47 protein-coding genes, 1 other RNA gene and 2 pseudogenes (2 of these 50 cut by a window edge) are annotated in these 57671 nt (G+C 54.1%); 42 read left to right on the top strand and 8 right to left on the bottom strand.

Annotation, left to right across the window (positions count from 1 at the left end; all coding sequences use genetic code 11):
* Positions 1 to 160: the beginning of a hypothetical protein gene (locus tag BMW41_RS01130; protein WP_207646855.1), read on the bottom strand. 1034 nt of this gene lie to the left of the window's left edge; 160 of the gene's 1194 nt are visible here — the first part of the coding sequence; it begins with the start codon at positions 158 to 160; the stop codon falls past the left edge of the window.
* A gap of 277 nt (positions 161 to 437) precedes the next feature.
* On the opposite strand from BMW41_RS01130, the gene BMW41_RS01125 reads away from it, so the two are divergent.
* Positions 438 to 2198 (top strand): NTP transferase domain-containing protein, encoded by a 1761-nt coding sequence (locus tag BMW41_RS01125; protein ID WP_074648103.1) that lies wholly within the window; start codon positions 438 to 440, stop codon positions 2196 to 2198.
* Entirely contained in the window at positions 2195 to 3736 is a 1542-nt protein-coding gene (locus BMW41_RS01120; protein WP_074648101.1) for a BCCT family transporter, read from the top strand. The genes BMW41_RS01125 and BMW41_RS01120 overlap by 4 nt, the downstream gene beginning before the upstream one ends.
* A gap of 171 nt (positions 3737 to 3907) precedes the next feature.
* Here the strand turns inward: BMW41_RS01120 and pyk are convergent, their stop codons facing one another.
* The gene (gene pyk, locus BMW41_RS01115; RefSeq protein ID WP_074648099.1) at positions 3908 to 5359 is read right to left on the bottom strand and encodes a pyruvate kinase; all 1452 of its coding nucleotides are present in this window, start codon (positions 5357 to 5359) and stop codon (positions 3908 to 3910) included.
* A 452-nt stretch (positions 5360 to 5811) separates the two neighbouring features.
* On the opposite strand from pyk, the gene BMW41_RS01110 reads away from it, so the two are divergent.
* The 5 genes from BMW41_RS01110 to BMW41_RS01090 all read left to right on the top strand — a co-directional run bounded on the left by BMW41_RS01110 (position 5812) and on the right by BMW41_RS01090 (position 13001).
* On the top strand, positions 5812 to 8046 hold the full coding sequence (locus tag BMW41_RS01110) for a PTS sugar transporter subunit IIABC (RefSeq protein ID WP_074648097.1): 2235 nt from the start codon (positions 5812 to 5814) through the stop codon (positions 8044 to 8046).
* A gap of 252 nt (positions 8047 to 8298) precedes the next feature.
* Positions 8299 to 9153, top strand: coding sequence for a PRD domain-containing protein (locus tag BMW41_RS01105; RefSeq protein WP_074648095.1), 855 nt, complete (start codon positions 8299 to 8301; stop codon positions 9151 to 9153).
* Positions 9154 to 9184: 31 nt separating this feature from the next.
* Positions 9185 to 10258 carry a protein-glutamate methylesterase/protein-glutamine glutaminase gene (locus BMW41_RS01100; protein WP_074648093.1) on the top strand — a complete coding sequence of 358 codons (1074 nt, stop codon included), beginning with the start codon at positions 9185 to 9187 and terminating at the stop codon, positions 10256 to 10258.
* Between the two features lie 30 nt (positions 10259 to 10288).
* On the top strand, positions 10289 to 12640 hold the full coding sequence (locus BMW41_RS01095) for an HD domain-containing phosphohydrolase (protein ID WP_074648091.1): 2352 nt from the start codon (positions 10289 to 10291) through the stop codon (positions 12638 to 12640).
* Between the two features lie 169 nt (positions 12641 to 12809).
* Positions 12810 to 13001, top strand: a complete 192-nt coding sequence (locus BMW41_RS01090) for a hypothetical protein (RefSeq protein ID WP_074648089.1) — start codon at positions 12810 to 12812, stop codon at positions 12999 to 13001.
* Here BMW41_RS01090 and BMW41_RS01085 read toward each other — a convergent pair.
* A complete protein-coding gene (locus BMW41_RS01085; protein ID WP_074648088.1) occupies positions 12979 to 14439 on the bottom strand; it encodes a polysaccharide deacetylase family protein in 1461 nt (486 codons plus the stop codon). The two genes, BMW41_RS01090 and BMW41_RS01085, sit on opposite strands and share 23 nt — an antisense overlap.
* Positions 14440 to 14634: 195 nt before the next feature.
* Between BMW41_RS01085 and trkA the strand changes: the two genes are divergently transcribed.
* The 8 genes from trkA to BMW41_RS01045 all read left to right on the top strand — a co-directional run bounded on the left by trkA (position 14635) and on the right by BMW41_RS01045 (position 22452).
* Positions 14635 to 15990 carry a Trk system potassium transporter TrkA gene (gene trkA / locus BMW41_RS01080; protein WP_074648087.1) on the top strand — a complete coding sequence of 452 codons (1356 nt, stop codon included), beginning with the start codon at positions 14635 to 14637 and terminating at the stop codon, positions 15988 to 15990.
* Positions 15991 to 16001: 11 nt separating this feature from the next.
* Positions 16002 to 17441 (top strand): TrkH family potassium uptake protein, encoded by a 1440-nt coding sequence (locus BMW41_RS01075; RefSeq protein ID WP_074648086.1) that lies wholly within the window; start codon positions 16002 to 16004, stop codon positions 17439 to 17441.
* Between the two features lie 30 nt (positions 17442 to 17471).
* Positions 17472 to 17843, top strand: a complete 372-nt coding sequence (locus BMW41_RS01070) for a metal-dependent transcriptional regulator (RefSeq protein WP_074648085.1) — start codon at positions 17472 to 17474, stop codon at positions 17841 to 17843.
* A gap of 270 nt (positions 17844 to 18113) precedes the next feature.
* Positions 18114 to 18950, top strand: a complete 837-nt coding sequence (yqeB, locus tag BMW41_RS01065) for a selenium-dependent molybdenum cofactor biosynthesis protein YqeB (protein WP_074648084.1) — start codon at positions 18114 to 18116, stop codon at positions 18948 to 18950.
* 97 nt (positions 18951 to 19047) lie between these two features.
* Entirely contained in the window at positions 19048 to 20130 is a 1083-nt protein-coding gene (selD, locus tag BMW41_RS01060) for a selenide, water dikinase SelD (protein ID WP_074648082.1), read from the top strand.
* Positions 20131 to 20342: 212 nt separating this feature from the next.
* Entirely contained in the window at positions 20343 to 20972 is a 630-nt protein-coding gene (gene yedF / locus BMW41_RS01055) for a sulfurtransferase-like selenium metabolism protein YedF (protein ID WP_074648080.1), read from the top strand.
* Between the two features lie 82 nt (positions 20973 to 21054).
* Entirely contained in the window at positions 21055 to 22209 is a 1155-nt protein-coding gene (locus BMW41_RS01050) for an aminotransferase class V-fold PLP-dependent enzyme (protein ID WP_074648078.1), read from the top strand.
* Between the two features lie 6 nt (positions 22210 to 22215).
* Complete coding sequence (locus BMW41_RS01045; protein WP_074648076.1) at positions 22216 to 22452, top strand: putative Se/S carrier protein; 237 nt, start codon at positions 22216 to 22218, stop codon at positions 22450 to 22452.
* On the opposite strand, the gene BMW41_RS01040 is transcribed toward BMW41_RS01045, so the two are convergent.
* Together BMW41_RS01040 and yqeC are read right to left on the bottom strand one after the other, a co-directional pair.
* The gene (locus tag BMW41_RS01040; RefSeq protein ID WP_074648074.1) at positions 22442 to 23569 is read right to left on the bottom strand and encodes an XdhC/CoxI family protein; all 1128 of its coding nucleotides are present in this window, start codon (positions 23567 to 23569) and stop codon (positions 22442 to 22444) included. The two genes, BMW41_RS01045 and BMW41_RS01040, sit on opposite strands and share 11 nt — an antisense overlap.
* Before the next feature lie 22 nt (positions 23570 to 23591).
* Positions 23592 to 24326, bottom strand: a complete 735-nt coding sequence (yqeC, locus tag BMW41_RS01035; RefSeq protein ID WP_242870257.1) for a selenium cofactor biosynthesis protein YqeC — start codon at positions 24324 to 24326, stop codon at positions 23592 to 23594.
* A 156-nt stretch (positions 24327 to 24482) separates the two neighbouring features.
* Between yqeC and BMW41_RS01030 the strand changes: the two genes are divergently transcribed.
* The 11 genes from BMW41_RS01030 to BMW41_RS00980 all read left to right on the top strand — a co-directional run bounded on the left by BMW41_RS01030 (position 24483) and on the right by BMW41_RS00980 (position 35678).
* Positions 24483 to 26063, top strand: a complete 1581-nt coding sequence (locus BMW41_RS01030) for a helicase HerA-like domain-containing protein (protein ID WP_074648072.1) — start codon at positions 24483 to 24485, stop codon at positions 26061 to 26063.
* A gap of 92 nt (positions 26064 to 26155) precedes the next feature.
* Positions 26156 to 27598 carry an RsmF rRNA methyltransferase first C-terminal domain-containing protein gene (locus BMW41_RS01025; protein ID WP_074648070.1) on the top strand — a complete coding sequence of 481 codons (1443 nt, stop codon included), beginning with the start codon at positions 26156 to 26158 and terminating at the stop codon, positions 27596 to 27598.
* 179 nt (positions 27599 to 27777) lie between these two features.
* Entirely contained in the window at positions 27778 to 28290 is a 513-nt protein-coding gene (purE, locus tag BMW41_RS01020) for a 5-(carboxyamino)imidazole ribonucleotide mutase (RefSeq protein ID WP_074648068.1), read from the top strand.
* A gap of 164 nt (positions 28291 to 28454) precedes the next feature.
* Positions 28455 to 29486 (top strand): phosphoribosylformylglycinamidine cyclo-ligase, encoded by a 1032-nt coding sequence (purM, locus tag BMW41_RS01015; RefSeq protein ID WP_242870256.1) that lies wholly within the window; start codon positions 28455 to 28457, stop codon positions 29484 to 29486.
* Complete coding sequence (purN, locus tag BMW41_RS01010; RefSeq protein WP_074648062.1) at positions 29480 to 30082, top strand: phosphoribosylglycinamide formyltransferase; 603 nt, start codon at positions 29480 to 29482, stop codon at positions 30080 to 30082. Before purM ends, purN begins: the two co-directional genes overlap by 7 nt.
* A 144-nt stretch (positions 30083 to 30226) precedes the next feature.
* Positions 30227 to 31519: a phosphoribosylamine--glycine ligase gene (gene purD / locus BMW41_RS01005; protein WP_074648059.1), complete on the top strand. Its 1293-nt coding sequence runs from the start codon at positions 30227 to 30229 to the stop codon at positions 31517 to 31519.
* Positions 31512 to 32303, top strand: a complete 792-nt coding sequence (locus tag BMW41_RS01000) for a prolipoprotein diacylglyceryl transferase (protein WP_074648056.1) — start codon at positions 31512 to 31514, stop codon at positions 32301 to 32303. The genes purD and BMW41_RS01000 overlap by 8 nt, the downstream gene beginning before the upstream one ends.
* Positions 32304 to 32511: 208 nt before the next feature.
* Entirely contained in the window at positions 32512 to 33411 is a 900-nt protein-coding gene (gene nudC, locus BMW41_RS00995) for an NAD(+) diphosphatase (RefSeq protein ID WP_074648155.1), read from the top strand.
* A gap of 216 nt (positions 33412 to 33627) precedes the next feature.
* Positions 33628 to 34887, top strand: a complete 1260-nt coding sequence (locus BMW41_RS00990) for an AfsR/SARP family transcriptional regulator (protein ID WP_074648053.1) — start codon at positions 33628 to 33630, stop codon at positions 34885 to 34887.
* Between the two features lie 8 nt (positions 34888 to 34895).
* Positions 34896 to 35177 carry a DUF1294 domain-containing protein gene (locus BMW41_RS00985; RefSeq protein ID WP_242870255.1) on the top strand — a complete coding sequence of 94 codons (282 nt, stop codon included), beginning with the start codon at positions 34896 to 34898 and terminating at the stop codon, positions 35175 to 35177.
* Positions 35178 to 35204: 27 nt separating this feature from the next.
* Positions 35205 to 35678 (top strand): NUDIX hydrolase, encoded by a 474-nt coding sequence (locus tag BMW41_RS00980; RefSeq protein ID WP_074648051.1) that lies wholly within the window; start codon positions 35205 to 35207, stop codon positions 35676 to 35678.
* A gap of 90 nt (positions 35679 to 35768) precedes the next feature.
* Here the strand turns inward: BMW41_RS00980 and BMW41_RS00975 are convergent, their stop codons facing one another.
* Positions 35769 to 36671: a LysR family transcriptional regulator gene (locus BMW41_RS00975; RefSeq protein WP_074648049.1), complete on the bottom strand. Its 903-nt coding sequence runs from the start codon at positions 36669 to 36671 to the stop codon at positions 35769 to 35771.
* A gap of 346 nt (positions 36672 to 37017) precedes the next feature.
* On the opposite strand from BMW41_RS00975, the gene pckA reads away from it, so the two are divergent.
* The 9 genes from pckA to hslO all read left to right on the top strand — a co-directional run bounded on the left by pckA (position 37018) and on the right by hslO (position 47638).
* Positions 37018 to 38631 carry a phosphoenolpyruvate carboxykinase (ATP) gene (gene pckA, locus BMW41_RS00970; protein ID WP_074648047.1) on the top strand — a complete coding sequence of 538 codons (1614 nt, stop codon included), beginning with the start codon at positions 37018 to 37020 and terminating at the stop codon, positions 38629 to 38631.
* 216 nt (positions 38632 to 38847) lie between these two features.
* Positions 38848 to 39273 carry a cytidine deaminase gene (locus BMW41_RS00965; RefSeq protein WP_074648045.1) on the top strand — a complete coding sequence of 142 codons (426 nt, stop codon included), beginning with the start codon at positions 38848 to 38850 and terminating at the stop codon, positions 39271 to 39273.
* Positions 39270 to 40598, top strand: a complete 1329-nt coding sequence (locus tag BMW41_RS00960; RefSeq protein WP_074648043.1) for a thymidine phosphorylase — start codon at positions 39270 to 39272, stop codon at positions 40596 to 40598. The genes BMW41_RS00965 and BMW41_RS00960 overlap by 4 nt, the downstream gene beginning before the upstream one ends.
* Positions 40599 to 40702: 104 nt before the next feature.
* Positions 40703 to 40883, top strand: a non-coding RNA gene (gene ssrS, locus BMW41_RS00955) — 6S RNA.
* Between the two features lie 239 nt (positions 40884 to 41122).
* Positions 41123 to 42385, top strand: coding sequence for an AI-2E family transporter (locus BMW41_RS00950; RefSeq protein ID WP_074648041.1), 1263 nt, complete (start codon positions 41123 to 41125; stop codon positions 42383 to 42385).
* A gap of 101 nt (positions 42386 to 42486) precedes the next feature.
* Entirely contained in the window at positions 42487 to 44829 is a 2343-nt protein-coding gene (locus BMW41_RS00945) for a SpoIID/LytB domain-containing protein (RefSeq protein WP_074648039.1), read from the top strand.
* 361 nt (positions 44830 to 45190) lie between these two features.
* On the top strand, positions 45191 to 45703 hold the full coding sequence (locus tag BMW41_RS00940; RefSeq protein WP_074648038.1) for an SEC-C metal-binding domain-containing protein: 513 nt from the start codon (positions 45191 to 45193) through the stop codon (positions 45701 to 45703).
* 242 nt (positions 45704 to 45945) lie between these two features.
* Entirely contained in the window at positions 45946 to 46704 is a 759-nt protein-coding gene (locus BMW41_RS00935) for a class I SAM-dependent DNA methyltransferase (protein WP_074648149.1), read from the top strand.
* 22 nt (positions 46705 to 46726) lie between these two features.
* The gene (gene hslO / locus BMW41_RS00930; RefSeq protein WP_074648151.1) at positions 46727 to 47638 is read left to right on the top strand and encodes an Hsp33 family molecular chaperone HslO; all 912 of its coding nucleotides are present in this window, start codon (positions 46727 to 46729) and stop codon (positions 47636 to 47638) included.
* A gap of 186 nt (positions 47639 to 47824) precedes the next feature.
* Here the strand turns inward: hslO and BMW41_RS00925 are convergent, their stop codons facing one another.
* Positions 47825 to 48028, bottom strand: coding sequence for a cold-shock protein (locus BMW41_RS00925; protein ID WP_031471850.1), 204 nt, complete (start codon positions 48026 to 48028; stop codon positions 47825 to 47827).
* A gap of 388 nt (positions 48029 to 48416) precedes the next feature.
* On the opposite strand from BMW41_RS00925, the pseudogene BMW41_RS14080 reads away from it, so the two are divergent.
* Positions 48417 to 48980: pseudogene (locus tag BMW41_RS14080) on the top strand (DUF5662 family protein); the annotation flags it as partial.
* Positions 48981 to 49012: 32 nt separating this feature from the next.
* On the opposite strand, the gene BMW41_RS00915 reads toward BMW41_RS14080, so the two are convergent.
* The gene (locus tag BMW41_RS00915; RefSeq protein WP_074648035.1) at positions 49013 to 50260 is read right to left on the bottom strand and encodes a ribonuclease H-like domain-containing protein; all 1248 of its coding nucleotides are present in this window, start codon (positions 50258 to 50260) and stop codon (positions 49013 to 49015) included.
* Between the two features lie 230 nt (positions 50261 to 50490).
* Between BMW41_RS00915 and ruvA the strand changes: the two genes are divergently transcribed.
* From ruvA to BMW41_RS00885, 6 genes and pseudogenes are all read left to right on the top strand, one after another.
* Positions 50491 to 51111 (top strand): Holliday junction branch migration protein RuvA, encoded by a 621-nt coding sequence (gene ruvA / locus BMW41_RS00910; protein WP_074648033.1) that lies wholly within the window; start codon positions 50491 to 50493, stop codon positions 51109 to 51111.
* 24 nt (positions 51112 to 51135) lie between these two features.
* Entirely contained in the window at positions 51136 to 52140 is a 1005-nt protein-coding gene (ruvB, locus tag BMW41_RS00905) for a Holliday junction branch migration DNA helicase RuvB (protein WP_074648030.1), read from the top strand.
* 171 nt (positions 52141 to 52311) lie between these two features.
* Positions 52312 to 52647, top strand: a complete 336-nt coding sequence (locus tag BMW41_RS00900; protein ID WP_074648026.1) for a cell division protein ZapA — start codon at positions 52312 to 52314, stop codon at positions 52645 to 52647.
* Positions 52631 to 55027: a U32 family peptidase gene (locus tag BMW41_RS00895; protein ID WP_074648022.1), complete on the top strand. Its 2397-nt coding sequence runs from the start codon at positions 52631 to 52633 to the stop codon at positions 55025 to 55027. Before BMW41_RS00900 ends, BMW41_RS00895 begins: the two co-directional genes overlap by 17 nt.
* Positions 55027 to 56346 (top strand): annotated as a pseudogene (locus BMW41_RS00890) (FtsW/RodA/SpoVE family cell cycle protein); the annotation flags it as partial. The gene BMW41_RS00895 and the pseudogene BMW41_RS00890, both read left to right, overlap by 1 nt.
* Before the next feature lie 199 nt (positions 56347 to 56545).
* On the top strand, positions 56546 to 57671 hold the 5' portion of the coding sequence (locus BMW41_RS00885) for a peptidoglycan D,D-transpeptidase FtsI family protein (RefSeq protein WP_242870253.1). The gene runs 374 nt beyond the window's last position; only the first 1126 of its 1500 coding nucleotides appear in the window; it begins with the start codon at positions 56546 to 56548; its stop codon lies off the right edge, out of view.

Below are 57671 nucleotides of genomic sequence, written 5' to 3'. Positions count from 1 at the left end.
AGAGGACATTGCCGCTGGTCTTTTTCTGCTCCCATTTCTGCTGCATTTTAAACTGCTTTGTGTAGTTGCCGATCTTGCCGTAGCGGGAGAGAGAACTGATATCCGGCATAAAGGCCTCCTTTCTGCTGAAATGATGTCGGATCGTGATCTTTATCCGCATCCTTATCCACCGGCTGGGAATTCCCTTTCCGTTTTCGGTGGTATTATGGACGCATTGTCGGGATCAAGGATTTCATAGGCATCCTGATCCCGGAATATGACATAACTATTCTTATCATCCAATATATCGTCGCGTACGACGGGATTATTATCATGCCGGCCGTGGAAAAACGCCGGATCTATTTGCGCTCCGCAGAAATTCTGTCATTTTTCTTACACCTCTTGCGTTCATGAAAAATAGAGTTATAATGTTCGTGAACATGAAAGGACGGTGGAACATGAACAAACAGGAATACGATGTATTGCTTGTTCTTCTGCAAAATCAGATTGCAAGTCAGCGGGAAATCGCTGCGAAAACCGGACATGCTCTCGGTGCGGTCAACAAATCTCTGAAGGCGCTGGAGCAGGACGGCTATGTAAAGGGGCTTAAGGTGACCGCAAAGGCGAAGAAGCTCCAGAAGGAACATGCCCCGAAGAATGCGGTCATTCTGGCGGCAGGGTTCGGTATGCGCATGGTTCCGATCAATCAGGAGACGCCGAAGGCGCTGCTGACCATCAACAAGGAGACCCTGATCGAGCGTCAGATCCGCCAGCTTCACGAAGCGGGCATTCGCGAGATCCACGTGGTTGTCGGCTTCATGAAGGAACAGTTTGATTATCTGATCGATCAGTACGGTGTGGATCTGATTGTGAATCCGAAGTACGCATCGCACAACAATCTGTCTTCTCTGGCGCTGGCGCTTCCGTATATCGGCAATACGTACATCATACCCTGCGATGTCTGGTGCGAACAGAATCCATTTGCCCGGTCGGAACTGTATTCCTGGTATATGGTGAGCGATCTGGTCGATGATGAGTCGGATGTGCGGATCAACCGGAAAAATGAACTCGTTCGCGTGAAAGCCGCTCCGGGCAATGCGATGATTGGAATTTCCTATCTGTGCGGAGATGCCGCGGAGACTGTCAAACGCCGGATTGAGGCGTTCAGCCGTGACCGTTCCTACGACGGATGTTTCTGGGAGGAAGCTCTCTATACGGATGACCGGATGATCGTCACGGCCCGTGAGGTTCAGGCATCCGCCGTCGCGGAGATCAACACCTACGAACAGCTCCGGGAGATCGATGAGGGTTCGGATCAGCTGAAATCGGACGCGCTGGAATGTGCCGCGGAGGTATTTCACTGTGACACGAAGGAGATTACCGGAATTGAAGTGCTGAAAAAGGGTATGACCAACCGTTCGTTTATGTTTGACTGTCGGGGGAATAAATACATCATGCGGATTCCGGGAGCCGGCACCGATCAGCTGATCAACCGGCGTCAGGAGGCGGACGTCTATCGCGCGATCCGCGGAAAAGGGCTCTGTGATGATCCGGTCTATATCAATGCGGAAAATGGTTACAAGATCACGAAGTATCTGAATGGCGTGCGGACGTGTGATCCGGAAAACCCGGATGATCTGGTGAAGGCGATCGCGAAGATGCGGGAGTTTCACGGGATGCAGATTTCGGTTGGTCACTCCTTCGATATCTTCGGGCAGATGGAATTCTATGAGCGCCTCCGGGAGGGAACGCCGTCCATGTACCGGGACTATGAAGCGGTGAAGGCCAATGTCCTGAAACTCCGGAAATACATTGACGCGCAGAAAAAAGACCAGTGCCTGACGCACATCGATGCGGTGCCGGATAATTTCCTGATCTGCCGGGATGAAAACGGGAAAGAGCAGATTCAGCTGACAGACTGGGAATATGCCGGAATGCAGGACCCGCATGTGGATATTGCCATGTGGTGCATTTATTCCCTCTATGACCGGGAACAGTCGGACCGGCTGATCGATCTCTATTTTGACGGTATGTGCCCGGCGGAGGTCCGGTGCAAGATCTACTGCTACATTGCATCCTGCGGTCTTCTCTGGAGCAACTGGTGTGAATACAAGGCAAAGCTCGGCGTGGAATTCGGTGAGTACAGTCTGCGTCAGTATCGCTATGCAAAGGATTTCTTCCGGTATGCGGAGGAAATGATGGAGGGAGGTTCCATATGAAGGATAAGGTAAGGAAAGGCGAAATAGACTGGTTCATCACCCTGGTTCCCATGGGCGTGATTCTCTTTCTGGCGGGACTGTTTTTTGTCTTTTCCGAGCAGTCCAATGCCGTGATCGGGCAGGTTCGCTTCTTTTTCGGAGATACGCTGGGCTCGTATTATCTGATCATCGGCCTCGGGATTTTCATCCTCTCGCTGTATCTGGCATTCAGCCGTTATGGCGATATTGTCTTAGGATCTCCGGATGAAAAACCGAAATACAGTTTCTTTGCATGGGGATCCATGATGTTTACCTGCGGTCTCGCGGCGGACATTTTGTTTTATTCGTTTTCGGAATGGGTCATGTATGCGACGAACCCGCATATTGCGGAACTCGGCAGCGTCATTGACTGGGCCGGCGTATTTCCGCTGTTTCACTGGAGCCTGATTCCGTGGGCATTTTATCTGGTTCTTGCGGTGGCATTCGGTTTTATGCTGCACGTCCGCAAACGGAACCGGCAGAAATATTCGGAGGCGTGCCGGCCGCTTCTCGGAAAGCACACCGAGGGCTGGGGCGGAAGAATCATCGATCTCCTTGCGGTATTTGCGCTGCTGGCCGGAACCGCGACGACTTTCTCCGTGGCAACGCCGCTGATGGCAACGGCGATCGGCGGTCTTCTCGGGATCGAGTTGGACCGTGTGTTAGTGACGATCGCGATTCTGGTCGTGACCTGTATCGTGTACACGTATTCGCTGCTTCACGGTATGCGGGGAATCTCCATTCTGGCCAATCTCTGCATGTATCTGTTCTTCGGACTTCTGGCGGCCGTTTTCCTGTTCGGCGGACAGACAAAGTTTATCCTCGAAGTCGGCGTTCAGTCGATGGGAAAAATGATGAATCATTTCATCGAATTATCGACGTTTACCGATCCGCTCCGGACTTCTAATTTCCCGCAGGACTGGACGATTTACTACTGGGCATACTGGATGGTGTGGTGTGTGGCATCCCCGTTCTTTATCGGTCAGATTTCCCGCGGACGCACGGTCCGTCAGACGATTCTGGGCGGTTATGTGTTCGGTGTCGGTTCAACACTGGTGAGCTTTATTGTTCTGGGAAATTATTCCATGGGGCTTCAGATGCGGGAGATGGCGGATTTCATCGCATATTACGAGCAGACCGGCGATCTGTACGGGATGATTATCGAGATGGTGCAGACGCTTCCGATGGCGAAACTGGCGCTGGTCTGGCTGCTCGCGACCATGATTGCCTTCTATGCGACGAGTTTTGACTCGATTGCGCTGATCGCCTCCTGCTACAGCTACCGGAGACTGGAAGAAGGGCAGCAGCCGCACAAACTGATCGAACTGATGTGGTGTATTCTTCTGATCGTACTGCCGGTGGCGCTTCTGTTCAGCGAGAGCTCCATGAGCAACATTCAGTCAGTCAGCATCATCGCCGCTTTTCCGATCGCGATGGTGATTCTGCTGATCATGGCAAGCTTTTTGAAAGACGCAAAGGCGTATCTGGAAGAAACGGGAAGAAAAAGGGAAAGCATGTAAAGAGCAATGAGAACAACGTTCGCAAGAGGACTTTGGCTTCCTCATCCTCGCGGAGTGTTTCCCATAACATAACACAGACCGCTTCACGGTCTGCCGGGATGGCAGATTGCGAAGCGGTCTGTGTTTTTGAGAATGCGAACGCCCTCGGAAGTGAGGGGACCCGCGGATGATTTATGCCTGCATGATGCGCATGATGTTGGTTGCGCTTGCCGGAGTGCTGTTCTTGTTTCTGGAGAGAACGCCGCTGGTGACAACGCAGATATCCCCTTCATTGATGAGCATGGTGTTTTTCAGCTCGTCCATGGAGATGTCGAGAAGTTCATCTGTGGTCTCGGCCCTGCGGGACCAGATCGGGGTGACGCCCCAGTACAGCATCATCTGACGGACAATGGACTGGCTCGGAGAGAGCGCAAGAATTTTCATCTTCGGACGGTACTTGGAGATGAGTCTTGCGGTCGAACCGGAGATGGTCGGCGTGATGATCGCCACCGCATTCAGTTCATTGGCAGCCGTGACGGAAGAGGCACAGATCGTGTTGGCAATGTTGCCGACAAGCTCGTCGCTGACATCACGGTTCATGTATTTGTCATAGTGAAGATATTTTTCTGCATTTTCCACGACATCCGCCATCATGCTGAGTGCCTCGAACGGGTACTTGCCTGCAGCGGTCTCACCGGAGAGCATTACCGCATCGGTTCCGTCATAGACGGCATTGGCCACATCGGTAACTTCTGCACGGGTCGGACGCGGGTTACGGATCATGGAATCCAGCATCTGTGTCGCGGTGATCACGACCTTTCCGGCTTCATTGCACTTGCGGATGATCTTCTTCTGGAGATGCGGGATGTACTGCGCTTCGATCTCGACGCCGAGGTCGCCTCTGGCAACCATGATTCCGTCGGCTTCCGCGATGATCTCGTCGAGATTGTCCAGACCTTCCTGATTCTCGATCTTTGCGATGATCAGCATGCTCGCGCCCGCTTCTTCGAGAAGGCCGCGGATCTGGCGGATGCAAGAAGCAGAGCGGACGAAGCTTGCCGCGATGATGTCAAAGCCTTCCTTAATACCGAATTTGATATCTTCAATATCTTTGTCAGTCAGATCCGGGAGATGAATGCTGACATTCGGGACATTCACGCCCTTGCGCTCTCCAAGCTCGCCTCCATTGACGATGGTGCAGCGGATGTCTGCGCCGTCGACGGAGATGACCCGGAGACCGATCAGGCCGTCATCGATCAGGATGGTATCGCCGGCCTTTACATCATCATTCAGACCGTTATAGTTGATGAAAACGCGCTCGGCGGTGCCGGTGCATTCCTCAGTTGTGAGAGTGATCTCTTTTCCTGCCTCCAGCAGGATTTTTTTGCCGTCTTTCAGAAGACCGGTGCGGATTTCCGGACCCTTGGTATCCAGAAGCGCCGCGATCGGACGGTTCGCCTCTTTGGCGGCTCTGCGCAGGAGATCAAGGCGGGCTGCCTGTTCCTGGTGTGTTCCGTGGGAGAAATTGAAGCGGGCTACATCCATGTTGCTGGCGCACATCTTGTACATCAGCTCGTAGTCGTCCTCATTCGGCCCCATCGTGCATACGATTTTGGTTCTCTTCATTGATTGTTTTTCCTCCATTGCCCGGCATCACACATACCATCGAAATTCCATCATCAGTCACAGCCGGGCCTCCGCATGCCGTGCGCGCTGCGCATCCCGCATGCATACACTATTATTACTCTATTATCAGCATGAAAAGTTATCATAAAAGAAATGGAAAGTCAAGATAAGTCAGGAACGTTCAGGAAAAATCATATTCTTTCGATTGACAGCAAAAAATGCCTATGATAATATCGTGTCAAACGAAAAAGACAGTATGTTACTCTAAGCAGGCATTCACTGATAAGAAGACGGTTCCCGGCGGGAGCCTGATTCGTGTCATGTGCATGTCTTTTTTTGTTGCAAAAGGCCGACAGGCGGCTGCCGTGCTTGCACGGGCAGACATCTGGCGGCCGCAAGAACATGGAGCACGAAGTGCGGAATGTTCGGTTGCAAAATGAGGGAACATACGGCGAAAAAGGGGAAAACAAATGAAAAACGAAGTGTTTGGCGTACTGCAGCGAGTCGGCAGAAGTTTTATGCTGCCGATTGCGGTTCTTCCGGTGGCGGGTCTTCTGCTCGGTCTCGGAAGTTCTTTTACCAATCCGACAACAATCGAAACCTACGGAATGGAAGCCCTGCTTGGCTCGGGAACCGTTCTGCACGCGCTCTTAATGATCATGAACGCGGTGGGCAGCGCGATCTTTGACAATCTTCCGCTGATCTTTGCCATCGGTGTTGCCATCGGCATGGCTAAGAAGGAAAAAGAGGTTGCGGCACTCTCGGCGATGCTGGCATATTTTGTCATGAACGTCTCCGTTCAGGCGATGCTGATGCTTTTCGGCAAAATCGATGAGGACGGAAATCTCGCCGCGGATGTGATGGAGGGAACCATCACCAGCATGTGCGGAATTCAGACGCTCCAGATGGGGGTGTTCGGCGGAGTGATCGTCGGTCTCGGCGTTGCGGCGCTGAACAACCGTTTCCACAAGATCGAGCTTCCCGGCGCGATCTCATTCTTCAGCGGATCCCGTTTTGTCCCGATCATTTCCACGGTTGTCTACATGCTGGTCGGCATTGGGATGTTCTTTGTATGGCCGACGGTTCAGAACGGAATCTCCGATCTGGGAATGCTGGTGGCAGGATCCGGTTACATCGGAACGCTCGTCTTTGGTATCGTGAAGAGAGCATTGATTCCTTTCGGACTTCACCACGTATTCTATATGCCATTCTGGCAGACCGGTGTCGGCGGCACCATGGACGTTGCCGGACACACGGTTCAGGGCGGACAGAACATTTTCTTCGCACAGCTTGCGGATTCCGCGAATATCGCGCATTTCAGCGCGGATGCATGCCGGTACTTCTCCGGTGAGTTCATTTTCATGATGTTCGGCCTTCCGGGGGCAGCTCTTGCCATGTATCGCTGCGCGAGACCGGAGAAGAGAAAACAGGTCGGAGGACTTCTGCTGTCCGCGACGCTGGCCAGCATCTTTACCGGAATCACCGAGCCAATCGAGTTTTCTTTCCTGTTTGCCGCACCGGTGCTTTTTGCGGTACAGGTTGTCCTTGCGGGAAGCTGCTACATGGTGGCTCATATGCTGAAGATTGCGGTCGGACTCACATTCTCCGGCGGTTTCCTGGATTTCCTTCTGTTCGGAATTCTTCAGGGAAATGCGAAAACCGGATGGATGCTGGTGCTCCCGGCCGGAGCAGTCTGCTTTGTGCTGTATTATTGCTCATTCTCATATCTGATCCGACGGTTTGATCTGAAGACTCCGGGCCGTGAACTGGATGCGAACACAAAACTCTACAGCAAGGCAGATTATCTGGCAAAGAAGGCCGGGCAGACGGCGTCAGACAAGACGTCTGCGGAAGATGATCCGGTGAGCCGCGTCCTTGTGAACGGCCTGGGCGGAAAATCCAATATCTCCGATGTCGACTGCTGTGCCACCCGTCTTCGCGTGACGGTAAAAGACAGCAGCCGGGTCTCCGATGAGATCCTGAAAGAGGCGGGGCCCTCCGGAATCGTACATCGGGGAAACGGCATTCAGATCGTTTTCGGCCCCCGCGTTACCGTGATCAAGGCGAATCTGGAAGATTATCTGGAGAAAATGCCGGACACCTGGTTTACGGGCGAATCGAATGCTGACAGGATGGCAGAGGGAGCAGGCGAAGCGTCCGCGAAACCGGAAAACGGGGCAAATGCGGCCGGAGCCGCAAATGATGCATCTGCCACGGCGGATTCCGCCGCGAAGCCGGCAAAGACCATCGTGATCGGAAGTCCGATTACCGGTCGGGCCGCAGATCTCTCCACCACACCGGATGAGGGGGTTGCAGGCGGAATGATGGGAGAGGGCGCAGCGCTCACCCCGACGGACGGCACGGTCTGCGCTCCGACGGACGGCACGGTCTCCTTCATCTTTGACACAAAGCATGCAGTGGGATTTACGACCGATTCCGGTATTGAAATGCTTTTTCATATCGGAATTGACACGGTGAAACTGAACGGGGAAGGCTTTGAGGTTCTGGTTCAGCAGGGGCAGGAACTGAAGAAGGGCGATCCGATCATGAAGCTGGATCTGGATTACCTGAAAGCGAATGCTCCGTCCATCGTTTCGCCGATTCTCTGCACGGATCTGGAAGATGATCAGAAGGTACGTCTTCTCGCGGAAGGCCCGGTGAAAGCCGGCGATGATCTGTTTGCAGTGGATATTTACGAAGCATAACAACCTCAGGAAGCGAACGTAGGCCACGGTTTCCCGCTTTTTTCGGGGGGCGAGGCAAAACTGTCTGCTGACCGGTATACGGAACGGAATGCTCTTTTGGTTTTCGGAAGAGCGTCCGTTCTTTTTTTGCGGGCAACGGGCGAATGCCGCTTTTAAACAAAAATGGGAGATTTGCCGGATTCTATGCTATGATAAGAAAGAATCCACCGGCCCCGGCCGGCGGAGGAAGTCAGAAAGACAGGAAGGCAGCTCATGTTCCGAATTCGAAAAGTATTGAATCATAATTCTGTGATTGCGCTGAACAGCGACGATCAGCAGATGTATCTTATCCTCGGAAAGGGAATCGGTTTTAACCGGAAGCCGACGGAGAGAATTGAAGCGCGGCCGGAAGATACGATGTATTCTCTGAAAGAGACATCGGAACGCGGAGAGGCTATGGCAATTGTGAAAGACGTTGCTCCCGAGTGTCTGGAGGTGGCAGACAGCATTCTCAACGCGGCGGAACAGGAGTTCGGCCGCATTGACCGTTCGATTCTTTTTCCGATGGCGGATCATATCGCGTTTGCGGTTCAACGCATGAAGAAAAAGGAGGAAATTCGCAATCCTCTGAACGCGGACATTCAGCTTCTGTTTCACAAGGAATACAAGGTGGCACAATGTGCATCCGCTCTTATTCATGAGGCTTTTCATGTCGATATTTCAAATGATGAGATCGGGTATATTGCGCTTCATGTGCATACGGCGATCGAAGACGAAAAAGTATCGGAAGCACTGAAAACGGCGGAGCTGGTCCGCTTCTGCATTTCCCTGATTGAGCAGGAGACCGGAAGACACATTGAAGTGATGTCACTCGGCTATAACCGGATGATGAATCACATCCGTTTTATGGTGCGGAGGATTCTGACGGACGAACCCATGAACCTGAATCTGAACCAGTACATGAAAGAAAACTATCCGGTGTCCTATGAGATCGCGCAGCGCATCTGCGATGAGCTTGGCCGTGGGATGAAACGGAGTTATCATAAGGCGGAGATTGGGTATCTTGCGATGCATATCGAGAGGGTTCTGGGCAATGATCCAGAGGGGACTTCTTCTGACAAACTGTAAATCCAGTCTGATATGAGAATTTGATGAGGTAATGAACGTGACCGAAGAGAAAAAAATCAGAGTATTTATTGTGGATGACTCGATGGTATTTCGCAGTTTCCTGACAAAGTGTATCGGTGACGACGATCGCTTCGAGGTTGTCGGAACGGCCGTGGACGCGTTTGATGCAGCCAATAAGATTCCGGCGGCAAAGCCGGATGTCGTCACATTGGACATTGAAATGCCAAGGATGAGTGGACTGGAATTTCTGGGACGTCTTCTTCCGGCGTTCCCGATCCCGGTTGTGCTGGTCTCCACACTGGACATGCGGGTGTTTGATGCACTGGCGGCCGGTGCGGTGGATTTTGTCCACAAGCCGGACAGCTATGAGGGTGATAACGTTACTTCTTTTGCTTTTAAGATAAAACTGAAAATTGTGGCGGCGTCCCGTGCCAAGGTTCACCTTCCGCTCCGGAAGGTGGCGGCTCCGTCTCTGGGCAAAAAGCCGGAGCCGGCCGAAGAAGACATCTCCGGTGCGGTGATCCGCAGCAATTCAAAGCGTGATCTGATCGCGATCGGAGCCTCTACGGGCGGAACCGAGGCGATCGTAGCGGTTGTCCGGAATCTGCCGGAGTCGACCCCCGGCATTGTCATCACCCAGCATATGCCGGCCGGTTTTACCGAAATGTTTGCGGAAAGACTGAACCGGATCTGCAAGATGGAGGTCCGCGAGGCGAAAAACGGTGACTTGGTCCGCCGGGGACTGATTCTGATTGCGCCGGGCGGTCTTCACATGAGGCTCTCCCGCCATGGTTCGGATTATACGGTCATCTGTGAAGAGGGAGAAAAGGTGCACAACGTGGCACCGTCGGTGGACGTTCTGTTTGACTCTGTTGCGGAAGTGGCCGGTGAAAAAGCGATCGGTGTGATTCTGACCGGTATGGGGTCGGACGGTGCCTCCGGTCTTCTGAAGATGCGGGACCGCGGAGCTTATACGATCGGGCAGGACAAGGAAACCTGCGTGGTATACGGAATGCCGATGGAAGCGGCAAAGTGCGGCGCGGTGCAGACCGTTGCCCCGCTGAACACCATTCCGGCACTGATTGTAAAAGAACTGAATTCCTGAGAACGGAATCACAAACAGCAGGAACACAACATGGATGATTCAATCATTTTTTTGGGAGTTCGGGGAAGCACTCCGGCAAACGGCGAAGAATTTGACGCATACGGGAAGCACACATCCTGCTATCTGGTCACCCTCGACGGTACTTCGGTCATGGTGGACTGCGGTACGGGTGTGCAGCGGGCGGGAGCGATTCTGGATGAACTGCCGGAGCTTCATCTTCTGATTTCCCATTCCCATCTGGATCATATTGCAGGCCTCTTTCAGCTGATTCCGATGATGAAGCAGAAACCGCTTCACATCTACGGCAATACCTTTAACGGCCTGACGATAGAAGAACAGATCAAACGACTGGTAGGACCTCCGATCTGGCCGGTTTATCCGGAAGAGCTGGATCGAGAGGTCCATTATCATGAGCTCGGACCGGAACCTTTTTCGATCGGGCCGATCACGGTGGAGACCATGAAATCCAATCACCCCGGCGGATGCACGCTCTACCGTCTGGACGGAAGCAGACATTCGGCGGTCATCGCGTCGGATTTCAACCACGACGGGGGCGCGGACCGGAAACTGATCGTGTTTTCCCAAAATACGGATCTGATTGTCTATGACGGGAGTATGACGAAGGCCGATTACGAAAACCATTCCGAGTGGGGGCACTCTACCGCGGAGATGGGGGTGGAGATCGCACGGAAGGCCGGCGTCGGTGCCATCGCCATCTCGCATCACAGTCCCTTTGCCACCGATCAGGATCTGGATGTCCGCGAACACGAATTCCGGGAAAAATATCCCCATCTGTTCTTTGCGTACGGAGGGCTCCGGTTTGTTCTGGGCGGACGGATTCCGGGATTCTGCAACAGCGGCAAAGACAGCGGACAGCTGGATAAACTCCGCAGTCTGATCAATATCAGTGTCCGGATGAATTCGGAGAAGGACAGAACAAGGCTGTTCGAGCACATTATCCGTTCGGCGATGGAGATCACGCGGGCAGACGGCGGAACACTCTATACGCTGGAACGGGATAACCGGCTTCATTTCCGGATCATGATCAACAAATCTCTCGGTGTCTTTAAGGGAGGGACAAAAGATCCGATCAATCTGCCGCCGGTTCCGCTTTCTCCGACCAATGTCTGCGCGGCAGCGGCGCTTTCCAGAAAAATCATCAATATCGAGGATGTCAGCTCCAGCGGTTCCTATGACTTTTCCGGACCCCGAAAGTATGATGCCATGACGGGATACCGGACCAGATCGGTGATGGTCGTGCCGATGGAGGACATTTCCGGCGAAGTCATCGGAGTCCTTCAGCTGATCAATGCGCTGGATCCGGCGGGACGTCTGATCAGCTTTACCGTTCAGGACGAGGAGATGGTAAATGCCATCGCGTCGCAGGCCGGCGTGTGCATTTCCAACATCGCCCACGAAAAAAATGTGACAGAGCTCTTAAATGGCTTTGTCCGCGGCATCTCGGCGGGGCTGGACGCGCGAACACCCTACAATGCAAACCACTCCCGCAATATGGCGGAATACTGCGCGGCGTTTCTGGATTACGAGGAACGGACAGACGGCCCTTACGCAATGGATGAGAACGGGCGGCAGGAACTGCTGATGAGTGTCTGGCTGCATGATATCGGAAAGCTTGCGACTCCGATTGACGTCATGGACAAATCACAGCGCCTGACGGACAAACATTTTGAAAAAATGACGGGGCGGTATCATCGCCGGGAGCTGATCCTGATGCTGGAAACGGCAAAGGGGATGATGACGGAAACGGAGATGGAGGCGCGGAAAAAAGAACTCTGGGAGGAGTATGAGTTTCTTCTTGAGGTCAACCGGGCCGGATATCTGAGTGATGACACCATCCGGCGCGTCCGGGAGATCGCTTCTTCCGACTACCGGGATGCGGACGGATCCATGAAACCGAAACTCACGAAAGAGGAGAGCCGGGAGCTGATGATCCGGAAGGGAACGCTGACGGATGAAGAGCGGAAGATTATGCAGGATCACGTTGTCTATACATCGAGAATGCTGCGGGCGCTGAATTTCCCGAAGAACTTCCGGCATGTTGCCTCCTGGGCAGGCACGCACCACGAATTTCTGGACGGAAGCGGTTATCCGAATCATCTGACGGCGGAATCCCTCAGCTGGCCGGCGAGACTCATTACCATTCTGGATATTTTTGAGGCGCTGACCGCGGCAGATCGTCCGTATCGGGATTCCATGAACGTGGGCAGGGCCCTTCAGATTCTGGAAGAAATGGTTTCGGAGGGAAAACTTGACGGCAGCATTCTGAAAGAATATGAAAAGAGTGAGGCGTGGAAAAACGCGGATAATGCGGAAAAATGCAGTGAAAATGCGGAAATCGAGAGCTGGATCACACGGAAATAGTTTTTGTTATTTGTGTGATGGTTTTGTGAAGGTGCCCTTTATATAATACTGCCATAATAAAACACAGTCATTCAGCGGTCCGGGGATGTTCTGCTGAAGGAAGGTGTCCATATCTTTCCGAACATGGAACAGATGGCTGAGGCAGGAGACGCGACCTGCGGAAGGCCGGATGAATCAGACAGATACTGGGGATGATGATATAAATCTGGGGATGTTGTTATTGCTGGATGTGTCGGATCAAACACATCGGGAAGCATATGGGATAAAAGAGCTGCCGGGAATCCGGCAGCTCTTTTATTGTGGAAAGATCTTTGAAGTTTCCGGTGACATGATCACGCTTATGATGATCCGTAAAGTTTGATGCTTGTGTTTCCCGAATAGGCGTAGCTGGCGATGGCCGGCCCTTTTTTTGCGTTCGTGGAGGAAGCATCGGCTGCCGCAGATTCAGACGCCGGTCCCTTCGGTGAGGCATCCGCTTCGGAACCGGCGGTTTTTTCGGCAGATCCGTCGGCGCCGGCAGAAGCATTCCCGGCCTGAGAATCGGTATCGGCACCGGTCTTCGCAGCAGTTGTTTCCGGTGTCGGAGCGGCCGGCTGTGTGCCTTGTTCCGCACGGAGTTTTGCGACGGTTTCCGGACGGAAGTCCGTGTACTGGCGGTCGAGTTTCAGCTGAACATCCGCCGCTTTCAGGTTATAGAGCTCCGAGATGGTCACCAGCTGGAAACCCTGTTCGGCAAGCCGAGGAATGATGGTTCGGCAGGCTTCGCCGGTGGAAGGGTAGAGCTCATGCATCAGCACGATGTCGCCGTCCTTGACATGACCGATCACGGAATCGATGGTCGACTGTGTGTTTCTCGTTTTCCAGTCCTGCGTATCGACACTCCAATGGAACATCGGCATCGGAACACCCTGACGCACCGCATTGGAGATAATGCCTCCCGGCAGTCGGAGCACCGTCGGCCGGACACCGCAGACTTCCTCGATGACGGAATTGCATTTCTGGAATTCTTCCGCCACATATGCTGCTCCCTTTTTGGAGAGAGATTCGTCGTGATCAAAGGAATGGTTGGCGATCTCGTGCCCCTCCGTCGCCATGCGGCGGACTTCCTCCGCATATCCCGGAACCCGTGTTCCGACCAGGAAAAAGGTGGCGCGTCCGCCTACTTTGTCCATTTCATCCATGATCGCATTGCCGACTTCCGGGTACGGACCGTCATCAAAGGTGAGGGCGACCATTGGCTTTGTGATATCCAGCGTTCTGCCGTTTGACTGGATGAGATTCTGGCTGGATTCGGTTGTCTCTTCCCGGGATTCGTTTTCTTCGGCAGTTTCTTCGAACGGCGTCTCGGCCGCCTCGGAAGAGGCTGCGGTCTGCGCCGCTGTTTCCGCCTCGGCTCGGAAGAAGACTCCGGCAATTCCCTTTCCCGCAAATATGATGACTGCCAGCATGACCGAAAGGAACAGAATCCTCATCAGATAGGCAGAGATCAGGGAGATTCCCGACTTGCGGTGCCGCCTGCTTCTGACCGGTCGCTGATAGTCCGCATCGGAACGCCGGTTTCCCCCGCGTTTTCCCGTCGGCCCATCGGAATAACGGTTCCGGCTCCGGGAATCAGAGGAGCGGACTTGGCCGCGTTTTGGGCGCTGCACATCGGAAGACCGGGAAGCATTACGTCCTCGAACCTCCGGACGCTCCTGCGGATCGTCTCCGGTCTTTCTATTGTTTAATCGTTTCCGGCTTTCCGGCCGGTGTCCATCGCTTCGTTTCAATGCGGAACGGTGATGGTTTTTCTCCGTCATTTTTTTCAAACTCCCCTGTAAATGTATTGCTGTGATGCCGGACGGTCCGGGATCCGAACCGTTCCCAACATATCGAAGGATATTCTATCACAATTCCCGTCGGATTGCATTTTATATCCGCATCTGATAAAATATCTTTGAAAATGGAACAATAATACGGTGCGGAATGAGTTCACCGTTGGAGGATACGGATTCATGAATGTGATTGTTATAGGATGCGGCAAGGTTGGAACTGCACTTGCTTCCCAGCTGGTGGCAGAAAACCACAATGTCGTTCTGGTTGATATGTCCGCGGAAAAACTGGATAAGGTATCTCAGGACATCGATGCGATCCGCCTGGTGGGCAATGGTGCATCGATTACCACTCAGAGGGAAGCCGGAATTCAGACCGCGGATATTTTTATTTCCGTGACGAACTCCGATGAATTAAACCTTCTCTGCTGTCTGATTGCGCGGAAAGTTGGGCACTGCCATACCATTGCCCGTGTCCGCAATCCGATTTATTCGAATGAGATCGGATTCATCAAGGAACAGATGGGAATCTCCATGATCATCAACCCGGAGCTTGCGGCCGCCAATGAAATCTCCAGAGTGCTTCGGTTTCCGTCCGCAATCCAGATTGATACGTTTGCTAAGGGAAAGATCGAGCTTCTGAAGTTCAAGGTGAAGCATGAGTTCGGCCTGGACGGACTGTCCGTCATGGAGATCGACAACAAGTACCACTGTGATGTTCTGATCAGCGGAGTCGAGAGAGGGGACGAAGTCGCCATTCCAGACGGAAAATATATTATTCATGATGAAGATATGGTTTCCATCATTGCTTCGCCGGAGAATTCGGCAGCATTTTTCCGGAAGATCGGACTGAAGACCAATCAGGTCTCAAGCACGATGATTGTGGGCGGCGGAACCATCGCCTATTATCTGGCGCGGCTTCTGGAGAGCATGAAGATCCGCGTGAAGATCATCGAGCAGTCCAGAGAACGCTGTGAAGAACTCAGCGAGAAACTGGAAAACACGATTGTGATCCACGGGGACGGAACGGACAAGAATCTTTTGATCGAGGAAGGTCTCGGAACGGTTGAATCCTTTGTGACACTGACCAATATTGATGAGGAAAATGTGTTCTTATCGCTGTATGCGAGGGATAATTCGGATGCAAAACTCGTGACGAAGGTCAACCGTCTCGCATTTGACGAACTGATCAGCAGGATGGATCTCGGGTCGCTGATTTACCCGAAGTACATTACTGCCGATTACATTCTTCAGTATGTCCGGGCCATGCAGAATTCCATCGGCAGCAACGTCGAGACGCTGTATCATATTCTGGACGGCCGGGCGGAAGCACTGGAATTCCGGATTCGCGACGAATCGGAAGTGACCAGCAAAACGCTGATGGAACTGAGTCTCAAATCCAATCTTCTGATCGCGGCCATCATGCGCGGCGGGAAGATCACGATTCCGAGAGGACAGGACCGCATTATGTGCGGGGATACGGTTGTTGTCGTGACCAGCCAGAAGGGCCTTCACGACATCCGTGACATTTTAAAATAGGAGTCGGGATTATGAATTATTCCATTATTCGCTATATTCTCGGCTGGATCTGCAATTTTGAGGCGGCATTTATGCTGCTTCCGCTGATCACTTCCATTGTGCGGCACGAGCCGGAGGGATGGTCCTTTGTGATCACGATGGGAATCTGCCTTCTGATCGGAATGCCGCTGACCTTCCGAAAGCCGAAGAATATGGTTTATTACACGGCGGAGAGTATGGTGACCGTGTCACTGTCCTGGATCGTGCTGTCGGTCCTCGGCGCGCTGCCGTTTCTGTTCGCAGGGGTTCTGACCAACCCGTTTGACGCGGTTTTTGAGACGGTATCCGGATTTACGACGACCGGAGCCAGCATTTTCTCCTCGGTGGAAGACCTGCCGCACTGCATCAACGTATGGCGGTGTTTCACCCACTGGGTCGGCGGCATGGGCGTTCTGGTATTTATTCTGAGCCTTCTTCCGCTGACCGGCGGAGCGCACATGAACCTGATGCGCGCAGAGAGCCCCGGGCCGAGCGTGGAGCGCATGCTTCCGAAGGTTCGGACTACGGCGGCGATCCTGTACAAGATTTACATCGCGATCACGGCGGCCATGATGGTGCTTCTTACGCTGGAGGGAATGCCGTTCTATGATACGATGTGTATTTCTTTCGGAACGGCCGGCACCGGAGGCTTCGGCGTTCTGAATGCGAGCTGCGGTGCGTATACGCCTCTGCAGCAGATGACCATCGCGGTATTTATGATTCTGTTCGGTGTCAATTTCAACGCCTACTTCCTGATCGTGATGAAGAACATCCGGGGAGCGTGGTCCAGCGAGGAGCCGAGAGCGTATCTTACCATCATTGCCGTATCGGTCGGGATCATTACACTGAATATCCTGCATCTGTGCCAGAATGCCGGCGAAGCGTTCCGGAAAGCATTTTTCCAGGTTGCGGCCATCATTACGACGACCGGGTTCTCAACGGCGGATTTTGATCTCTGGCCGCCGCTTTCGAAGACGATTCTGGTGATCCTGATGCTGTGCGGTGCCTGCGCCGGCAGTACCGGCGGCGGATTCAAGGTTTCCCGTCTGGTCATCCTCTTTAAGAGCATGCACAAAGAGATCCTACTGTTTCTCCATCCGAATATGGTTCATAAGATCAAGATGGACGGAAAAACCGTGGAGCATGACACCGTGCGTTCAATCAATGTTTTTATGATTGCTTACGTGCTGATCTTTGTGATATCGGTGCTTCTGGTATCGCTGGATGAATGGGATCTGGTTACAAACTTTACCGCAGTTGCGGCAACGTTCAACAATATCGGTCCGGGTCTTTCTATGGTCGGCCCGACCTGCAATTTTGCATTTTTCAGTAATTTTTCCAAAGTGATCCTGATTCTGGATATGCTGGCAGGGCGTCTGGAGATTTTCCCGATGCTGGTTCTGTTCTATCCGGGAACGTGGCGAAAACACTGAGGAAGTCGAGACAGACAGGGAGGCGTTATTTTGAAAATACAGCAGTCAGCGGAGGATTACCTCGAGTCCATTCTGATGCTCAGCAAGACCAATCCGGTGGTTCGCTCCATCGACGTGGCGAACGATCTCGGTTTTTCCAAGCCGAGCGTCAGTGTAGCAATGAAAAATCTGCGGGAAGGCGGATACATTTCCATGTCCAAGGAGGGATATATCACTCTTCTGGAACCGGGACTGCAGATCGCGGAAAAGATCTATGAGCGCCATACAACTCTGACCAAGCTTTTTTCGGCGCTGGGAGTACCGGAGAAGCTTGCGGCGGAGGATGCATGCCGGGTGGAGCATGACCTGAGCCCGGAAAGCTTTGCGGCTCTGAAGAGCCTGGCGGAAATGCTGACGCAGTGAGGCGCAAAAAAACAGACCAATCAGACGATCGAGCAGCTCTCCATGAGGGAAGGTGTCAAAGTGTACACTGCCCCTCATGGAGTTTTTTGCTTCATGGTAAATTTCTCCGAAATTCCCTATGAAACAAAAACGCTTTGCGGGGGAAGCGCGCCGTGGAAAGCAAATCCGGCAGGGGCGGAAAGACCGGCCCCCGGCGACGCCAGAGAAGAACGTTATTCTCAAAGAAATATAACGGTGATACAATGGACAGATGGTAAAGGAGGACGATAAATGGATCAGTTCAGGATCATGGTGAGAGGTGCGGGGGATATCGCCACCGGCACCATTCACCGGCTTTGGATGGCGGGATTCCGTCCGGTCGTTCTGGAGACAGATAAGCCGTCGGCGATCCGCCGGCAGGTTTCCCTTTGCGAATGTGTCTACGGGGATGCAGCGGTCGTGGAGGGCTTAACGGCGAAACGGGCCATATCCCTTGCGGAGGCGGTGCGGATGCTGGAGGAAGGAGTGGTTCCGGTGCTGGTGGACCACGCCGGGAAATCCATCGGGGAATATCGGCCGGATGTGCTGATCGATGCGATTCTCGCAAAGAAGAATCTGGGAACCGGTCGGGATATGGCACCGACGGTCATCGGACTCGGTCCGGGTTTCTGCGCGGGAGAAGATGTGGATTATGTGATTGAGACCATGCGCGGACATAACCTCGGACGGATCATCACCGAAGGGTGTGCACAGCCGAATACCGGCATTCCCGGTGTGATCGGGGGATACGGAAAAGAGCGGGTGATTCATGCTCCGGCAGCGGGGGTGACCCGGCATGTCCGGAACATCGGAGATACGGTGGAAAAAGGTGAAGTGATTCTTCGGATCCATGGATCGGAGAACGAGGTGACGGAGGTTCCGGCAACCCTCTCCGGTCTGATCCGCGGCATGATCCGGGACGGATATCCGGTGACGGAGGGATTTAAGATCGCCGACATCGATCCCCGGCAGGATCAGTACCGGAACTGCTTTACGATCTCCGACAAGGCGCGATGCATTGCCGGCAGCGTTCTGGAGCTTGTCTGTGCGGCATACCGGGAAAGACAATCAAAAGGCGGGGCGATGTAAAAACGTCTGAACGGGCAAATGCGCCGGAACCGGCAGGTCTGTCCGGACATAAAAGCCACTGGTAGCGAAGCGGGCAGGAACAGAAGAGGAGAGAATTATGTCAGAGATCGTGTTTTGCAAGAGCGGCGGGTGTACCGCGAAACTGGGAGCGGGACTCCTTTCCCGCGTTCTGGAGAAACTCCCGAAAGGACCGAAGGACGAAAAACTTCTGGTCGGGTTTGACTCCCACGATGACGCGGCGGTCTATCAGGTTTCGGAGGATCTTGCCATCGTGCAGACTCTGGATTTCTTTCCGCCTATGGTGAAAGACCCGTATACCTTCGGGAAAATCGCGGCGACCAATGCACTGAGCGATATATATGCGATGGGCGGAGAAGTGAAGACGGCATTGAACATCGTCTGCTTCCCGGAATCCTACAGCCTGAACATTCTGGGTGAGATTCTGCGGGGCGGAAGCGAGAAGGTGATCGAAGCCGGCGGAACGCTGGCGGGCGGCCATTCCATCGCCGACAGCGATGTCAAGTACGGCTTATCTGTCACGGGGCTGGTGAATCCGAAGAAGATCTGGAAAAATGTGGGCGCGAAGCCCGGGGATGCACTGGTGCTGACGAAGGGACTCGGGACCGGGATTATCTGTGCGGCAGACCGGGTGGGAGAGGCATCCGCGGAATCGATGGATGCGGCGATCCTGTCCATGACGACGCTGAACCGGGAAGCGAGCCTTTGCGCGAGACAATACGAGATTCACGCCTGTACGGATGTGACCGGCTTCGGATTTCTGGGACATCTTCACGAGATGATGGGAGGGGAGACAGCCTGCCGCATTTTCTGGAAAGACATCCCGGTTTTGGGCGATGCGCTGACTTATGCGGAGGAATTCCTGATCACCGGAGGCGGACAGAAAAACCGGAATTATGTCGGAGACCACGTCTGCTTTGACGGAATTCCCTTCGGTGCGGAAGAAGTGCTGTTTGATCCGCAGACGGCGGGCGGACTTCTCTTTGCGCTTCCGCGGGAGCAGGCGGAGCGGCTGGTTGGCGATCTGACCTGCACATTTCCGCTGGCTGCCATCGTCGGAGAGGTGACGGAAAAGAGCGGTCCGGAGATTACGGTTTTGCGTGAATCTGGTCCGGAATATCATCCGATGATTGGACGGGGATGTTCGGTCAATCACCGATAATATGGCACTAAAATACGGAATAATGTCGGCTAGAATGAGGATAGAATGAGGATTCCGTTAAAAACTCCCGAAAAGAGGGATTTCATCGGGAAATCATCGGGATTCCATCCGGAATACAGGCCTGAATGTTTTCATTCAGGCTGAGAAGAACGGCTCAGGCAGACAAAAGGAATGGAGTGTCTGAGTACAGAGGACAATGGAGGATCATAAGAATGAAGACAGTGAATGCAATGGGAGAGGTTTGCCCGGTACCGATTGTGATGGCAAAGCAGGCGATCCGTGAACTGAACGCGGCAGATACAGTGGAGGTTCTGGTAGACAATCCGACTTCGGTGGAGAACCTTACCAAGATGGCGGTGCAGATGGGATACCCGGTCCGCTCGGAGAAAAAAGCGGAAGGAGAATACCGTGTGGAGATGGATGTGCCGGCACCGGAGAATGCGGCAGGTGAAGGCGCAGCGATGGAAAATCCTGCCGGAAGGGAAGAAATTCCGGTACCGGCTGCGGGAAAGACGGTGGTCGTGGTTGCTTCGGACCGGATGGGAGTGGGCGATGACGAGCTGGGCACCGTTCTGATCAAGGCTTTCACCTTTGCCCTCACACAGCAGGATGCTTTGCCGGATACCATGCTGTTTTACAACGGCGGCGCAAAGCTTACCTGTGAGGGATCGCCGGTTCTGGAAGACCTGAAGAAGCTGGAGGAGAGCGGCGTGGAGATCCTCACCTGCGGAACCTGCCTCGGCTTCTATGAGATGAAAGAGAAGCTGGCGGTGGGCGGCGTCTCCAATATGTATGAGATCGTGGAAAAACAGATGAGCGCATCCCGGATCATCCGCCCGTAAGGAAAAAAACGTAGGAAGGCACGTCTTTTTTTCGCGAAAAAAAGAAAACGGCCAGTACGAACTTTTTCGGAAGGGAGAAGCCATGATTTATCTCGACAATGCAGCGACGACGCTCCGGAAACCGGAGGGGGTGAAGACGGCAATGATCCGGGCACTGGAGGAGGCGGGAAACCCCGGAAGAGGCGCGTATGCGGCTTCTCTGAATGCATCCCGGATTCTTTTCCGGGCGTCGGAGGCGGCAGCGGAACTTCTCGGGACAGAAGATCCGGAACGGATTGCCTTTACGCAGAATGTGACCGAGTCCCTGAATGCAGCGGTCAGCGCGCTGCCGGAGATGGTCCGTAAGAAGGAGCCGTTCCGGATCATCACGACGCGGACAGAACACAATTCGGTTCTCCGGCCGCTGTACCGGCTGGAAAAAGAAGGAAAGGCATCGCTGACCTTCTGGGAGCCGGAACCGGACGGAAGACTGGATCCGGCGCGGCTTCCGCAGCTTCTGACCGCGGAGACGGCGGCGATGGTGATCACCCACGCGTCGAATGTGACGGGAAGAATCACCGACCTTACGGCTGTGGCGGCATTTGCCCGGGAGAACGGGATTCTGCTGATTGTGGACGGCGCACAGGCTCTTGGGGCGGTTCCGGTGAACGTAGAGCGGGACGGAATTGATATTTATTGCTTCACCGGACATAAGGGCCTTTTCGGCCCGCAGGGGACCGGCGGCATCTATGTGCGGGCCGGGCTGGCAGTCCGCCCGCTTCTGATCGGCGGCAGCGGGATTCACAGCTTTGACCGGGACATGCCGAAGGAAATGCCGACGGTGCTGGAAGCCGGAACGAGAAACACGCCCGGCATTGCCGGTCTGGAGGCCGGCATCCGTTTTGTCCTGGAGACCGGTCCGGAGAGGATTCTGAAGCACGAGAGAATATTGGCCGGCTGCTTTGTCCGGCGGATCCGGGAGATTCCAAACCTGAAACTCTACGGTTACCGTGACATGGAGGGGACGGGGATCGTCTCGCTGAATCTCGGGGAAGAGGATGCGTCGGTGGTTGCGGACCGCCTGTGGGAGGAAGCCGGAATCTGTGTTCGGGCAGGAGCGCACTGCGCACCGCTCATGCATGAATTTTTCGGGACGAAAGAACAGGGGATCGTCCGGTTCAGTTTTTCAGCGTTTAATACGGAAGAAGAAGCGGAACAGGCTGCGGATGCACTGAAAAATATTGCAGAGACAATGTAAGACAACATGAGAGAAAAGAAAGATTATATTATCCTTACCTTTTCGACGACGCGGTCGGCCATGCGATTTGAGGCATTTGCCGCGGAAAACGGAATTCCGGGAAGGACCATCCCGGTCCCGCGGGAGATTTCCGCGGGATGCGGGATTGCGTGGCGCATGGATGTCGGAGCGTACGGAGAATACCGTGAGACGATCCGATCCGGCGGCACAGCGCCGGAGAAGGTCACCGCGGTCAAGATGTAATATCGGTCCGCTCCACATAAACCAGAACGCTGCCGCCGCAGAACATGCCGGCCATGTCGTCGTCGGCAGCATGAATGGAAAGGTCAATCAGCATGCGGGCCCCGGTCCGGGAGAGAATGCGGCCGCCGTGAAGGGAGAGTTCCCGGTCCAGCGCTTCGGCACCATCGCCGTCGTTCAGCAGAACAAGGCCGGCTTTCCGGATCATGGCCTCCGCGAATCCGCCGCCGATGGTTCCGACAAATGTGCCGTCCGGCCGGACGAAGAGTTTCGCTCCCGGGTTTCTCGGCGCTTCCCCCTCTTTGCGGACGATGACAGCCATGGCCAGCGGACCGGCCGCTGCGGAGCGCAGGGCGGACAGCATTTCAGACGAGTATCCGAAACCTTTGGCGGAGGAATTCGCGATACAGATCAGTTCCGCCAGAATAGAGACCGCAATTTCTTCCGGCGTCTCGGAATGGATTTCAAGACCGATGGGCATGTGTACCGTGTCCATCGTCTTTTTTGTATATCCGGAAGCGAGAAATTCCTCCCGGATGAGAGCGGTTCTGCCGTGGCTTCCCATCATGCCGAGGTAGAGATACGGCTTTTCCAGAATCTTACGGAGGCAGACTTTGTCATAGGCGTGTGCGCGGGTCATGACGATGAACGCTGTGTTCGCGTTCCCCGGAATTCCGTCCAGCGCGTGTTCGAACGAATCACAGATGACGCGGTCTGCGCCGGCGGCTTCGGCTTTCTCCGTAAACTCGGAACGGTCGTCGATGACCGTCACATGCATGGAGAGGAATTTTGCCATCCGGGTGACGGCGAGCGCGACGTGGCCCGCGCCGCAGAGGACGATTTCGGTCTTTCCGCCGAAGCGCTCCGCATACACCAGACCGTTTTCGGTCCGAAACGTCGGATCGGACGGTGCAAGAGGCGGCAGTGCCGGGGGATCCGTATGGCGGAAACCGCGGGTCTCCCGGGAGTCCGGCATGGCTTCTGCGAGGGAGACAGGACCGTCTTTTGTCAGACGGTACAGAATCTTTTCACCCGCAGACGGGCCGTCTATGGTGATGAGAGAGAGATATTCTTCTCTCGGGTTAATCCGGGAAAGGGCAGAATAATAAGAATTGGACATGGTGTTGCTCCTTTTTTGTATGTTATGACTCACGATCGATCCGGATCAGGAAATGTTCCCGCAGGGATCCGGCGAATACCGGAAGGTCGGTTTTTTTCGCAAATCGGCGGCAGAGGGACAGTGTTTCCGTGCGGAGGGCCGAGTCCGGACAATGCAGGTCGTCCGCCTGATTCAGGACAATGACATCGGCCAGATGTTCTTTTTGAATGGCTTCGCCACAGAGCTCCGGCGTCAGGAGATCCTGTTCACCCGCGCCGGTCAGCGCAAGGAAGCGTTCGGGAACATGGACCGCGTTCCGGACCGGTTTCCCGAAGCCGGAGAATCCGGCGAGCAGGATGATCCGACGGGTCCCGTCCGGAATGACCGGCTCGCCGCCGCGATGGGCCTTGATCGGAAGACCTCTTGATCCGTCTGCTTCAATCAGAACATAATCGGCCAGCCGGGCCAGATGATCAAACGGAAGGGGAGGTGCGGATAGTTTTCCCTCTTTTGCCGGGGTGCCGATGCAGAGAAGGGGAGAGACGGAAAGCCGGCTCCGGATCACGGCTTCATTTTCCAATGAATCCGGGGAAAAGGAAGCAAGGCACGGGAGATCCGGGAACGGGCGGATATGCGTGGACGTGGTGAGAATCACGGACCCGCAGGCACTCAGCTCCCGGGCCAGTTCCCGCAGGAGGGTTGTCTTTCCGCCGCTTCCGATGACGGCCGTGATGCCGCGGCGGATGCAAAGTGTTTTTGAAAGATTATCAGTCATCATAAATAGAATCCTTTGCTGTATTCGTTGCAGGATCACACAGACACTATAGTATGGATTTAAAAACCGCACAAGCCAAAGAAAGCACCGTCTCTTTCAATTCGTTTCGTCATTTGCTACAATAACAGTCAGAAAACACGATAAAAGGAGGGTTCCCTGATGTTCTATGAGAATAAGATCTGGATGGCAAATGACGGCGATGAGAAACTCTGTATGTTTCCCGGAATGCTGAACCGGCACGGACTGATCGCCGGTGCGACCGGGACCGGAAAAACGATCACGCTGAAGGTTCTCGCGGAATCGCTCAGCGATGCCGGTGTTCCGGTATTTCTCGCGGATGTGAAGGGAGATCTGGCGGGAATGTGCGAGCCGGGCGAGAACACGGAGGATATGCAGAAGCGCATTGCCTCCTTCGGGCTGGACCGGGAGGGCTTTTCCTTCAGGCCGTATCCTGTGCAGTTCTGGGATCTGGAAGGAAAAAACGGACTTCCGCTTCACACAACGGTCAGCGAGATGGGACCGCTTCTGCTTTCCCGTCTTCTTCGGCTGTCCGACCTGCAGAGCGATATTCTTCAGATCCTTTTCCGGATTGCGGATGAACAGAACCTTCTGCTGATTGATACCAAGGATCTTCGCGCCATGATCCAGTATGTGGCGGACAATAATGCGGAGTTTTCCGCGCAGTACGGCAATATGACCAAACAGAGCCTAAACGCGATTCTCCGCGCGGTTGTTTCGCTGGAGAGTCAGGGCGGGGAAAACTTTTTCGCCGAACCGGCCATCGACATCCATGACTGGTTTCGGAGAGATTCGGACGGACGGGGGGTTATCAATATTCTGGATGCCCGGAGTTCGATTCAGAATCCGGTGCTGTATTCCACATTCATGCTCTATCTGATGAGTGAGCTGTTTGAGCAGCTCCCGGAGAGGGGAGATGCGGATAAACCGGAGATTGTCTTCTTCTTTGATGAGGCACATCTTTTGTTTGATCACGCGTCTCCGCTTTTGGAGGAGAAGATCGGGCAGGTGGTCAAGCTGATCCGTTCGCGGGGCGTCGGAATCTGTTTTATCACCCAGAATCCCGGCGATCTCCCGGACGAGGTTCTCTCACAGCTGGGAAACCGGATTCAGCATGCGCTCCGGGCTTATACACCGGCGGAAAAGAAAAAGATCCGCGCCGCTGCCCGGTCTTTCCGGGAAAATCCGGCCTTTGACACCGAAACCGTGCTCTCGGAGCTCGGAACAGGGGAGGCGGTTATCTCCTTCCTCGACGAGAAAGGAATCCCGTCCGTGGCGCAGCGGGCAAAGATTCTTCCTCCGCAGTCGAAGATGGGAACCATATCCGAATCGGCGCGGAAGTATCAGGTCAGCTCGTCGGATCTGGCAGAGAAATATGGCGACAGTTTCGACCGCGATTCCGCGTATGAGTTCCTTCAGCGCAAGAATGCGATCCTTGCGCAGGCCGCCGCCGAGGAGCGCGCGCAGCAGGAGGCTTCGAAAGAGGCGGAGAAGCAGGCCGTGAAGGATGCCCGCGACCGTGAGAAGGAAAATGCAAAAAAGACGAAGCGATACCAGAGCGCGGCAGGATCCATCGCGAAGACGGCGGCCGGCACCGTCGGCAGAGAACTCGGCAATGCGGTGGGGAGCACCGTCGGCGGAAAGTTCGGAAAGAAAATCGGCGGAAATGTCGGCGCGTCGCTCTTCCGAGGCATCATCGGAACGCTCTTCGGCGGACGATAATGCGTCAGGCTCTCTGCGGATGATAAGGGTTCATCGCGGACGATCGCGGCGGGACCGGAATGAAATTACAGAACAGACAGGATTACAGAATAATGGCATTTGAATTACCAAAACAGTTTGAAGACAGGATGAGAGAGATTCTCGGAGACGGGTTTGCGGCATTCCGGGACAGTTATGAAAAGGAGCGGAATCAGGGCCTCAGGCTGAATCTTCTGAAGACCGATCCGGAAACCTGGGAGAAACAGAACCCGTTTCATCTGAGACCGGTTCCCTGGGCGTCTGAGGGGACCGCAAAGGGCTTTTACTACGGCAGTGAAGATCGCCCGGGACTTCATCCGTATCATGCGGCGGGCGTCTACTACATGCAGGAGCCCAGCGCAATGCTGCCGGCGGAGCTGATCGGCGCGGACGAGGCGGGAAAGAACGGAGAATGGGTTCTGGACCTCTGCGCCGCGCCGGGAGGAAAGACCACGCAGACTGCCTCCGGCATGCAGGGCGGAGGTCTTCTGATCGCCAACGAGATCGATCCGGCGAGAAGCCGGATCCTCTCACAGAACGTGGAACGCATGGGGATCCGAAACTGTATCGTCACCAATTCGAATCCGGACGGCCTTGTCGGCCCGCTCTCCGGGAAAATGGACCGTATTCTGGTTGACGCGCCCTGTTCCGGAGAGGGAATGTTCCGGAAAGAGGATGCCGCGCTTGCGATGTGGAGCGAGGACAATGTGGCCATGTGTGCGGAACGGCAGGAGCATATTCTGGAGGCGGCTTACGAGATGCTTGCGCCGGGCGGAAGAATTGTCTATTCTACCTGTACCTTCGCGCCGGCGGAGGATGAGCTGCAGGTGGAACGGTTTCTGGAAAAGCACCCTGACATGCACGCTGTTTCACCGGATCAGGAGGTGAACGGCGTATCGGCCGGAATCCGGGAACTGGTAAAGACGCATGCGGAGGAGATCGGGAAGACATTCCGGATCTGGCCGCACATTTCCGACGGAGAGGGGCATTATGCTGCCGTGATCCGGTCGGACGCACCGAAACTGACGGGAAGCGCGAAAACGGCCGCAAAAAAGACGAAGGGGGCATTTCGCTCGCCGGATTACCGGAAAATATATCTGGATGCGGCAGCGGAGATCTTCCGGAAACCGGAAAAATGGTGCGATGAGAGCCGCCTGATCCAGCAGGGAGAGTGTCTCTGGCTTCTTCCGACAGACCGGGCGTCCATGCCTCTTCTCTCCGGGATCCGTGTTCTGCGGCAGGGAATCCTTCTCGGAACCTTTGCCAGAGACCGGTTTGAACCGGATCACAGTCTGGCGATGGCGCTTCATCCGGATGAGGTCCGGCTTTGCCGGTCGTATGCGGCGGACTCGGAGGAGATCCGTGGCTTCCTTCACGGAGAACCGATCCGGGAGGAACGGTCCGGGGAAAAGGGCTGGACGCTGATCACGGTGGACGGCTACTCGCTGGGCTGGGCAAAACTCGGCGGCGGAACGCTGAAAAACCACTATCCGAAGGGCCTTCGCACGAAATACTGAAGGGCGCATCCGCAGGCCCGGTGCCCATTTTCCGCAGGTTGGCTACAGAAAAATACCGGTCGGTTTCGGCGCGAAACAAAAAAGCCGTATTGACTTGATTTTAGAAAAACAGTATGATTTTTTCTGGCGGCTAAGTCGGAAAATTCAATTTTTCGCAGTTTTGAAAAAGGAGAGACACCATGGCAAAAGTTGGTATCGTGATGGGCAGCGATTCGGATATGCCGATCATGGCACAGGCAGCTGAGATTCTGGAACAGTTCGGAATTGACTACGAGATGAACATCATTTCCGCGCACAGAGAGCCGGATATTTTCTTTGATTGGGCAAAAAACGCCGAGTCCAGAGGAATCCGTGTCATCATTGCGGGCGCGGGAAAAGCAGCGCATCTTCCGGGCATGTGTGCGGCGCTGTTCCCGATGCCGGTGATCGGAATTCCGATGAAGACATCCGATCTGGGAGGCGTGGACTCTCTTTACTCCATCGTTCAGATGCCGGGTGGAATCCCGGTTGCGACCGTTGCCATCAACGGCGGTAAGAACGCGGGCATTCTGGCTGCGAAGATTCTCGCAGTGTCCGACACCGGTCTTCTCGGAAAGCTGAAAGAGTACTCTGAGAATATGAAAAATGAAGTTGTTAAGAAGGATGAAAAACTCAGGGAAGCCGGCTACAGGGCTTTTCTTGCCGACAAATAAACAGTGATAAAACCATGCGGGTCCGGGCTTAGACAGCCGGGCCCACATGTGCTATAAAAAGCGTTTTGTACTATTGAAAGCCCGGTGTCTGCGGGAAACCGCGGTCACCTTGCTGATACATGAAATGCCGGGAGGAATCCCGACAGCACCAACAGGAGGATCATATGGATTACAAGAAAGCCGGAGTTGACATCGAGGCCGGATACAAATCGGTTGAACTGATGAAGGAATTTGTAAAGCGGACGAACCGACCGGAAGTACTCGGGGGAATCGGCGGTTTTTCCGGCGCCTTCAGCGCAAAGGCATTCAAAGACATGGAGGACCCGGTTATCCTCTCCGGAACGGACGGAGTGGGAACAAAGATCAAGCTGGCGTTTCTTCTGGACCGTCATGATACAGTCGGTATCGACTGTGTGGCGATGTGCGTCAATGACGTTGCCTGTGCCGGCGGTGATCCGCTGTTCTTCCTGGATTACATTGCCTGCGGAAAAAATGTTCCGGAAAAGATCGCGTCGATCGTAAAGGGCGTTGCGGAGGGCTGTGTTCAGGCTGACAGCGCACTCCTCGGAGGTGAAACCGCGGAGCATCCGGGACTGATGCCGGAAGACGAATACGATCTCGCAGGATTTTCCGTCGGTGTGGTTGACCGGAAGGACATGATCACCGGAGAAAACCTGAAGGACGGTGATGTCCTGATCGGTATCGCATCCTCCGGCGTGCATTCCAACGGATTCTCCCTTGTTCGCAAGGTATTCGAAAAGGAGATGACGAAGGAAGGTCTGGAGACATACTATGAGGAACTCGGCGGAACCCTCGGCGATACACTGCTGACCCCGACCCGCATTTACGTTCACGCACTGAAGGCGGTCCGTGAAAGCGGCGTGACAATCAAGGCCTGCAGCCATGTAACCGGCGGCGGTTTCTATGAGAATATTCCGAGAATGCTGAAAGAGGGAACCAGAGCGGTGATCGAAAAGAACAGTTATCCGGTTCCTCCGATCTTTAAACTCCTTCAGAAGAAAGGTGATATTGAGGAGACCATGATGTATAACACTTACAACATGGGACTCGGCATGGTTCTGGCAGTGGATCCGGCCGATGCGGAAAAGACCATGGATGCGATCCGGTCGGCGGGCGATGCGTGCTACCGCGTGGGACGGATTGAGGCAGGAGAAAAGGGAGTTACATTATGCTGAATGTCCTCGTGATGGTTTCCGGCGGCGGAACCAATCTTCAGGCGATTCTTGACGCGGTCGACAACGGTGCCATCCGGAACACGAAGGTGACGGCCGTGATCAGCAACAATCCGAATGCGTACGCGCTTGAGAGAGCAAAGAACCACGGTATTCCGGCGGAGGTGATCTCGCCGAAGAACTACGGAACGAGAGAGGAATTCAATGAAGCGCTGACCGAAAGGGTGAAGGCGCTCTGCCCGGATCTGATCGTTCTGGCCGGCTGTCTTGTCAAGATTCCGGCACAGATGGTGGATGCGTTCCGGAACCGGATCATCAATATCCATCCGGCATTGATCCCGTCGTTCTGCGGTGTGGGGTTCTACGGACTTCGCGTCCACGAGGCGGCTCTTAGCAGGGGCGTGAAAGTGACCGGTGCCACGGTTCATTTTGTCGATGAAGGTACTGACAGCGGCCCGATTCTTCTGCAGAAAGCGGTTGACGTTCTGCCGGGCGACACCGCGGAAGTGCTTCAGAAGAGAGTCATGGAACAGGCGGAGTGGGTGATCCTTCCGAAGGCGATCGATATGATCGCGGCCGGTGAGATTCCGATCGGCTGAGGGAATATCCCTGCGGATTTTAACGGAAAACAGCAGAGGGAATCTGTCTGCGGTTTATGACGGAGAATAAAAGAAATATTGTATCGGGTCCGATTCCGCTCCCGGAACGGGGGAAGCGGACCCGAATTCAGAAAGGAAATACAGATGAAAGTACTGATCGTCGGAGGCGGCGGACGTGAGCATGCCATCGCATACAAAGTATCCAAAAGCAGTCAGGTAGAGAAAATCTACTGCGCACCGGGCAATGCGGGAATCGCAGAACTGGCGGAATGCGTTCCGATCGGCGCGATGGAATTTGAGAAGCTGGCGGATTTTGCCGAGGAGAAGGGAATTGACCTCACGGTGGTCGGCATGGATGATCCGCTGATCGGCGGCATTGTCGATGTCTTCCGGGCCCGCGGGCTCCGTGTATTCGGGCCGGATAAGAAGGCCGCGATTCTGGAAGGATCGAAGGCATTTTCCAAGGATCTGATGAAGAAATATCACATCCCGACTGCGGAATATGAGGTTTTCACGGATGCGGAAAAGGCCCTGAAATATCTGGAGACTGCCAAGATGCCGATCGTTCTGAAGGCATCCGGCCCGGCTCTCGGAAAGGGCGTCCTCATCTGCCAGAATCTGGAGGAGGCAAAAGCCGGCGTGAAGGAGATCATGCTGGACAAGCAGTTCGGTGACTCCGGAGACGAGATGGTGGTGGAACAGTTCCTGACCGGACGTGAGGTTTCCGTCCTGACTTTTGTGGACGGAAAGCACATTAAACTGATGAGTTCTGCGCAGGATCACAAGAGGGCAAAAGACGGCGATCAGGGCCTCAATACCGGTGGTATGGGTAATTTCTCGCCGACTCCGTTCTACACCAGAGAGGTGGATGAATTCTGCAAAAAATATGTTTATCAGGCGACCGTCGATGCGATGGAGCAGGAAGGCCGTCCGTTCAAGGGCGTCATCTTCTTCGGACTGATTCTCACCGAAGACGGACCGAAGGTTCTGGAGTACAATGCGCGCTTCGGTGATCCGGAGGCACAGGTGGTTCTGCCGAGACTGGAAAATGATATCATCGATGTGTTTAATGCCTGCATTGACGGAACGCTGGATCAGATTGATCTGAAGTTCTCGGATGACGCCTGTGTGACGGTGATTCTTGCGAGCGACGGTTATCCGGAAAAGTATGAGAAGGGATTCCCGATCTCGGGTCTTGAAAAATTCCGCGGAAAGGAAGACTATTTTGTGTTCCACTCCGGCACAAAGTTTGGAGAGAACGGAGAAGTGCTCACCAACGGAGGAAGAGTTCTCGCAGTGACCGCCCGCGGCAAAAATCTGAAGGAGGCCCGGGCGAAAGCGTATGAGGCCACAGAGTGGATCGGTTTTGACAACAAATACATGCGTCACGATATCGGAAAAGCGATTGACGAGGCCGGGGAGGACGTGAATGTATAATGATCTCTTTACGATCGGAGGCGTGACGGTTCACGGTTACGGGCTGATGATCGCAATCGGAATCATTGCGGCGTATACGATGGCGGATTACCGGGCCAAAGTGCAGGGGATTAACCGGGATAAACTCTATATTCTGACGATCTGGGCTGCGGTTCTCGGAATTCTCGGCGCGAAGGTTCTCTATCTGATTACCATGGCGCCGAAGATTGCCGAGGATCCCTCCCTGATCCTGAAGGATCTGGCGAGCGGATTCGTTGTTTACGGCGGAATCATCGGCGGTCTGTTCGGCGGCGTTGCGGTGGCAAGATTGATCGGAATGCCGGTGCTCCGGACGTTTGACCTCTGCATGCCGAGTATTGCGCTGGCACAGGGCTTCGGCCGGATCGGCTGCCTTCTGGCCGGGTGCTGCTACGGCATGGAGTATTCCGGACCGGGGGCGATTGTCTTTTCCCACTCGGATTTCGCGCCCAACGGCGTCAGTCTGTTCCCGTCGGAACCGGTCTATGCGGTACTGAATTTTGCACACTGCCTGATTCTTCTTGCGGCATTCCGGAAACTGAAAACCGTTCCGGGCCGCACCGGATCGCTGTACCTGATTCTCTACTCCATCGGCCGTTTTATGATGGAATTTGTGAGAGGTGATGCCATCCGCGGCAGCGTCGGCGTTCTGTCGACGTCCCAGTTCATCGCTGTTTTTATTCTTCTTCTCGGCGTGTCCGCCTATGCGTTCGCGCCGAAACTGGCAAAATTCGATCTTCCCCTTGAAGAAAAGACGAAAGTTTGAAAGTAAACTTTCAAACTTTGATTGACGGCTCAAATAGACAAGCAAGCTTGTCTGCTTGAGCCTGGAGGACAAAAATGTGATAAGAAGAAAACTCCGGGGAATATCTGTTTGAAAGGCAGTATTCAAACCTCAGTCTGACGCCCGGATACGGCCGGAAATATTCCGGGCCGTGCCGGAACCCGGAGAATATGTAAAGGAGACGATCACCGTGATTCAGGATATAGCACCGAGACAGTTTCATAACGAATATAAGATCTGCACGCCGGAGGCAGAGGATTTTGTTCTGGCGATCCGGAAAAACTCCGTGATTCTCATCCGCAGAGAAGAGGATATGCTGCGGATTCCCACGCTTCGGGAGATTCGGGAGATCTTTCCGGAAGCGGAAAAGGAAGCGTATTACCTTTTCTCCATCGATGATTTCCGGTATTTTCTGGTCAATGTGGACGAACACCGGGAGTTTGAAATCCCGGAGAGCGGTCCGTACTGCCTGAAAGACAGCCGCTTCCTGCGCAACATGGATCCGGAATACGAGGCGTTTGCAATCATCACCGGAATGCAGCTTGCGCGCTGGAGAAGGGCGCATCATTACTGCGGTTTTTGCGGAACACCGATGGAAGACAGCACAGAAGAACGGGCACTGGTATGTCCGAAATGCCATCAGATCGAATATCCGAAGATCAGCCCGGCGATCATCGTGGCGATCACGAACGGGTCAAAACTTCTGATGACGAAATACCGAGGAAGACCGTATGCCGGATATGCGCTGGTGGCCGGGTTCGTGGAGATCGGTGAGACGTTTGAGGATACTGTACGCCGGGAGGTTATGGAAGAAGTCGGACTGAAAGTGAAAAACATACGCTATTACCAGAGTCAGCCCTGGGCCTTCTCCGACACGGAGATGATCGGTTTCTTCGCGGAACTGGACGGCGATGACCGGATCACGCTTCAGGAAGACGAGCTGGCGATGGCCGGCTGGTTTGAGAAAGATGAGATCCCGGATGACTGGCGGATGACCAGTATTTCCGCGAAACTTCGGATGGCGTTCAAGTACGGAGAAGACAGAATCGAGTCCGAACTTGCGGAAATACAGCGTGAATCGGAAGCATAACAGTATTATTTACGGCAGTATTTCATATTATTTCATATAATATCTTACAAAATTATGGCGTCGGTGATGAATGCTGATTTTCAGACGATGAAAAAAGGCAGTCATTCCCGGCGCCTGTTTACTTTTTGAAATTTATAACTTAAAATTAGTTGAATTAAAATAATTCAAAAACAAGATGAAATTATGACATGACTTACAGTGGAAGGAAGGCTTATTTTGACAGAATGGAATGGTAAAACGGTCAATGTCGTTGCGCGGCTTCTGGGCAGCTTCTCGATTGAAGTGAACGGACAGCTTGCTGATCTTGGCAGAAATATGACTGCGAATGCGGTGAAGATGATCGAGATTATTTTTCTGAACAGAGAGCACGGAATCTCCAAGAATGAGCTGCTGAATGAAGTGTTCAGCGACAAAGTGCTTTCGGATCAGAACAACAGTTTCAACAATCTTCTCTACCAGTCAAGAAAACTTCTGCAGAACTCCGGAATGGACGGCGTGAAGTTTATTGACAACCACAGGGGCATGATCCGGCTGGAGTGCGCGGAAAATGCGGTGACCGATATCGAGATTTTCCTGGGAATCTGCCGGAAAGCCGATGCGGCAGCCACCAGAGCGGAGAAGAAAGAGCTTTACACACAGGCGCTGGAGTATTACCGCGGACCGCTTCTTCCGGACTTTGAGACGGAATTCTGGGTAATCAAGCCGGGAATGGTGCTGAAACACTATTTTGAACGCGCGGCGCAGTATTTGGCGGATCTCGCGGAAGAGGATGACAATTACGAGGAAATGTACCGCATCATGAAGCATGCGGACAGCGTATATCCGCATGAGAAATGGGAGATCGGACGGATCAGTGCGCTGGCGATGCAGGAAAAGTATCGCGAGGCGTATGAGGAGTACACAAGGGTCGTTCAGTATTATCTGGAGACATTGGAGCAGCCGGTGCCGACGGTGCTTCTCGATATCTACGATCGGTTCCGTGAGGGAATTACCCGTGAGGTGGAAGCGGCGGGAAGCTTCCAGATGAGTACGGCCCGCAGGGACGAGGAGATGGAGGCGCAGCTTCGCCTGAACCGCGCCGGCGGATATTTCTGCCAGTACAGCAGTTTCCGCGATATCTGCAATGTGCTGAACCGCAACATTGACAAGAGAGGAAACGCCATTCATCTGATGATCCTTTCTCTTGTGGATTTCGAGAGCAATTTCCGGAGCATGCCGGATGTGCTCGAAAGACGTTCGGAGTGCCTGAAGATGTCCATCCACGATGTTCTGCGGTCGACGGATGTCTTCACGGGATACAGCTCCACACAGTATGTGGCGCTTCTGGTCGGCGTAAAGAGAGAGGACTGCGCGGCATTCCACAGACGGATTTCCGTCAAACTCCACGAGCTGGCGGGAAGCAGGGCTGATGTACAGTATCGTATCGTTGCGCCGGATGAGCTGGAGCAGATTCTGACGGCGGGAGAAAAGAACTGAGAGGTTTCATGGAAGAATTCATGACAAATACGGCGATGGTATACGCAGTAGCGGTGAATATCATCGCCTTTTTGATGTTCGGAATGGACAAAATGCGGGCGAAGCGGAATGAATGGAGGATTCCGGAATCCTCGCTTCTCACCGTCGCATTGATCGGAGGAAGTGTCGGAGCCTGGGCAGGAATGCATTTTTTTCATCACAAGACCCGGAAACCCAGGTTTACGGTTTCCATCCCGGTGATGATGCTGGCACAGGCGGCGATTCTGGTATGGATGCGGTCACAGCAGTAAACGGGTAAATCCGCAGGAGGAAATGATTTGTATCTGACAACATTATGTTATCTGGAGAGGGATGATTCTTATCTGATGCTCCACCGGATCAAGAAGAAAAACGATATCAATGAGGGAAAGTGGATCGGAGTCGGCGGAAAATTCGAGAAGGATGAGAGTCCGGAAGACTGTCTTCTGCGGGAAGTCCGGGAAGAGACCGGTTATACGCTGACATCCTGGCGTTATCGGGGCATCATTACTTTTGTCACTGCCCGCGGCGAGACGGAGTATATGTCGCTTTACACGGCAGACGGGTTTGAGGGGGAAATGCAGGAATGCACGGAAGGCGTTCTGAAGTGGATCAGAAAATCCGAGGTGCCGGAGCTGAATCTGTGGGAGGGAGACCGGATTTTTCTCCGGCTTCTGGCCGGGGAGCGGCCTTTCTTTTCCCTGAAGCTGGTCTATGATGCGGAGGACCGTCTGATGAAAGCGGTTCTGGACGGACAGGAGATGGAGATCTGACATCGGAAGGAAACAAACGGGCAGCAGTCCGGGGCCACGGTTATGATGAGCCCCGGATGCTGCCGCGCGGGAGGATTCTTCGATCCGGTGTTACATGGTCGGAGCGTTGGTGCTCCGGATGAAAGAGAGGAACTGCTGCATGGTCTTTGTCTCACCGGCCGGATTCCACGCAAAGCCGATGGTGCGGGACGGGATGGCGTCCTGAACCGGAATCTCGATGAGGGTGCCGTCTGCCAGTTCATCTTTCACAAATTCGCGCACGGCACAGCCGATGCCGAGGCCGGTTTTTGCGAAGGAGATCAGAAGATCCAGAGTGTTGGTCTCGAGAACCTGACGCGGCTCGATGCCGTGCTCCGCAAAATAGGAGTCGATGTACATACGGGTCATGTTTTTCCGGTCGAGCATCAGGATGGTGCCGCACTCAAAGATATTGCAGTTCTCGCCCTCGCGGATCTTCAGATTGTCGAGGTACGCCCTGGTACATACAAACGTGTCCGTGATATTCATGAGCGGATAGAAATACAGGTTTTTCCGGTTTTTCGGCTCCGCGATCAGACCGATATCGATCTGCTGGTTTTCAATCGCCGACAGGCTGTGGGCCGTGTCCTGGCTGTTGACCAGAATGCGGATATGCGGAGATTCTTCGATGAAGTCCTTCAGATATGGAAGGAGAACATATTTGCACAGCGTGTTGCTGACGCCGAAACGGATCTGCCCGATGTTAAAATTTTTGATTCTTTTCAGTTCGCTCTCGCCCCGATCCAGTGTGGCAAAGGCACTGCTGACGTGGTTATAGAGAACCTGACCTTCCACCGTAAGCGTGACACCGCGGGAGGAACGCTTAAACAGCGTGACGCCGAGATTTTCTTCGAGCTTACTGATCGATTTGCTGATCGCCGGCTGGCTGATATAAAGTTCTTTGGCAGCATGAGAAATGTTGCCGGTGCGCGCGACAGCGTAGAATACACGGTACTGAGACAGATGCTGTTCCATAAATATTCCCTTTCTTTCAAAATAACACAGGACGGTTCTGAACGGAGTCCTCGTTGACGGCGTCAATGCCGAAAAAACGAAATCGTCTGACAGTTATAATATGTCCATATTTGTATTTTTCTGTATTATACCCACATGTTCTATATAATGCAAGGTTATGTTGAAAAAAATACATCCTATGTTTTGTATTTATCGAGGAGCAAAAACGGCAAAAATGTAGTGAAAACGGAGAGATGCAGCCGATGGAAATGTCTGCAAAGTGTTGCGCTTTGACGATATTTATGCAATAATTAACGTGCCTTTTGTTAGAAAAGGCCGAATGATTGTTTACGTAGGAGGTTTGTTTATGGAGACATACGGATTGGAAAAGCTTGGCATTCTCAATGCGAAAGCTGTTTATCGCAATCTCACACCGGCTGTTCTGACCGAGAAAGCACTTCAGCGAGGCGAGGGCGAGCTGATGGACACCGGCGCACTGGTTGTAAAGACCGGCAAGTACACCGGACGTTCCGCACAGGACAAGTTCATCGTTGATACGCCGGCAGTGCATGACAAGATCGCATGGGGAAAGGTCAATGTTCCGGTTTCCCGCGAGAAGTTCAATGCAATCAAGGCAAAGATCTGTGCGTACCTGCAGGGCCGTGAGATCTTTATCTTTGACGGAATGGCGGGCGCTGATCCGGCCTGCACGCAGAAATTCCGCATCATCAACGAGCTGGCATCCCAGAATCTTTTCATCCGCGATCTGCTGATCCGGCCGACCGATGAAGAACTGGCCGCATTCGGCGATCCGGATTACACTCTGATTGCTGCTCCGGGATTCAAGTGCGATCCGGAAATCGACGGAACGCGCTCTGAGGCTGCGATCATGATCGACTATGAAGCGCATATGATTATCATCTGCGGCAGCCAGTATGCCGGTGAGATCAAGAAATCCGTATTCTCTACCATGAACTTCATCCTTCCGCAGCAGGATGTGCTCCCGATGCACTGCTCCTGCAATATGGATCCGGAGACAAAGGAAACCGCAGTATTCTTCGGTCTGTCCGGTACCGGAAAAACCACACTTTCCGCAGACCCGAAGCGTATGCTGATCGGTGATGATGAGCACGGCTGGAGTGATCACGGCGTATTCAATATCGAGGGCGGATGCTACGCAAAGTGCATCGACCTGGTAGAAGAGGAGCAGCCGGAGATCTACCACGCAATCCGCTTCGGCGCACTGGTAGAGAATGTTGTGATCGATCCGGAGAAGAGAACCCCGGATTACAGCGACAGCACACTGGCGGTCAACTCCCGTGTCGGATATCCGGTTGAGTTTATTCCGAACGCGGCGGTTCCGGGTGTCGGCGGCATCCCGAAAGTTGTCATTTTCCTGACCTGCGATTCCTTCGGCGTACTTCCGCCGATCAGCCAGCTGTCCAAGGAAGCGGCAATGTATCAGTTCGTAACCGGATTCACTTCCAAGGTTGCCGGAACAGAGATCGGCGTAACGGAGCCGGTTCCGACCTTCTCCACACTTTTCGGCGAGCCGTTTATGCCGCTGAAGGCGCAGGTTTATGCGGATATGCTTGGCGAGAGAATCGAGAAGTACAACACAAAGGTATATCTTGTCAACACCGGATGGGTATCCGGCCCGGCGGTTGATCCGAAGACCGGCGAAAAGAACAAGAGAATGAAGCTTTCCTACACCCGTGCGATGATCACCGCTGCGCTGAACGATGCGTATGCAAAGGAAGGCGTTGCCTTCGAGCACAATGACATCTTCAATCTGGAAGTTCCGACTTCGGTTCCGGGTGCAGATGTACCGGCGGAGATCATGAATCCGAGAAATCTCTGGGCAGACAAGGCAGCTTACGATGAGCAGGCAAAGAAGCTGGCTAAGATGTTCCAGAAGAACTTTGAAGAAAAGTACCCGGATATGCCGGAGAACGTAAAGAATGCAGGTCCGAAGGCCTGACAGACCGCAGAAAAACGGTCTTTTGCATAATCCGTAAACGGGCGGAACTGCCCGGCAGTCAAACATAATCCAGAAGGCCGCGCTCCGGTTTCGGGGCACGGCCTTCTGTGGCTTCGACGAAAGTTCTGCGAAACAATGATTCAGGGATGCAGAACCGATCGATGGAATGTGAACGGTGACCAGCGGCGTCGTTCGGCGGCCGGAGGAGGGAGGATCATGGACGAGAAGAAGATGTTGGCGCAGAAAGCGCTGGGGGCACTGGGATTTGCGTACGCCCCGTACTCGAAATTCCGGGTTGCGGCGGCGCTTTTGGCGGAAGACGGGAGAGTGTTCACCGGGGTCAATGTGGAAAATGCATCCTATCCCGCCGGTATCTGCGCGGAGAGAACAGCGGTCTCCAAGGCGGTTTCCGAAGGGGCGGTGTCCTTTACGGCGATCGCAATCTGCGGCGGAAAAGACGGAAAGGTGACGGATTACTGCGCTCCCTGCGGCATTTGCCGTCAGGTGCTGCGGGAATTCTGCAATCCGGAGAAGATGACCGTGATGCTGGTGAAGACGGCGGATGACCGGAAGGAATTTCGGCTTGCGGATCTTCTGCCGGAGAGTTTCGGACCGGAGTTTTTGGAAGGAGAGCCAGGATGAGAATTTATGACCTGATTGAAAAGAAAAAACGCGGCAGCGCGCTTTCGGACGAGGAGATCCGTTATCTGATCGCGGGCTTTGTGAGCGGCGAAATTCCGGATTATCAGATGTCGGCGATGCTGATGGCCATCTGGTTCAACGGGATGGACGACCGCGAGATCACCACCATGACCATTGCGATGGAGCATTCCGGAGAGACGGCGGATCTGTCCGGCATCGACGGATTCAAGGTGGACAAGCATTCGACGGGTGGGGTCGGAGACAAGACAACGCTGATCGTGGGCCCCATCGCCGCTGCCTGCGGTGTCAGGGTGGCAAAAATGAGCGGAAGAGGACTGGGATTCACCGGAGGAACCATCGACAAGCTGGAAGCGATTCCGGGATTCCGGACGTCAATCCCCCGGGAGGAGTTTTTCCGGCTTGTAAGCGAAAACGGCATCGCGGTGATCGGGCAGAGCGGAAACCTCGTTCCGGCCGATAAAAAGATCTACGCCCTCCGCGATGTGACCGCGACGGTGGACAGCATTCCGCTGATCGCATCCTCCATCATGAGCAAGAAGCTGGCCGGGGGATCGGACGGCATCGTGCTGGATGTCAAGACCGGCGGCGGTGCGTTCATGAAGACGCTGGACAATGCGGTCCGGCTGGCGGAACAGATGGTGAAGATCGGCACGGAAGCGGGCCGGGCCGTGACCGCACTGATCACGAACATGGACAGCCCCATCGGGTACGGTATCGGCAACGAGATCGAGGTGAGGGAATCCATCGATGTTCTGAAGGGAAACGGACCGGAGGATCTGAAGGAACTGAGCATTCTTCTGGCGGCCCAGATGCTCTGCACCGCGGGAAAAGGATCTCAGTCCGAGTGCCGGCAGATGGCGGAAGAAGCACTTGAGAGCGGCCGCGCGCTGAACGTGTTCCGGACAATGGTCATCGCCCAGGGCGGCGACGGCGCATGGCTGGACGAGGTCATTGAGGGAAGAAAACCATTGGATGCACCGTCCCGGTCGATCCGCGCGGAGAAGGACGGATACATCGGGAAAATGGATACGGAGGGCGTCGGAATCGCATCCATGATGCTTCATGCGGGCCGCAAGACCAGCGATGATGTGATTGATCCGTCCGCCGGAATCATTCTCCGGAAAAAGCAGGGCGATCCGGTCCGGAAAGGGGATGTGACGGCGGTGATGTATGCCCGGGACGAGTCTCTTTTTGACGAGGCGGAAAAACAGTTTGCCGCTTCCTGCCCGATCCTCGGCACCTGCGAAAAACCGGAGAAGATGGTCTTCGCCCGCGCCGACGCATCCGGTGTGACGTATCTGTAATGCTTTGTGAGAATTCCTGAAATTGAATGAATTACTTTACATCGGTAGAAATTTGTAGTATACTGTGAATACAAATAAAGATAAGAACCATAAAAAGTGAGACAGAATTCCTGGGGTGTTCGATAATTCTTACCAGTTTTGATCCTACATTTGACGATTGGGATTCCAATATTTTTATGCCGATGTCATGCCTCCCGTTTCGCTGGTAGACAGAAGCATAAGTGAGGTTGCCCACCTGGCGCGAGCTAGGAGTCAATATGGTAAGAACCGGCATCTTGGGCTCAAAAAAATAAGCAGCGCGCAGACGCTGCTTATTTCTTGTAGAAAAGACCGGCAAGCGGCGCTCATGCCTGCAGGAAGATGATTTTGCGGATGATCCGCCATATCCCGTGTCTGCATACGGACACGGTGGCTGACGCGGAATGATGGGAGCCTGCGGAACGCGCGAAGCGTGTTTCGGCCCGATGCCGGCCGCAAGAACACAACGTTACAATCATTGGTTTGACTTGAAGAGGAAACACGGTATGGAGAAAAAGACTTTCCGGGATTACCTTTATCTTGGAATCACTCTGGTAGCTGTCATTGCGACCTGTATTCTGATCGGTTTTGGATTTCAGCACTGGGAGGGCGTTGCGGCCTTCCTGTCCAAGCTTGTCGCAGTCACGTCACCGTTTATTTACGGCGCTGTGCTGGCGTATCTGGTATCTCCGGCATATAACCGGGTGCAGGAAGGCGTGTGCCGTCTGTTCGGCAGCCGGACAAAGAAGGCGGGAGGACGTGCGGTCCGGACCATTTCCAAAATGATTGCGACCATCGTTTCGCTGGTCTTGGTCATTGCGATTGTCGGCAGCGTGGTTGCACTCATCCTTCCGCAGCTGATTGAGAGCATCCGGAAGATCTATGAGTCGCTTCCGCAGTACTGGTACAATATCAACGATGCGATCGAACAGAAGCTGATGAACAATCCGGATCTGGAACAGTCGGTCATGACGCAGCTCTCGAATGCCTATGAACGTTTCCGGCTCTGGGGCGAGGATTATCTCCGCGGTCTGGATATGAGCAAGATTACCGATCTCATCAGTCAGTTCTCGACCGGAATTCTCGGAATTCTCGTGGAGATCAAGAACTGGCTGATCGGACTGATCGTCATGGTCTATCTTCTGAATCTGAAGGAGACCCTGAGTGCTCAGGCCAAAAAAGTGATCTACAGCATTTTCAGCACAAAAACCGCCAATGCCATCGTCGAAGAATTTCACTATGTCGACCGCGTGTTCGGCGGATTCATCGTCGGGAAAATACTGGATTCCGTGATCATCGGTATCCTGTGCTTCCTTCTGATGACCATTTTTTCGATGCCGTATCCGATGCTTCTTTCGGCGATTATCGGTGTGACGAATGTCATCCCGTTCTTCGGCCCCTTCATCGGTGCGATTCCCACCGCCATTCTGGTACTTCTCGTAAGCCCGATCAAATGCCTCTGGTTCCTCGGCCTGATCCTGCTGCTTCAGCAGTTTGACGGCAATATTCTGGGACCGAAGATTCTCGGCGATTCCACGGGACTCCCGAGTTTCTGGGTTATGTTTGCCATTATCTTCTTCGGCGGTTTCTTCGGATTTGTGGGCATGATCATCGGCGTGCCGCTGTTTGCGGTGATTGCCAACCTGATCAAGCGGGTGGTTCACCACTGGCTGAAGAACAAAGGCCTTCCGGTTGAAACCGATCAATACATTCATCTGAACCGGATTGACGAAGAGACAGGAGAAACGATCTCGAAGAAAAACGATTAATACGGTGACGCAAAACATCGAATGGTCCTGCGGTATCTGAGCATACAGCAAAGAAAGGGAGAAGCCGGCCGGAAGAGAAAAACGGCATGCAAGGATAAGATATGAGAGGAACAGGGAGACCGGACAGAAATGTGAGAACTCATGCGGCAGGCAGAAAACAAATCCTGTTTTTTGCCGGCCTCGTGCTTCTTGCGTTCGCTGTTTTGGCCTCCCTGTCTTTATATCGGAAGAAGGAGTCTCACGGAACCATTTCCCGTAAGGAAGCGGGCAGGAAGCTTGCACTCGCACTGAAGGATCAGGAGTGGATCGATACGTATCCGGAGGAGTACGGAAGCCTGTTTCGGGATAAAACGGCGGAAAACGGGGGAGATGCGGAAGAACCCGCTGCGCAGAATGCGGAATGGTATGATGGATATCTGACCTTTCTTGCCGGCAGCGGTTATCTGGAAGCGGGAGAGGATGTCCATGCATGGGCGGACGGTGCTTTTACCAGAGGGGATGCCATGATGGCGGCCGAAAAGGTCTCGGCGGGACTGGCGGAAGAATACCGTGTGTACGGAAAGGAAACGGAGGAAACGCTCTCCACGGAAGCGTGGGAGAACTTTTACGAGAAGTTCCTCTTGGCTGCAGACCCGGAGAGAAATGTCAAAAAGACCGCATTTACCGTGTTTGGCACGTGTAAAGAAGATGCGGGCCTCGGGCAGTGGCAGATCGCCACGAGCCTCGGCATTCTGCGCTGTGAAGGGGAAGAGGTTTCCGGATGGGTCGACCGGGATGTCTCCGCACTTGTGCGCGGGAACGCGGTGATCGGCGGCGGAGAGATCCTGTCGGACCGCATCGTCTATTCCAATGCATGGGTAACCCGGGAGGACAATAACTGGAAAGTGTTTGTCGGCGGCATTGTCCGGACATTCAAAAAGCTTCCGGGAATCGAAGCGGAGGATCTGAACGGACAAAACGGTGTGCTGGCGGACATTTCGCTGGAGAAGGGGAAGCCGAAGGATGCGGTTCCGAAGAAAGAGACGGTGGAGGGAAGAATTCTCTCGGTCAGTGACGAGGAAATCGAGATCGAGGGGGTCGGTACCATCCCGATGGCCGAGAATTTTCATGTCTATAAGACCTACGGAGAAATGAGGGAAGAAAAGACCGGTGATATGCTGATCGGATATGATCTCGGCCCGGTGATCGTCGAAAATGGCGAGGCCTGCGCGGCGCTGATCGCCAGGGATCTGATCGGCGACAGCATTCGCGTGCTGATTATGACCGATGATTTCTCGACTATTTTCCATGATATGGCGGTTCTCAGGAGCGAGGGCGGTCTTACCGTTACCGGCGAGGGGATCTCAAAGTCCGTTCCGGCGGGAGAGCGGTTTACCGTTCGTCTGGGGGATGAACTCCTCCGCCGCGGACGCATCACCGTCCGGCCGTCGACGGAGGGAAAAGAGATCGAGCTGACATCGATCAACCGACTGCAGGGAAAACCGACCTGCCGCGGAACCGTCGAACTGCGGAGCACATCGGAGGGTCTTCTGATCATCAATGAACTGAAACTGGAGGATTACCTGAAACGGGTGGTTCCGAGCGAGATGCCGGAATCCTTCCCGCTGGAGGCACTGAAGGCGCAGGCGGTGACGGCGAGGTCATTTGCCTGCCGGCAGATTCTGAACAATGTCTACAGCCGTTACGGAGCGCATGTGGATGACAGTACCAACTGTCAGGTCTATAACAATATCGGCGAGACCGGGATGTCCAACCGGGCGGTGGAAGAAACTGCCGGCATCATGCTGTATGACGGAGACGAGCCGGCACAGGTCTATTACTTCTCGACATCCTGCGGTTACACCACCGACCTGAATGCGTGGGGGACGGAAGATGAGAATCCGGACTGCATTGCCGGCCGCTATGTCGGCAGCGGGGATCCGGGAAAGGATATGTCGAAGGATGAGAATTTTACGCCGTTTATCATGAAAAAAGACGGTGGAAGTTATGATTCCTCCTATCCGATGTACCGTTGGACCGCAGAGTTTACCGGCCAGTGGGCGAAAAAACGGATCACGGGCATCGGTACCATCTATGGCTTCTTTGTGGAGAAGAGAGCTGCGGGCGGATCCGCGCTGAAGATTCGGGTTGTGGGAAGCAAGGGTGAAAAAGTCATCCGCGGAATGATGAGCATTCGCCGGATATTGGGCGACGCCGCGCGGACCTATTATCCCAACGGAGGAGGAAAAATTTCCGGAATCGACATTCTGCCGAGCGCATTTATTCACATCGATGAGACGAGCAGGACGGCGGACGGCGACCGTGTGTTTACTGTCTGGGGCGGCGGCATGGGCCACGGCATCGGCATGAGCCAGAATGCAGCCGGAGCCATGGCGGAGCAGGGAAAAACATGCGGGGAGATTCTGAAGTTTTTCTATAAGGACGTGGATGTCCGGAAACGATGAATGACAAGACCTGCAGCTGCCCGACCCGCAGTAGGCCGGGAAGCCGGATGGGAATCCGAAAGGCGCCGGAGATCTTTGGCGGAAGCATACTATATGCAAGCTGATCGTGATACGGATCAGGTTGCACCCGAAAGGCGCCGGAGGCCTTTGGCGGAAGCATGCCGTGCGGCCGGATTATCTGGATGGTTGCGAAAATGCCGGATTTGTACTATACTATCTCGGATAGCGGTATGAGGCGAAATACGTTTCGCGGCAGCCGCAGGGACTTCAGGACGGCACGGGTTTTGACCCGCTGCGCGCAAAGGAAGCCGGACGGGTGCCGACACCGAACGATAAATTCACGCATAGAAGGGAAATGAACATGAGCTTACTTGAGAATTGGAGAAATCTTGCATACGGCGATGCTCTGGACCAGAAACAGCAGACGGAACTTTGGAACCGTTACTTTGAGGTGGAGAAGGGAATCTACGAGCAGATCCTTTCCGCACCGGAGACCGAGGTAAAGGGAACCGTAAAAGAACTGGCTGAGAAGTACGGAACCGATGTTCAGACCATGACCGGTTTTCTGGACGGAATCAGCGAGTCTCTGAAGGATTACAAGAACCCGATCGAGACCATGGAAGAGGACACCGAGGTTCGCATCCTGATCGACCCGGAGAAGCTCTATTATAATATGGTAGAGGCGAAGGCAACATGGCTCTATGAACTCCCGCAGTGGGATTCCATCCTGACTCAGGAGAAGAGAACCGAGCTCTACCGCGCACAGAAGGCATCCGGCACGATTCGCCGTGAGGGCCGTAAGATCTACCCGAACGATGCATGCCCGTGCGGAAGCGGCAAGAAGTACAAGAAGTGCCACGGCAAGAACGCCTGAGACAAAGGGAACACGAATTAAATCAGAACAGAACATCATTTGCCGGCGTGGGTGTGTGAATGCCTTCGCCGGCATATCGTTTATGAAAGAAATGAGCCGAAGACCATGTGCGCCGGAGGGCGCGGCTGCCCCGCACCGTCAAATCGGGCGGAAGCGGAGCGGCAGAGACAGAGGTTCCGGTTCATGATGGCGAGAGCAGCGGTCAATGTGTTGAGAAATGGAGTAATATGGATCTGCGGGATATCAATGCTTACACCGAATTTGCCGAGGTGTATGATGAATTTATGGACAATGTGCCCTATGATGACTGGTGCCGGTATCTGATTCGTCTCCTCCGGAAATACGGAGTGGAGGACGGACTTCTCCTGGAACTTGGCTGCGGAACGGGAAGTCTTACGGAGCGTCTGGCTGATGCCGGTTACGATATGATCGGCGTGGATTCTTCGGCGGAGATGCTGGAACAGGCGCTGGCCAAGCGGGACGAATCCGGACACGATATTCTCTATCTGAATCAGGATATGAGAGAGTTCGAGCTGTACGGGACGGTCCGCGCCATCGTCAGCCTGTGCGACTGTATGAGCTACATTCTGACGATGGAGGACCTCACGCAGGTGCTCCGGCTGGCAAACAACTACCTGGATCCGAAGGGCATCTTTATCTTTGATCTGAATACGGACTGGAAGTACCGTCAGGTCGGGGATTCCACGATTGCGGAAGACCGCGAGGACTCCAGCTTTATCTGGGACAATTCCTATGATGAGGAGGAGCGGATCAATGAATATGATCTGGCGCTCTTTATCCGGACGGAAGGGGATCTCTACCGCAAATACACGGAGACGCACATCCAGCGTGCCTGGCTTCCGGAGGAGATCCGGAAGGCGGCGGAAGACGCCGGCATGGAACTGTTGGCCATGTATGACGCATTTACGGAGGATGCTCCGAGACCGGACAGCGAGCGGATCTATGTAATTGTGCGGGAACACGGAAAAACAGCGGAGTAAGGGAGAAGACACGATGGAAGAAATGAAAGACTACATGGTGCGCGGAACGGCAGCGGGAGATATGATCCGCGCCTTCAGCGCAACGACAAAGGAAATGACGGAGTACTGCAGAAAAGTGCACAATACCGCACCGGTGGTATCGGCGGCACTGGGAAGACTTCTCACGGCCGGCGTGATGATGGGAACCATGATGAAGGGCGACCGGGATGAGATCACCCTGAAAATCGACGGAGACGGACCGGTGCAGCATCTGATCGTGACGGCGGATTCCCACGGGACGGCCCGCGGATATGTGACGAATCCGAATGTGGAACTTCCGTTAAAGGGTCCGGCGAAGCTGGATGTGGGAACGGCGGTGGGAAACGGCACCCTGAGCGTGATCCGTGATATCGGTCTCGGCGATCCGTATGTCGGTCAGGTGACGCTGGTTTCCGGCGAGATCGCAGAGGATATCACGAAATATTTTGCCGTATCGGAGCAGGTTCCTTCCTCCGTGGCCCTCGGCGTTCTGGTGGACACGGATCTCACCATCCGTCAGGCCGGCGGCTTTATCATTCAGCTCATGCCGGACTGCCCGGATGACGTCATTGACCGTCTGGAGCAGAATCTTACGGGGCTTCCGAGCATGACTCAGATGCTGGAAGACGGAATGACACCGGAACAGGTTCTGGAGAGAGTTCTGGAAGGACTGGATCTGCGCATTCTGGAGAAGATTCCGCTGGAATACCGCTGCACCTGCTCGCATGATAAGGTGAGCCGTGCGCTTCAGAGTATCTCGGCCCATGATCTGAAGGAGATGGTGGACGATGGAAAAGATGTGGAAGTCGGCTGCCAGTTCTGCGATAAGAAATATGTTTTTCATCCGGAAGAGATCAGGGAAATGTATGTCCGCAAGATCGACGGAATGATTGACGATTTCCGGGGAGCGCACTAAGCCTGAGAATATGAGTCTCCGTCGCCAAGGCCTCGTGCGGGCACAGGCTTTGTCCCATTGCCCGCGTAAATCAAAAGAGCTGCTCTCGAAAGAGCAGCTCTCTGTCATCACTTGTAATTCAATATAACGGTTCAACCAATATATGACAATGCATAATTGTGAAACGGGTACATCGGATTGAGATGATTAGGCCATTACGGTAACGTTGGTAGCCTGCGGACCCTTTGCTCCGTTGACAACGTCAAACTCTACCTTGGCGCCTTCGTCCAGAGACTTGAAGCCTTCCATGGTGAGACCGGTGTAATGTACGAATACATCATTGCCCTCTTCGTCGTTGATGAAGCCGTAGCCCTTCTGATTGTTGAACCACTTAACTGTACCCTTATGCATACTGTACCTCCAAAAAAAATAAAAAATAAGTATTGTCGCCGCCCTCATAACGGCTAACTGAAGAATAACATAATTCGAAAGGTGTGTCAATTCCTTATTAATGAATTTTCACAAAATATAGTGAAATACAGAAAAAGGCCTTGTGAATTTTTTACGAAGCGAAATGAAGGCGCATATTTTGATTGTTTAAAAATACACAGCACAAGTTTTCTTGATAAGAACACAATTGTCTGTGTTTTTATCGGAAAAAAAATACAAACAATAGCATTGAAAAGCAAAAATGCGGTAAAATCGTGTTGGAATTCATGGTAATTGAAATAAAACATGTCAGTTTATGCAAATGGATGAAGACATGCCAGTTTCGTGAACAGACGGACAGGAGAGACATATGACGATCGGTGAGCTGTTCCGCAATGGAACAGGACATTTTAAAACCATCACGCGGCATAAGGCCGAAGTGATGAAAAACTGTTTTCGGATCGGCCTGTATTGGCAGGGACTTCTTCACGACCTTTCGAAATACACGCCGGAAGAGTTTTTGACCGGAGTATTCTATTATCAGGGGAACCGGAGCCCGAATGCAGCGGAGAAAGAAGTTCGCGGATACTCGGTGGCATGGCTTCACCACAAAGGGAGAAACCGCCATCACTATGAATACTGGATCGATTACGGACCGGATCGGGACGGCATCAAGTGCACGGAACTGATGGGCAACAGGATGCCGCTGCGTTATCTGTTGGAAATGATGTGCGACCGGATCGCCGCCTCCAAAGTGTACAAGGGATCCGAATATACCGACGCGGCGCCTCTGCAGTATTTTGAGGCGTCCCGGGAGATCCGCTCCAAGGCGATGCACCCGGTCACCAAACATCAGCTCCGGGTTCTTTTGCGGATGCTGAGCGAGCGCGGAGAAGAAGAAACCTTTGCTTTCGCGAGGGCACTCCTTCGCCGGGAGAAAAAACAAAAAGCGGAGATGCGGCTTGCTCAGGCCCGAAGTTTTTGGCGGATGCCGGCAAAGAGGGCGGGAAGGAAGCCGGACAGATCCGTGCTTCGGAAGAGATCTTCCTTCGCCTCGCAGAATTCGGGCGTCGATTTATAATCTTCACGGAAAGTCACCGGAAAGATGCCGGACGGTACCGGGAGAAATACTCCTTCGGTACGGGTGTAGCAGGTCTTTGCGGTGGCTTTTTTGCGGGCGGATTTTTCGACGAACTCCGCAACACTTTTATGGTAGGCGCAGTCTTCCGCCGGGAGATAATAGTAGTTCCGGTAATCCGAATAGAAATGTTTCAGCTCTCCGGAAACGAGCGGAAGACGGACGGTGATCTCATTTTGCTCAAAGTGGATGGGAAAGAAGTTTTCCTTCCAGTCCACGGGGCGCGGGACGGACACCGAGCTTTGAAAGCGGAGTTCCGCGAAATCTGTATGTAAATGAAACGCATCTCCCTGAACTGCATTTGCATTTTTTAAAATAAAAATATCCGCATCTGTCCGGCCGGCATTTGCGGGAACGTCCTTCGAGGAATCCGAATATGCTGCGGAACGATCCGGGATGGTGATCCCGAGAAAACGGAATTCCGCCTTGGCGAGGAGATCCGGGTAGAAAAGGATCGGAAGGATCTCCGGCATTCCGCGCAGATCGTCCGCATTGTGCAGCAGAAGAAGGTGAAGCCGGGCCGGTGTCGGATGGGTGACGTATTCCCGGTAGACCTCTATCAGCTGACCGCCGGTGTATTCATCGGCGCGTCGGATGCCGAGAAATTGTTCGACGCTTTTCTGCTTCAGGGAATCCAGACCGAAGAAGGAGCGGAGCGGCCGGATTTTCCGGAAGATGTCAAAACTCTCCAATGCGTCGAATTCCGGAGAGATTCCGAGCTGCGCGCAGCGGCCGGTGATGAACGGGATATCAAACATATCGCCGTTAAAGTGAATCAGGACGCGGAAACGGGAAAGAAAACCGAAGAAGGCGGTGATGACTTCTTTTTCGGCGCCGGGTGTCTCGGCAAACCACTGGATGAGCTGCCAACCGCTGCCGGAAGTGCCGTGGTCTCCCTCCGCACCGTCCTTTGTCCGGTCATACCAGACGCAGCCGATCAGATAGATTTCGGCGGTTTTGGCGGAAAAGCCGGTTGTTTCAATGTCGAAAAACAGAAGATCCCTGCGGTCCGCGATTTCGGAAAGCGGATACATTTTTTCCGGATTGAAATCGAAGGCTTCCTGTATGACTTTCATGATGCTGTTACCTCGCTGATGTTTTGAATCGATGGGGCGGATTGTTTCCGGTGTGACGGATGTCCGGCGAACCGGGTTTGTTACATAAAACCGCTATCAGTATAACAAAAAGAGCGGAGAGTTTCAAAGACGCGGCGCGGTTGCATTGGCCATGTTGGCATGATATGATAATGAAGTATAACTTTGTACAGAGAAGAAACTGCGATGTACGGGTGGAATGGAGAAGAACTTTGATAGCATACGTCAGAGGAATCCTTACAGATAAGGAAGCGGACAGCATCGTCGTCGAGGCCGGACAGGTGGGGTACGGAATCCACGTGCCCATGTCGGTTCTGGAGGCGCTTCCGCCGGTGGGTGAGGAAGTAAAGATATATACGCATATGGCCGTAAAGGAAGATGACATGTCGCTGTACGGCTTTCTCAGCAGGGAGGAACTGGCAATGTTCCGCATGCTGATCGGTGTCAATAAGATCGGACCGAAGGGCGCGATGGGGATTCTCTCCGCGCTGACGCTTTCGGATCTTCGGATGGCTCTCTTTACCGGTGACGTGAAGCGGATCGCCAAAGCACCGGGAATCGGTGCGAGAACCGCACAGAGACTGGTTCTGGAACTGAAGGACCGGATCTCTGCCGACGACGTGCTGATGCAGCCGTCGGGCAGTGAAACTGCCGCGGCGGCACAGACGGTGCCGGATGTGACCGGAACCGCGAAAGAAGCGGTGGAGGCGCTGACTGCTCTCGGTTATTCCGCATTTGAGGCGGCGAAGGCAGTGAAGAAGGTGGAGATCACCGAGGAGATGTCCACCGAGGATGTGCTCAAAGCATCTCTGAAATATCTGGCGTTCCTGTAAGCGGTGAGGATGAGGCATTAGGTTATGGCAAAACGGATTATCAGCACGGAAGTGTCCGAGGAAGACCGCCGGATCGAGGCGAATCTCCGGCCGCAGCGGCTGAGTGAATACACCGGTCAGAAGAAACTGACCGAACATCTGAAAATTTATATTGAGGCGGCGAAAGTCCGCGGCGAATCGCTGGATCATGTGCTGCTGTACGGTCCGCCGGGACTCGGCAAGACGACACTGGCCGGAATCGTGGCCAATGAACTCGGTGTTCACATGAAAGTGACAAGCGGTCCGGCGATCGAGAAGCCGGGGGAGATCGCGGCGGTTCTGAACGGTCTTCAGGAAGGCGATGTTCTGTTTATCGATGAGATTCATCGTCTGAACCGTCAGGTGGAGGAAGTGCTTTATCCGGCGATGGAAGATTACGCGATCGACATTATGCTGGGAAAAGACGCCAACGCCCGGTCCATCCGTCTGGATCTGCCGCATTTTACGCTGGTCGGCGCCACCACGCGCTACGGACTGCTGTCGGCGCCTCTGCGCGACCGCTTCGGCATCGTCGAGAAGATGGACTTTTACACGCCGGCGGAACTGGCGGAGATTGTGACGCGGTCCGCAAAGGTGATGCAGGTTTCCATCGATGAGACCGGCGCATATGAGATCGCGCGCCGCTCCAGAGGAACGCCGCGTCTGGCGAACCGGCTTTTGAAGCGCGTCCGCGATTTTGCCCAGGTGAAGTATAACGGTGAGATCACACGGGAAGTGGCGGATTTTGCGCTGGATATTCTGAATGTGGATAAAATGGGGCTTGATCACAACGATCGGGCATATCTGGACATGATCATCGGAAAATTCGAGGGCGGTCCGGTGGGCCTGGAGACCCTTGCGGCAGCGCTCGGAGAAGACGCCGGCACGCTGGAGGATGTCTATGAGCCGTATCTTCTGATGAACGGCCTTGTAAACCGCACACCCCGGGGGCGTGTGGCGACCGGTGCGGCATTTTCGCACCTCGGGTACGAGAAGGAGACGGAATCATAAAGCCGAAATGCAAAAGAATGCGAAAAGAGATTTGCGCAAAGAGACGCGGGGGAGAAAACGGCGCAGGGAAATGCATCAAGAAACCTACGTTAGGACAATCACGTCAAAAAAACGGCGGGGATTGCAGAATATACTGGGAGAACAGCGGTTCTCGGAATGTGAGAGACTGGAATGGATAATAAGAACTATGTGGATGTACTGATCGGCGGAAAAATTTACACGCTCGGCGGATTGGAGGAGGAATCCTATCTCCATCAGGTCGCTGCTTATCTGAATGACAAGATTCAGCAGATTTCGCGGACGGAAGGATATTCGAGGCTGCCGGACGATTACCGGAATCTGACGCTGAATCTGAATCTGGCCGACGATTATTTCAAGGAGCGGGAGCACAACCGGGTTCTGGCGGCGCAGAAGGATGAACTGGAGAAGGAAGTCTACCGCCTCCGGGCAGAACTGGTGACAAAGCGAGTAAAAAAGGCAAAGGAAAAAAATGATCAGGAAAGCTGAGATTCTGGCTCCGGCGGGTTCCATGGACAGCCTTATGGCTGCCGTGTCTGCCGGAGCTGACGCTGTTTATATGGGTGGAAGCCGCTTCGGTGCGAGGGCTTTTGCGGAAAATGCGGACGAGGATCAGATGATCCGGGCGATCCGCTATGTGCACCTTCACGGAAGAAAACTGTATATGACGGTCAATACGCTGGTGAAAGAGCGGGAGATGGAGGATCTGATTGCATTTCTCCGACCGTACTATGAAGCCGGACTGGATGCGGTTCTGGTGCAGGACATGGGCGTTCTGCGCGCGATCCGGGAACATTTTCCGGAACTTCCGATTCACACGAGCACGCAGATGTCGGTCACGGGCGCGGAGTCGGCGTTGGAACTGAAAAAACTCGGGGTGACGCGAATTGTGCCGGCCCGGGAGATCTCGCTTCCGGAGATTCGCGATCTGCATGAGAAAACCGGTCTGGAGATCGAGTGTTTTGTGCACGGAGCGCTCTGCTTCTGTTATTCCGGTCAGTGCCTGTTTTCGAGCATGATCGGCGGACGAAGCGGCAACCGCGGACGGTGCGCTCAGACGTGCCGGCTTCCGTTCGAAGTGCTGGAGGGAAAGCGGAATCTCACCGGAAAAGATGAGCACTATCCGCTCAGCATGAAGGATCTCTGCGCGCTGGATGTGCTTCCGGAACTTCTGGAAGGCGGCGCGTTCTCGCTGAAGATTGAGGGCCGGATGAAGAGCCCGCGCTACACGGCGGGTGTCGTCAGCATTTACCGGAAATATGTGGATTACTGGCTGGAACACGGAAGAGAAGGTTACCGCGTCGATCCGGAAGACCGGAGAAAACTGCTGGAACTCTTTGACCGCGGCGGACTGACCGACGGATATTACCGGCGGCACAACGGACCGGAAATGGTTGTCTTTCATGAGAAGCCGCAGTTCCGGGAGGAAGACCGGGCGTACACGAAGGAACTGGAAGAGCGGTATCTCCGCGTTCCGGTGAAGGAGACGGCCGATGCGGTCTTCACGGCGAAGGTCGGCGAGCCCCTCTCTCTGATGGTGACGCTTCGGGAGACGGACGGTGCCGGAAGAGAACTTCCGCCGGCTGTCGGATACGCGGAAGGTCCGGTCTGCGAGAGTGCGCTCAAGACCCCGACCGCGACGGCCGATCTGGAAAAACAGATCCGGAAGACCGGAAACACGCCGTTTGTCATCGGCAATGCCGAGATTGTGACGGAAGGAAATGTGTTTGTCCCGGTAAAACAGCTCAATGAGCTCCGGCGGGAGGCACTCGCCGTTCTGGAAGAGAACCTTCATTCGTTTTTTGCACGGAATGCGGGAGGAACGGAGAACCATGACTCCCTGGACGTTTCAGAACGGCTGTCGGAAACCGGTGAAACCATGATCTGCGCCGCGGAGTGCGAAAATGTGAATCCGAAAAACGCGGAAAGCCGTCCGGCTGGCGGCAAAAACAGCCATAATCCGTTTAAACTCACCGCGGCGATCGAGTCGCCGCTTCTTGCGGACGCCGTGATTATGTCGGAGGATATCTCCTTCGTTTATCTGGATTCCACCGGTTTCGGGGCGCAGAGCTGGAAAAAATATGTGGATGCCTGTCACGCGGCGAACAAGGAGTGCGCCCTCATTCTGCCGCATATGTGGCGGACCGAGGCAAGACGGTATTTCGAAAAATACCGGGCAGAGCTGGCAAATGCCGGCTTTGACGCGCTGATGATTAAAAATCTGGAAGAACTTGCCTATGTGCGGATTCATTTCCCGGATATGCCGGTGGTGGCTGACGCCAATGTCTATACCATGAATCATTTGTCGGAAATGCAACTCCGGGATTTTGCCCGGGATTCGGGAAAGGGCGCGGGATCCGCGGATGCCGCGGAAAGAAAAGGGAAAGCAGCGGTCGGGACCGGGACGGACAAAGCCGATGACCGGACTCCTTCCCTTCGGTTTACGCTTCCGCTGGAACTGAATTTCCACGAGCTCTCCGAGCGCGGCGCGAAAAATGCGGAACTGTTTGCCTACGGCCGTGTGCCGATGATGGTGACGGCGCAGTGTTTCCGCAAAAACACGGGAAAATGCACGAAGGAGCCGTGTGTTCTGGAGATCCGTGACCGGAAAAAGGCGCTCTTCCCGGTGAAAAATCACTGCCGTTTCTGCTATAACACGATTTACAATGCCGCACCGGTCACGATTCTCGGTGACCGGGCCGCCGTGGAGAAACTTGGCTGTCGATGGCTCCGGCTGACTTTTACAACCGAGACGCCGGAGGAGGCGGAGAAGGTTCTGCGCGCCTACGGCGACGTTTTCCTGAGAGGTCGGGAACGGACGGCGGACTGGGATTACACTAAGGGACATTTCCGCAGGGGAGTGGAGTAATGGCAAATGTAGTGACGGAGGTGGCCAGATTCCTGATCATTTTACTGATCGCGATCTACACCTATTATAATTTTCGATATTATTCCTACACATACGAAGAGGACCGCGATTATGTGGTCCGCAATCAGGTAATCAGCATTTTTCTGATCCTTACACTGGCGGACACCGTCATGTGGCTCCGGACGGAAAATGTGTCATCGATGATGCTTGCCGCGGCGCAGGCGCTTTTCATCGGCGGCTACCTTCTGGTGAGCAAGCTGATCTATCGCCGGTCGTCGAGACTTCTGTCGACCAACATGTGTATGCTGATGGCGACGAGCTTTGTGGTGCTGAACCGGATCTCCGTGTCACGGTCGATGCGCCAGTTTGTGATCGTCGCGGCGGCGGCAGCCGTCACCCTGGTGATTCCGGTTATGATCGAGCACATCTGGCAGCTCGCCAGGATCCCGTGGGTCTATGCCATCGGCGGAATGCTTCTTCTGCTGGCGGTCCGCGTGATCGGCACGGCAAGTTTCGGGGCCCAGCTGTCGCTGAATGTGGGCGGTTTTTCCTTTCAGCCGTCGGAGTTCGTAAAACTGACCTTTGTCTTCTTTGTGGCTACGATGTTTGAGCGGTCGACCAGTTTTGAGGGAATCCTTCGGACCAGCGCGGTGGCGGCACTCCATGTGCTGATTCTGGTGTTCTCCAAGGACCTCGGAAGCGCGCTGATTTTCTTTGTGGCGTATGTGTTCATGCTGTTCGTTGCCTCCTCTAACTGGGTATATCTGGCTTCGGGCTTCGGCAGCGGAACACTGGCGGCCATCGGTGCCTACAGCCTGTTCCGCCATGTCCGCGTCCGCGTGGAGGCCTGGAAGGATCCCTTTGCGGACATTTCCGGAAGCGGATATCAGGTGGCGCAGGGACTGTTTGCCATCGGAACCGGCGGATGGTTCGGAATGGGACTTTATCAGGGAATGCCGAACAAGATTCCGGTTGTGGAGAAGGATTTCATCTTCGCGGCGATCTCCGAAGAGCTGGGCGGCATCTACGGCGTCTGCATCATTTTGATCTGTGTCGGCTGCTTTATGCAGTTTATGAAGCTTGCCATGCGGATGGAAGCGGTCTTTTACCGTATGATCGCCCTCGGACTCGGCGTGATTTATATCACGCAGGTTTTTCTCACGATCGGCGGCGTGACCAAATTTATCCCGTCGACCGGCGTCACGCTTCCGTTTGTGAGCTACGGCGGAAGCTCGATTCTGTCGAGTTTCATCATGTTCAGCGTCATTCAGGGACTCTATATCATGAAGGCGCGGGATGAGGAGGAAATGGACGAGCAGGCCCGCTACGGAGGCGCGTACCGGAGCGACAAACGGACCGGAAGAGGAACCGGAATGCAGGAAGTGAACCGGCGGACCGGAAGAGGAGCCGGAACGCAGGAAGTGAACCGGCGGACCGGAAGAGGAACCGGAACGCAGGACGTAAACCGGCGGAACGGAAGAAAGAAGGAAGTGCCGGCGGAGGATGAGGAGGAATACTATGAAGATCTTTGATTACTTCCGGAATCCCCGCGGAAAGAAGGAATCGGCGGCCGAGAGGAAATACCGCGAGAGGTCGGAAGCGGGAAGAAATATCATGACCGTAACCTGTTTTTTCGGTGTCCTCTTTCTTGGACTGATCGGGTACTACGGCTATTTTCTTCAGGTGACGAGTCAGGAGATGATCGGCAGCTCGTACAATGCAAGGCTGGACGCATTTGCGGACCGGGTGACCCGGGGACCGATCAAGAGCATTGACGGTCAGGTGCTCGCGGAGACGAAGACCGTGAGCGGGACGGATACACGGTACTATCCGTATGAGTATCTCTACACGCACTCCGTCGGATACTCCGGCAAGAACGGAAGAACGGGGCTGGAGTCTCTTGGAAATTTCTATCTTCTGTCCTCCCATGTCAATCTGCTGGAACGGGCGTTCAATGAGCTGAGCGGAAAGAAGAATCCGGGGGATACACTGGTGACAACCCTCGACTCGAGAATTCAGAGTACGGCCAGCGACGCGCTGGGCAAACACCGGGGTGCCGTGATCGCGATGGAACCGGATACGGGGCGTATTCTGACGATGGTTTCCCAGCCGAATTTCAATGCCAATGAAGTGGACGCACGGTGGTCGGAACTGACCACAGATTCCAACCGGGCGGTGCTGGTGAACCGGGCGACCCAGGGACTGTATCCGCCGGGATCGACATTTAAGATCCTGACGCTTCTGGAGTACATCCGGGAACATCCGGGGGACTGGCAGAATTTTACATTTGACTGCAGCGGAAGCTACAAATCCAATGGATATACGCTGAAATGCTATCACGGGGAAAAACACGGGCATCAGACGCTTCTTCAGGCTTTTGCAAACTCGTGCAACGGAGCGTTTGCGAGCATCGGAGAGGGGCTGGACACCGGCCGCTTCCGTGAACTGGCGGAGACCTGCGGCTTTAACGGATCGCTCCCCTATGATCTGGCATACAGCAAGAACACTTTTGCACTGGCGAGTGATTCCGGCGTGTGGGAAAAGGCTCAGACCGCGATCGGTCAGGGAAAGACGCAGATAACGCCGCTCCTCAATCTGATGGTGACGGCGGCGATCGCCAACGGAGGAACCATGATGAAACCGT

Source organism: [Clostridium] aminophilum (assembly GCF_900101295.1).
GTDB lineage: Bacteria > Bacillota > Clostridia > Lachnospirales > Lachnospiraceae > Clostridium_R > Clostridium_R aminophilum_A.
The sequence above is the reverse complement of the archived record's forward strand: the minus strand, read 5'-3'. Positions and strand labels throughout refer to the sequence as shown.

What these genes read in the sequence shown, in the direction of transcription:
- BMW41_RS01125 (WP_074648103.1), top strand. Translation starts at nt 438, where the DNA reads ATGAACAAACAGGAATACGATGTATTGCTTGTTCTTCTGCAAAATCAG.
- BMW41_RS01120 (WP_074648101.1), top strand. Translation starts at nt 2,195, where the DNA reads ATGAAGGATAAGGTAAGGAAAGGCGAAATAGACTGGTTCATCACCCTG.
- pyk (WP_074648099.1), bottom strand. Translation starts at nt 5,359, where the DNA reads ATGGAGGAAAAACAATCAATGAAGAGAACCAAAATCGTATGCACGATG.
- BMW41_RS01110 (WP_074648097.1), top strand. Translation starts at nt 5,812, where the DNA reads ATGAAAAACGAAGTGTTTGGCGTACTGCAGCGAGTCGGCAGAAGTTTT.
- BMW41_RS01105 (WP_074648095.1), top strand. Translation starts at nt 8,299, where the DNA reads ATGTTCCGAATTCGAAAAGTATTGAATCATAATTCTGTGATTGCGCTG.
- BMW41_RS01100 (WP_074648093.1), top strand. Translation starts at nt 9,185, where the DNA reads ATGAACGTGACCGAAGAGAAAAAAATCAGAGTATTTATTGTGGATGAC.
- BMW41_RS01095 (WP_074648091.1), top strand. Translation starts at nt 10,289, where the DNA reads ATGGATGATTCAATCATTTTTTTGGGAGTTCGGGGAAGCACTCCGGCA.
- BMW41_RS01090 (WP_074648089.1), top strand. Translation starts at nt 12,810, where the DNA reads ATGAATCAGACAGATACTGGGGATGATGATATAAATCTGGGGATGTTG.
- BMW41_RS01085 (WP_074648088.1), bottom strand. Translation starts at nt 14,439, where the DNA reads ATGACGGAGAAAAACCATCACCGTTCCGCATTGAAACGAAGCGATGGA.
- trkA (WP_074648087.1), top strand. Translation starts at nt 14,635, where the DNA reads ATGAATGTGATTGTTATAGGATGCGGCAAGGTTGGAACTGCACTTGCT.
- BMW41_RS01075 (WP_074648086.1), top strand. Translation starts at nt 16,002, where the DNA reads ATGAATTATTCCATTATTCGCTATATTCTCGGCTGGATCTGCAATTTT.
- yqeB (WP_074648084.1), top strand. Translation starts at nt 18,114, where the DNA reads ATGGATCAGTTCAGGATCATGGTGAGAGGTGCGGGGGATATCGCCACC.
- selD (WP_074648082.1), top strand. Translation starts at nt 19,048, where the DNA reads ATGTCAGAGATCGTGTTTTGCAAGAGCGGCGGGTGTACCGCGAAACTG.
- yedF (WP_074648080.1), top strand. Translation starts at nt 20,343, where the DNA reads ATGAAGACAGTGAATGCAATGGGAGAGGTTTGCCCGGTACCGATTGTG.
- BMW41_RS01050 (WP_074648078.1), top strand. Translation starts at nt 21,055, where the DNA reads ATGATTTATCTCGACAATGCAGCGACGACGCTCCGGAAACCGGAGGGG.
- BMW41_RS01045 (WP_074648076.1), top strand. Translation starts at nt 22,216, where the DNA reads ATGAGAGAAAAGAAAGATTATATTATCCTTACCTTTTCGACGACGCGG.
- BMW41_RS01040 (WP_074648074.1), bottom strand. Translation starts at nt 23,569, where the DNA reads ATGTCCAATTCTTATTATTCTGCCCTTTCCCGGATTAACCCGAGAGAA.
- yqeC (WP_242870257.1), bottom strand. Translation starts at nt 24,326, where the DNA reads ATGATGACTGATAATCTTTCAAAAACACTTTGCATCCGCCGCGGCATC.
- BMW41_RS01030 (WP_074648072.1), top strand. Translation starts at nt 24,483, where the DNA reads ATGTTCTATGAGAATAAGATCTGGATGGCAAATGACGGCGATGAGAAA.
- BMW41_RS01025 (WP_074648070.1), top strand. Translation starts at nt 26,156, where the DNA reads ATGGCATTTGAATTACCAAAACAGTTTGAAGACAGGATGAGAGAGATT.
- purE (WP_074648068.1), top strand. Translation starts at nt 27,778, where the DNA reads ATGGCAAAAGTTGGTATCGTGATGGGCAGCGATTCGGATATGCCGATC.
- purM (WP_242870256.1), top strand. Translation starts at nt 28,455, where the DNA reads ATGGATTACAAGAAAGCCGGAGTTGACATCGAGGCCGGATACAAATCG.
- purN (WP_074648062.1), top strand. Translation starts at nt 29,480, where the DNA reads ATGCTGAATGTCCTCGTGATGGTTTCCGGCGGCGGAACCAATCTTCAG.
- purD (WP_074648059.1), top strand. Translation starts at nt 30,227, where the DNA reads ATGAAAGTACTGATCGTCGGAGGCGGCGGACGTGAGCATGCCATCGCA.
- BMW41_RS01000 (WP_074648056.1), top strand. Translation starts at nt 31,512, where the DNA reads ATGTATAATGATCTCTTTACGATCGGAGGCGTGACGGTTCACGGTTAC.
- BMW41_RS00985 (WP_242870255.1), top strand. Translation starts at nt 34,896, where the DNA reads ATGGAAGAATTCATGACAAATACGGCGATGGTATACGCAGTAGCGGTG.
- BMW41_RS00975 (WP_074648049.1), bottom strand. Translation starts at nt 36,671, where the DNA reads ATGGAACAGCATCTGTCTCAGTACCGTGTATTCTACGCTGTCGCGCGC.
- pckA (WP_074648047.1), top strand. Translation starts at nt 37,018, where the DNA reads ATGGAGACATACGGATTGGAAAAGCTTGGCATTCTCAATGCGAAAGCT.
- BMW41_RS00965 (WP_074648045.1), top strand. Translation starts at nt 38,848, where the DNA reads ATGGACGAGAAGAAGATGTTGGCGCAGAAAGCGCTGGGGGCACTGGGA.
- BMW41_RS00960 (WP_074648043.1), top strand. Translation starts at nt 39,270, where the DNA reads ATGAGAATTTATGACCTGATTGAAAAGAAAAAACGCGGCAGCGCGCTT.
- BMW41_RS00950 (WP_074648041.1), top strand. Translation starts at nt 41,123, where the DNA reads ATGGAGAAAAAGACTTTCCGGGATTACCTTTATCTTGGAATCACTCTG.
- BMW41_RS00945 (WP_074648039.1), top strand. Translation starts at nt 42,487, where the DNA reads ATGAGAGGAACAGGGAGACCGGACAGAAATGTGAGAACTCATGCGGCA.
- BMW41_RS00940 (WP_074648038.1), top strand. Translation starts at nt 45,191, where the DNA reads ATGAGCTTACTTGAGAATTGGAGAAATCTTGCATACGGCGATGCTCTG.
- hslO (WP_074648151.1), top strand. Translation starts at nt 46,727, where the DNA reads ATGAAAGACTACATGGTGCGCGGAACGGCAGCGGGAGATATGATCCGC.
- BMW41_RS00925 (WP_031471850.1), bottom strand. Translation starts at nt 48,028, where the DNA reads ATGCATAAGGGTACAGTTAAGTGGTTCAACAATCAGAAGGGCTACGGC.
- BMW41_RS00915 (WP_074648035.1), bottom strand. Translation starts at nt 50,260, where the DNA reads ATGAAAGTCATACAGGAAGCCTTCGATTTCAATCCGGAAAAAATGTAT.
- ruvB (WP_074648030.1), top strand. Translation starts at nt 51,136, where the DNA reads ATGGCAAAACGGATTATCAGCACGGAAGTGTCCGAGGAAGACCGCCGG.
- BMW41_RS00900 (WP_074648026.1), top strand. Translation starts at nt 52,312, where the DNA reads ATGGATAATAAGAACTATGTGGATGTACTGATCGGCGGAAAAATTTAC.
- BMW41_RS00895 (WP_074648022.1), top strand. Translation starts at nt 52,631, where the DNA reads ATGATCAGGAAAGCTGAGATTCTGGCTCCGGCGGGTTCCATGGACAGC.